51 protein-coding genes, 1 tRNA gene and 1 pseudogene (1 of these 53 only partly in view) are annotated in these 57,115 nt (G+C 72.1%); 20 read left to right on the top strand and 33 right to left on the bottom strand.

Annotation, left to right across the window (positions count from 1 at the left end; all coding sequences use genetic code 11):
- Positions 1–42, top strand: the end of a protein-coding gene (locus tag AB0L06_RS26225) for a DUF1906 domain-containing protein (protein WP_500233744.1). 882 nt of this gene lie to the left of the window's left edge; the window shows 42 of its 924 coding nt (coding positions 883–924); its start codon lies beyond the left edge, outside the window; the stop codon is at positions 40–42.
- A 114-nt stretch (positions 43–156) separates the two neighbouring features.
- Here AB0L06_RS26225 and AB0L06_RS26220 read toward each other — a convergent pair whose 3' ends face one another.
- Positions 157–306: a hypothetical protein gene (locus tag AB0L06_RS26220; protein ID WP_500233743.1), complete on the bottom strand. Its 150-nt coding sequence runs from the start codon at positions 304–306 to the stop codon at positions 157–159.
- Positions 307–644: 338 nt separating this feature from the next.
- On the opposite strand from AB0L06_RS26220, the gene AB0L06_RS26215 reads away from it, so the two are divergent.
- Both AB0L06_RS26215 and AB0L06_RS26210 read left to right on the top strand, forming a co-directional pair.
- On the top strand, positions 645–995 hold the full coding sequence (locus AB0L06_RS26215; protein ID WP_500233742.1) for a DUF4234 domain-containing protein: 351 nt from the start codon (positions 645–647) through the stop codon (positions 993–995).
- Between the two features lie 266 nt (positions 996–1,261).
- A complete protein-coding gene (locus AB0L06_RS26210) occupies positions 1,262–1,555 on the top strand; it encodes a DUF4234 domain-containing protein (RefSeq protein WP_500233741.1) in 294 nt (97 codons plus the stop codon).
- A gap of 9 nt (positions 1,556–1,564) precedes the next feature.
- On the opposite strand, the gene AB0L06_RS26205 is transcribed toward AB0L06_RS26210, so the two are convergent.
- Together AB0L06_RS26205 and AB0L06_RS26200 are read right to left on the bottom strand one after the other, a co-directional pair.
- A complete protein-coding gene (locus tag AB0L06_RS26205; protein ID WP_500233740.1) occupies positions 1,565–3,175 on the bottom strand; it encodes a long-chain fatty acid--CoA ligase in 1,611 nt (536 codons plus the stop codon).
- Positions 3,176–3,511: 336 nt separating this feature from the next.
- Positions 3,512–3,994, bottom strand: a pseudogene (locus AB0L06_RS26200) (SigE family RNA polymerase sigma factor); the annotation flags it as partial.
- Positions 3,995–4,354: 360 nt separating this feature from the next.
- Between AB0L06_RS26200 and AB0L06_RS26195 the strand changes: the two are divergent.
- Both AB0L06_RS26195 and AB0L06_RS26190 read left to right on the top strand, forming a co-directional pair.
- Positions 4,355–5,365 (top strand): hypothetical protein, encoded by a 1,011-nt coding sequence (locus AB0L06_RS26195; protein ID WP_500233739.1) that lies wholly within the window; start codon positions 4,355–4,357, stop codon positions 5,363–5,365.
- Complete coding sequence (locus tag AB0L06_RS26190) at positions 5,359–6,414, top strand: MauE/DoxX family redox-associated membrane protein (RefSeq protein WP_500233738.1); 1,056 nt, start codon at positions 5,359–5,361, stop codon at positions 6,412–6,414. The genes AB0L06_RS26195 and AB0L06_RS26190 overlap by 7 nt, the downstream gene beginning before the upstream one ends.
- Before the next feature lie 176 nt (positions 6,415–6,590).
- Here the strand turns inward: AB0L06_RS26190 and AB0L06_RS26185 are convergent, their stop codons facing one another.
- The 3 genes from AB0L06_RS26185 to AB0L06_RS26175 form a co-directional block, all read right to left on the bottom strand.
- Complete coding sequence (locus tag AB0L06_RS26185; RefSeq protein ID WP_500233737.1) at positions 6,591–7,775, bottom strand: DUF8462 domain-containing protein; 1,185 nt, start codon at positions 7,773–7,775, stop codon at positions 6,591–6,593.
- 444 nt (positions 7,776–8,219) lie between these two features.
- Positions 8,220–8,855 carry an NAD(P)H:quinone oxidoreductase gene (wrbA, locus tag AB0L06_RS26180; protein WP_500233736.1) on the bottom strand — a complete coding sequence of 212 codons (636 nt, stop codon included), beginning with the start codon at positions 8,853–8,855 and terminating at the stop codon, positions 8,220–8,222.
- A gap of 103 nt (positions 8,856–8,958) precedes the next feature.
- Entirely contained in the window at positions 8,959–9,969 is a 1,011-nt protein-coding gene (locus AB0L06_RS26175; RefSeq protein ID WP_500233735.1) for a pirin family protein, read from the bottom strand.
- A gap of 142 nt (positions 9,970–10,111) precedes the next feature.
- Here AB0L06_RS26175 and AB0L06_RS26170 point away from each other — a divergent pair, with 142 nt between their 5' ends.
- Positions 10,112–10,570, top strand: coding sequence for a MarR family winged helix-turn-helix transcriptional regulator (locus AB0L06_RS26170; RefSeq protein ID WP_500233734.1), 459 nt, complete (start codon positions 10,112–10,114; stop codon positions 10,568–10,570).
- A 43-nt stretch (positions 10,571–10,613) separates the two neighbouring features.
- Here the strand turns inward: AB0L06_RS26170 and AB0L06_RS26165 are convergent, their stop codons facing one another.
- Positions 10,614–11,006 (bottom strand): hypothetical protein, encoded by a 393-nt coding sequence (locus tag AB0L06_RS26165; protein ID WP_500233733.1) that lies wholly within the window; start codon positions 11,004–11,006, stop codon positions 10,614–10,616.
- 197 nt (positions 11,007–11,203) lie between these two features.
- Here AB0L06_RS26165 and AB0L06_RS26160 point away from each other — a divergent pair, with 197 nt between their 5' ends.
- The gene (locus AB0L06_RS26160; protein ID WP_500233732.1) at positions 11,204–12,061 is read left to right on the top strand and encodes a M15 family metallopeptidase; all 858 of its coding nucleotides are present in this window, start codon (positions 11,204–11,206) and stop codon (positions 12,059–12,061) included.
- 79 nt (positions 12,062–12,140) lie between these two features.
- Here AB0L06_RS26160 and AB0L06_RS26155 read toward each other — a convergent pair whose 3' ends face one another.
- Positions 12,141–12,326 carry a hypothetical protein gene (locus AB0L06_RS26155; protein ID WP_500233731.1) on the bottom strand — a complete coding sequence of 62 codons (186 nt, stop codon included), beginning with the start codon at positions 12,324–12,326 and terminating at the stop codon, positions 12,141–12,143.
- A gap of 32 nt (positions 12,327–12,358) precedes the next feature.
- The gene (locus tag AB0L06_RS26150; RefSeq protein WP_500233730.1) at positions 12,359–13,228 is read right to left on the bottom strand and encodes an alanyl-tRNA editing protein; all 870 of its coding nucleotides are present in this window, start codon (positions 13,226–13,228) and stop codon (positions 12,359–12,361) included.
- Positions 13,229–13,301: 73 nt separating this feature from the next.
- Between AB0L06_RS26150 and AB0L06_RS26145 the strand changes: the two genes are divergently transcribed.
- Together AB0L06_RS26145 and AB0L06_RS26140 are read left to right on the top strand one after the other, a co-directional pair.
- Positions 13,302–13,391: transfer RNA gene (locus tag AB0L06_RS26145), tRNA-Ser, on the top strand.
- A 103-nt stretch (positions 13,392–13,494) separates the two neighbouring features.
- Positions 13,495–14,145: a hypothetical protein gene (locus AB0L06_RS26140; RefSeq protein ID WP_500233729.1), complete on the top strand. Its 651-nt coding sequence runs from the start codon at positions 13,495–13,497 to the stop codon at positions 14,143–14,145.
- Between the two features lie 3 nt (positions 14,146–14,148).
- Here AB0L06_RS26140 and AB0L06_RS26135 read toward each other — a convergent pair whose 3' ends face one another.
- Positions 14,149–14,514 carry a signal peptidase I gene (locus tag AB0L06_RS26135; RefSeq protein WP_500233839.1) on the bottom strand — a complete coding sequence of 122 codons (366 nt, stop codon included), beginning with the start codon at positions 14,512–14,514 and terminating at the stop codon, positions 14,149–14,151.
- A 160-nt stretch (positions 14,515–14,674) separates the two neighbouring features.
- A complete protein-coding gene (locus AB0L06_RS26130) occupies positions 14,675–16,999 on the bottom strand; it encodes a MinD/ParA family ATP-binding protein (protein ID WP_500233728.1) in 2,325 nt (774 codons plus the stop codon).
- A gap of 170 nt (positions 17,000–17,169) precedes the next feature.
- Here AB0L06_RS26130 and AB0L06_RS26125 point away from each other — a divergent pair, with 170 nt between their 5' ends.
- Positions 17,170–18,132, top strand: a complete 963-nt coding sequence (locus AB0L06_RS26125; protein WP_500233727.1) for an NAD(P)H-quinone oxidoreductase — start codon at positions 17,170–17,172, stop codon at positions 18,130–18,132.
- Positions 18,133–18,142: 10 nt separating this feature from the next.
- Positions 18,143–18,679 (top strand): bacterial proteasome activator family protein, encoded by a 537-nt coding sequence (locus AB0L06_RS26120; protein ID WP_500233726.1) that lies wholly within the window; start codon positions 18,143–18,145, stop codon positions 18,677–18,679.
- 50 nt (positions 18,680–18,729) lie between these two features.
- Here AB0L06_RS26120 and AB0L06_RS26115 read toward each other — a convergent pair whose 3' ends face one another.
- The 4 genes from AB0L06_RS26115 to AB0L06_RS26100 form a co-directional block, all read right to left on the bottom strand.
- On the bottom strand, positions 18,730–19,539 hold the full coding sequence (locus AB0L06_RS26115) for a Cof-type HAD-IIB family hydrolase (RefSeq protein WP_500233725.1): 810 nt from the start codon (positions 19,537–19,539) through the stop codon (positions 18,730–18,732).
- Between the two features lie 166 nt (positions 19,540–19,705).
- The gene (gene serS, locus AB0L06_RS26110; RefSeq protein ID WP_500233724.1) at positions 19,706–20,965 is read right to left on the bottom strand and encodes a serine--tRNA ligase; all 1,260 of its coding nucleotides are present in this window, start codon (positions 20,963–20,965) and stop codon (positions 19,706–19,708) included.
- A gap of 94 nt (positions 20,966–21,059) precedes the next feature.
- Positions 21,060–21,860 (bottom strand): class I SAM-dependent methyltransferase, encoded by an 801-nt coding sequence (locus tag AB0L06_RS26105; protein ID WP_500233723.1) that lies wholly within the window; start codon positions 21,858–21,860, stop codon positions 21,060–21,062.
- 43 nt (positions 21,861–21,903) lie between these two features.
- On the bottom strand, positions 21,904–22,086 hold the full coding sequence (locus AB0L06_RS26100) for a hypothetical protein (protein WP_500233722.1): 183 nt from the start codon (positions 22,084–22,086) through the stop codon (positions 21,904–21,906).
- A gap of 542 nt (positions 22,087–22,628) precedes the next feature.
- On the opposite strand from AB0L06_RS26100, the gene AB0L06_RS26095 reads away from it, so the two are divergent.
- A complete protein-coding gene (locus tag AB0L06_RS26095; protein ID WP_500233721.1) occupies positions 22,629–23,873 on the top strand; it encodes an FUSC family protein in 1,245 nt (414 codons plus the stop codon).
- An 87-nt stretch (positions 23,874–23,960) separates the two neighbouring features.
- On the opposite strand, the gene AB0L06_RS26090 is transcribed toward AB0L06_RS26095, so the two are convergent.
- The 8 genes from AB0L06_RS26090 to AB0L06_RS26055 form a co-directional block, all read right to left on the bottom strand.
- On the bottom strand, positions 23,961–24,194 hold the full coding sequence (locus AB0L06_RS26090; protein WP_500233720.1) for a hypothetical protein: 234 nt from the start codon (positions 24,192–24,194) through the stop codon (positions 23,961–23,963).
- A 29-nt stretch (positions 24,195–24,223) separates the two neighbouring features.
- On the bottom strand, positions 24,224–25,135 hold the full coding sequence (locus AB0L06_RS26085; protein ID WP_500233719.1) for an RpnC/YadD family protein: 912 nt from the start codon (positions 25,133–25,135) through the stop codon (positions 24,224–24,226).
- A gap of 128 nt (positions 25,136–25,263) precedes the next feature.
- Positions 25,264–27,195 carry a carboxypeptidase-like regulatory domain-containing protein gene (locus tag AB0L06_RS26080; protein WP_500233718.1) on the bottom strand — a complete coding sequence of 644 codons (1,932 nt, stop codon included), beginning with the start codon at positions 27,193–27,195 and terminating at the stop codon, positions 25,264–25,266.
- A gap of 87 nt (positions 27,196–27,282) precedes the next feature.
- A complete protein-coding gene (locus AB0L06_RS26075) occupies positions 27,283–29,202 on the bottom strand; it encodes a carboxypeptidase-like regulatory domain-containing protein (protein ID WP_500233717.1) in 1,920 nt (639 codons plus the stop codon).
- A 40-nt stretch (positions 29,203–29,242) separates the two neighbouring features.
- Positions 29,243–31,204: a hypothetical protein gene (locus AB0L06_RS26070; protein WP_500233716.1), complete on the bottom strand. Its 1,962-nt coding sequence runs from the start codon at positions 31,202–31,204 to the stop codon at positions 29,243–29,245.
- An 86-nt stretch (positions 31,205–31,290) separates the two neighbouring features.
- A complete protein-coding gene (gene pheA / locus AB0L06_RS26065) occupies positions 31,291–32,226 on the bottom strand; it encodes a prephenate dehydratase (protein WP_500233715.1) in 936 nt (311 codons plus the stop codon).
- A gap of 64 nt (positions 32,227–32,290) precedes the next feature.
- The gene (locus AB0L06_RS26060; protein WP_500233714.1) at positions 32,291–32,755 is read right to left on the bottom strand and encodes a DUF4446 family protein; all 465 of its coding nucleotides are present in this window, start codon (positions 32,753–32,755) and stop codon (positions 32,291–32,293) included.
- Positions 32,755–34,290 (bottom strand): glycosyltransferase 87 family protein, encoded by a 1,536-nt coding sequence (locus AB0L06_RS26055; protein WP_500233713.1) that lies wholly within the window; start codon positions 34,288–34,290, stop codon positions 32,755–32,757. Before AB0L06_RS26055 ends, AB0L06_RS26060 begins: the two co-directional genes overlap by 1 nt.
- A gap of 109 nt (positions 34,291–34,399) precedes the next feature.
- Here AB0L06_RS26055 and AB0L06_RS26050 point away from each other — a divergent pair, with 109 nt between their 5' ends.
- Positions 34,400–36,634, top strand: coding sequence for a hypothetical protein (locus tag AB0L06_RS26050; RefSeq protein WP_500233712.1), 2,235 nt, complete (start codon positions 34,400–34,402; stop codon positions 36,632–36,634).
- On the opposite strand, the gene mptB is transcribed toward AB0L06_RS26050, so the two are convergent.
- The 3 genes from mptB to AB0L06_RS26035 all read right to left on the bottom strand — a co-directional run bounded on the left by mptB (position 36,546) and on the right by AB0L06_RS26035 (position 39,507).
- Entirely contained in the window at positions 36,546–37,991 is a 1,446-nt protein-coding gene (mptB, locus tag AB0L06_RS26045) for a polyprenol phosphomannose-dependent alpha 1,6 mannosyltransferase MptB (RefSeq protein ID WP_500233711.1), read from the bottom strand. The two genes, AB0L06_RS26050 and mptB, sit on opposite strands and share 89 nt — an antisense overlap.
- 224 nt (positions 37,992–38,215) lie before the next feature.
- The gene (locus AB0L06_RS26040; protein ID WP_500233710.1) at positions 38,216–38,950 is read right to left on the bottom strand and encodes a glycosyltransferase family 2 protein; all 735 of its coding nucleotides are present in this window, start codon (positions 38,948–38,950) and stop codon (positions 38,216–38,218) included.
- Between the two features lie 221 nt (positions 38,951–39,171).
- Positions 39,172–39,507 (bottom strand): STAS domain-containing protein, encoded by a 336-nt coding sequence (locus AB0L06_RS26035; RefSeq protein ID WP_500233709.1) that lies wholly within the window; start codon positions 39,505–39,507, stop codon positions 39,172–39,174.
- Positions 39,508–39,775: 268 nt separating this feature from the next.
- Here AB0L06_RS26035 and AB0L06_RS26030 point away from each other — a divergent pair, with 268 nt between their 5' ends.
- Positions 39,776–40,147 (top strand): hypothetical protein, encoded by a 372-nt coding sequence (locus tag AB0L06_RS26030; RefSeq protein ID WP_500233708.1) that lies wholly within the window; start codon positions 39,776–39,778, stop codon positions 40,145–40,147.
- A gap of 66 nt (positions 40,148–40,213) precedes the next feature.
- Here AB0L06_RS26030 and AB0L06_RS26025 read toward each other — a convergent pair whose 3' ends face one another.
- Positions 40,214–41,335, bottom strand: a complete 1,122-nt coding sequence (locus tag AB0L06_RS26025; protein WP_500233707.1) for a sensor histidine kinase — start codon at positions 41,333–41,335, stop codon at positions 40,214–40,216.
- Entirely contained in the window at positions 41,319–42,254 is a 936-nt protein-coding gene (locus AB0L06_RS26020; RefSeq protein ID WP_500233706.1) for a response regulator transcription factor, read from the bottom strand. The genes AB0L06_RS26025 and AB0L06_RS26020 overlap by 17 nt, the downstream gene beginning before the upstream one ends.
- A gap of 188 nt (positions 42,255–42,442) precedes the next feature.
- Here AB0L06_RS26020 and AB0L06_RS26015 point away from each other — a divergent pair, with 188 nt between their 5' ends.
- The 3 genes from AB0L06_RS26015 (at position 42,443) to AB0L06_RS26005 (ending at position 45,510) form a co-directional block, all read left to right on the top strand.
- Positions 42,443–43,483, top strand: a complete 1,041-nt coding sequence (locus AB0L06_RS26015; protein WP_500233705.1) for a hypothetical protein — start codon at positions 42,443–42,445, stop codon at positions 43,481–43,483.
- 184 nt (positions 43,484–43,667) lie between these two features.
- Complete coding sequence (locus AB0L06_RS26010) at positions 43,668–43,838, top strand: hypothetical protein (protein ID WP_500233704.1); 171 nt, start codon at positions 43,668–43,670, stop codon at positions 43,836–43,838.
- A 133-nt stretch (positions 43,839–43,971) separates the two neighbouring features.
- Positions 43,972–45,510, top strand: coding sequence for a long-chain-fatty-acid--CoA ligase (locus AB0L06_RS26005; RefSeq protein ID WP_500233703.1), 1,539 nt, complete (start codon positions 43,972–43,974; stop codon positions 45,508–45,510).
- A gap of 120 nt (positions 45,511–45,630) precedes the next feature.
- Here the strand turns inward: AB0L06_RS26005 and AB0L06_RS26000 are convergent, their stop codons facing one another.
- From AB0L06_RS26000 to AB0L06_RS25990, 3 genes are all read right to left on the bottom strand, one after another.
- Positions 45,631–46,542: an endonuclease/exonuclease/phosphatase family protein gene (locus AB0L06_RS26000; protein WP_500233702.1), complete on the bottom strand. Its 912-nt coding sequence runs from the start codon at positions 46,540–46,542 to the stop codon at positions 45,631–45,633.
- Between the two features lie 250 nt (positions 46,543–46,792).
- A complete protein-coding gene (locus AB0L06_RS25995; RefSeq protein WP_500233701.1) occupies positions 46,793–49,024 on the bottom strand; it encodes a bifunctional polysaccharide deacetylase/glycosyltransferase family 2 protein in 2,232 nt (743 codons plus the stop codon).
- A gap of 195 nt (positions 49,025–49,219) precedes the next feature.
- Positions 49,220–49,933 carry a hypothetical protein gene (locus tag AB0L06_RS25990; protein WP_500233700.1) on the bottom strand — a complete coding sequence of 238 codons (714 nt, stop codon included), beginning with the start codon at positions 49,931–49,933 and terminating at the stop codon, positions 49,220–49,222.
- A gap of 172 nt (positions 49,934–50,105) precedes the next feature.
- On the opposite strand from AB0L06_RS25990, the gene AB0L06_RS25985 reads away from it, so the two are divergent.
- Together AB0L06_RS25985 and AB0L06_RS25980 are read left to right on the top strand one after the other, a co-directional pair.
- Positions 50,106–50,756, top strand: a complete 651-nt coding sequence (locus tag AB0L06_RS25985) for an RNA polymerase sigma factor (protein WP_500233699.1) — start codon at positions 50,106–50,108, stop codon at positions 50,754–50,756.
- Between the two features lie 391 nt (positions 50,757–51,147).
- Positions 51,148–51,945 carry a hypothetical protein gene (locus AB0L06_RS25980; protein ID WP_500233698.1) on the top strand — a complete coding sequence of 266 codons (798 nt, stop codon included), beginning with the start codon at positions 51,148–51,150 and terminating at the stop codon, positions 51,943–51,945.
- Positions 51,946–52,025: 80 nt separating this feature from the next.
- Here the strand turns inward: AB0L06_RS25980 and tuf are convergent, their stop codons facing one another.
- Positions 52,026–53,210 (bottom strand): elongation factor Tu, encoded by a 1,185-nt coding sequence (gene tuf / locus AB0L06_RS25975; protein ID WP_500233697.1) that lies wholly within the window; start codon positions 53,208–53,210, stop codon positions 52,026–52,028.
- Between the two features lie 349 nt (positions 53,211–53,559).
- On the opposite strand from tuf, the gene AB0L06_RS25970 reads away from it, so the two are divergent.
- Positions 53,560–54,771: an arginine deiminase gene (locus tag AB0L06_RS25970; protein WP_500233696.1), complete on the top strand. Its 1,212-nt coding sequence runs from the start codon at positions 53,560–53,562 to the stop codon at positions 54,769–54,771.
- A 996-nt stretch (positions 54,772–55,767) separates the two neighbouring features.
- Here the strand turns inward: AB0L06_RS25970 and AB0L06_RS25965 are convergent.
- On the bottom strand, positions 55,768–56,286 hold the full coding sequence (locus AB0L06_RS25965; protein WP_500233695.1) for an ATP-binding protein: 519 nt from the start codon (positions 56,284–56,286) through the stop codon (positions 55,768–55,770).
- Between the last annotated feature and the right edge of the window lie 829 nt (positions 56,287–57,115).

The raw sequence follows: 57,115 nt of genomic DNA, 5'->3' as shown, positions 1-57,115 counted from the left end.
CTGGACAGCGGCCAGGTCAACGTCGCCTGGGACTGCTCCTAGCCACCCCGCCGCCGTCGCGGCCGACGTCTTCGTGACGGCTGCCACGCGAACGCCCCCTGCGCACACGATCTCCATCCGCGCAGGGGGCTTCTCTTCGATGGAACGTGGTGCGGATCAGCGGGTGCGTTCGACCACGCAGCCGCAGGGCTTCAGGGCCAGCAGGTCGTCCCCGGCGGGTTCGGCCTCGCGCACGAGGGTTCCGCACATCGGGCAGCAGGACAGGTCGGCGCGCGGCGCGCCGTCAAGATCGCTCGAAACCGTCACGACGGCCCAGCCTAGTGCCGCCGCCGTCCGCGTCCGGCGCGGGGCGCGGCGCTTTTGCCGACTGCCGACCGGCCATCGCCCACCGCGCCGACGACCGACCACGGCTACCGCGCGGACGACTGACCTTCGGCCATCGCCGCGACGGGCGTCGTCTGTCAGATTCGGCCAGTCTCGGGCAATTTCGGAAAAAGAGCGGCGTGACGCGACGATCTACGGAAGGGTGTCAGACTCCGCGAATCACCCATGGTTCGCGTGAGTTCTGACGTTACGCCTGCCAGCCCAGCGCTCTCACGCGCGATATCGCAGGTCTTCTACATGTCACCGGAGGAAACAGCACCGTGAAGCAGCGCAACATCTTCGCCGTCTGGCTCGGTCTGCCGATCATCACGTTCGGCATCTACGGGCTCGTCTGGATCTTCAAGATCCACGACGAGATGAACCGCTCCTACCCCGAGAACGGCGCGTCCAGCGCCGGGTCCGCACTGTGCTCGGTGCTGTTCGGCTTCATCACGCTCGGCATCTGGCCGCTGATCGTGCTGATCAAGTTCGGCGCCGGCCTCACCGAGGCGCAGCGCCGCGCCGGCCGCCAGCCGAGCTTCAGCAACGGCCTCGGCATCCTGCTGCTGATCTTCGGCTTCGGCCCGCTCTACTACCAGAGCGAGCTGAACAAGATCGCCACCCAGCGCTGATCACGGCGTCGGCGCGTACCTGAAGCGCGTCGGCGACCTCGAACGGGCGGGCCGCCGCGGCCCCGGGCACACCCCCGGCCACGGCGGCCCGTCCGTTGTTCAGCGACTCGTCCCGCTGTCTGGCCGACTCCTCTCTCGCCCGACAGCCCGTCCCCTGTCCGACAGCCCGTCCGTTGCCCGACGTGGCCGTTTGCGGACGCGCGGGCACGTCGGACGTGGGCCCCGCATCAGAGTTCCTCTCACTATCGGCCGCAGAGGAACACTTCGTGATCGCCGTGAAGCGTCGCAACATCTGCGCCGTGTGGCTGATCCTGCCGTTCGTCATGTTCGGCATCTATGGCTTCTTCTGGGTCTACCGGACGCACGAGAATCTGCGCTGGGACCACCCCGGCGCGGGATCGGTGACCGGCGCGCACGCGCTCGCCGAGGCGCAAGACAGGTCGTCCGCCACTGGACACCGGGTGACCTTCAGTCAGCCGGTCGGCATCCTGCTCGCGTTCCTCGGCTTCGGCGGCCTCTACTACCAGGCCGAACTCAACAAGATCGCGGAGGAGGGCTGACGCCGGGGCTCAGCCGAGGTGCTCGACGGTGAGGTCGCCGTCGGCGTAGCGGCGCCGGATCACCTTCTTGTCGAACTTCCCGACGCTCGTCTTCGGCACCTCGACGATGAACGCCCAGCGTTCGGGCAGCTGCCAGTGCGGGAGGCCCAGGCCGAGGAACCCGCGCAGGTCGTCCGCCGTCGCCGTCGCGCCCTCGCGCAGGACGACCGACGCGAGCGGACGCTCCTGCCAGCGGTCGTCCGGGACGCCGACGACCGCCGCCTCGATCACGTCCGGGTGCGCCATCAGCGCGTTCTCCAGCGCGACCGACGAGATCCACTCGCCGCCGGACTTGATGACGTCCTTGGCGCGGTCGGTCAGCACGAGGTAGCCGTCCGGGCTGAGCGTCCCGACGTCGCCGGTGCGCAGCCAGCCGTCGTGGAACCGGCCCGCGTCCTCGTCTTTGACGTACGCGCCGGTGATCCACGGGCCGCGGATCTCGACCTCGCCCACCGAGACGCCGTCGTTCGGCATGATCCGGTCGCCGTCCCCGACGATCCGGACCTCCAGCCCGGCCAGCACCCGGCCCTGCGTGACCCGGTACCGGACGGCCTCGTCCCCGTCCACGCCGAGCGGCGGGTGCGCGAGCGTCGCGACCGGCGAGGTCTCCGTCATCCCCCACGCCTGGACGATCCGGACCCCCAGCTCGTCGAACCCGCGCAGCAGCGACTCCGGAACCGCCGACCCGCCGCACGGCACCAGCCGCAGCGACGACAGGTCGGCGCCGTGGTCGTTCACCCGCCGCAGCACGTCCGCCCAGATCGTCGGGACGGCCCCCGCGATCGTCGGACGCTCCGTCTCGATCATCTCGACCAGCGGCTCGGCCTGCAGGAACCGGTCGGGCATGACGAGGGACGCCCCGGCGAGGAGCGCCGCGTACGGCAGGCCCCACGCGTTCGCGTGGAACATCGGGACGACCGGCAGCACGCGGTCGGACGCGTCGAGCCCGAACGCGTTACCCGTCGCCGCGGACATCGAATGCAGGTACGACGACCGGTGCGAGTACGCGACGCCCTTCGGGTTCCCGGTCGTGCCGCTCGTGTAGCAGAGCGCCGCGGCCTGGCGTTCGTCCAGCTCAGGCCAGTCGAAATCGGGGGACGCGGTGGCCAGCAGGTCCTCGTAGGAGTGCAGCTCCTTGCCCGCGCCCTCGAGCGGCGCGGTGTCGGCGTCACCGACGACGAGCACGTGCCGGACGGTCTTCATGTCGGGCAGGATCGGTGCCAGCAGCGGCACGAGCGACGCGTCCACCAGCACGACCCGGTCCTCGGCGTGGCCCGCGATGTAGGCGAGTTGCTCCGCGGTCAGCCGGATGTTGAGCGTGTGCAGCACCGCGCCCATCGACGGGATCGCGAGGTAGGCCTCCAGGTGCTCGGCGTTGTTCCACATGAACGTGCCGACCCGCTGGTCACCGTCCACACCGAGGCCGCGCAGCGCGTTCGCGAGCCGCGCCGCGCGCTCGCCGACCTCCGCGTACGTCCGTCGCCGCGGACCGTCCGCCGTCCATGTCACGACCTCGCGCGCGCCGAACACCTCGGTCCCGAACCGCATGATCGAAGTGATGGTCAGGGGGACGTCCTGCATCGTGCTCCACACGGCGCGCCTCCAGTGTCCGGCTCCAGGTGGTGAACCGGATTCTGGCCGCTGGACGACCCGCTTGTCAGTACCCCGGAGTCAACTCGAAGACGCTCCTTACCGCCCAGCTCCAGCACCCCCGCCGCCGCCACCGCCCGCCCGCGTTCGGCGCCAGCGCCGCTGTCCCGCCGTCCGTCCTCGGCGTCAGGGGCGCTGGCTCGTTGGTCCGTCCTCGTCACCGGGGTCGCCGTCTGCGGCGTGATGTGGGTGCGGGTGGCCGGAGTCGTCCGGGTGGGGCTGGTCGTCGGTGTCGTCGTGGGCGTTCGGTTGCGGGAAGTCGGCCTCCAGGCCCGCGTCGTCGCGGAGCTTGGCCATGGCGCGGGAGACGGTGCTCTTCACGGTGCCGACGCTGATGCCGAGGATCTCGGCGATCTCGGTCTCGGGCATGTCCTCGTAGTAGCGCAGGACGACGGCGGCGCGCTGCCGGGCGGGCAGGCGGCCGAGCGCGCGGCCGAGGGCGTCCTGCATCTCGCTGCGGCCGGTGTGGTCGTCCACGGGACGGTCCGGGAGTTCGTCGGTCGGGTAGACCTCGAGCTTCCGCCGCCGCCACCAGGAGATCTGCGTGTTGACCATGGCGCGCCGGACGTAGCCGTCCACGGCGGCGCGGTCGTGGATCCGGTCCCACGCGAGGTAGGTCTTGGCGAGGGCGGCCTGGAGCAGGTCCTCGGCCTCGGCGCGGTCGCCGGTGAGCCGCATCGCGGCGCGCAGCATGACCGGGCCGCGCGCCGCCACGTACGCGCGGAACTCCTCGTGCCGCGTGTTGGTCACTTCACCACCGAGTCCGGTCCGCGCGGTGCCGTCCGGCGGGGTCCGCCGGACGGGCCGCCCCACGGGGTCCGCCGGGCGGGGGCCGATGCCCGGACGGCCGTGCCGTGAACCGGCCGGCGCCCGGGCCCGGACGGCCGCGCGCCGCGACCGCCGCCGAAGATCCCGACCCGCTTCGACGATGACACGGTGATCGTAATTCCGGGCCAACAGATTCGGCATATTCGGGTCAACCCGGTGGAGGATGATTCGCCCGAGTTAGGGAAAACCAATCCGCTAAACGACTTATGACGACAAATCCGTCGACAGCGCGACCACGCGGCGTGACTCTTGACTCCACCGACTGACAGCCGGAGGACAGCGATGCCCGCACAGCGCGATTCGGCCGCCCGGCGGCGCTACCGCCGGGCCGTGCTGGGCGGCGGACCGCCGCCGCCCGACCCGCCCGCCCCTCCACTGCGCGTCCTGACCGGGACCGTGCTCGACGCGAGTCCGCACGTCCTCGCGCTGGTGACGGCGGCCGGGGAGGCCCGGTTGCCGATGACCGCGACGACGACGGTGTGGCACGCCGGGCGCTGGGGCTCCGCCGAGCCCCGCCCGGGGCAGCAGGCGCTGGTCAGGATGGACGCGGCCGGTCTCGCCGCCGACCGCGTCTGGCTCGACATCGGCCGGGTGACCGGAACCATCCTGTCCGCCGGCCGGGACATGCTCGAGGTGGACCTGGGCCCGCACCGCGGCCGGGCCCGGGTCTTACTCGAACCACGTGCGTTCCAACTCGTCCAGGTGCGGCATCCACGGCTCGAACCGGGCTACCTCGTGGACGTGCTGTGCGTCCGCTCGCCCGCCGGACCGCGCGCCGTCGCGCCCGCCACGTCCCAGCCCGGGCACCGCGCCGACGACCTGGCCTCCCCCGCGCCGGACGCGCCCGTCCCCGCGGTGACGCGCGGCACCGCCACCTGGTGCGGCTGGCCCGGCGCACCGCAGACCACCGGCATGGGCGACGGCACCACGTTCGCTCCCGGACCGGGGGGAGGCCCGCCGGAGAACGCGGTCGCGTATCCGGCGGTCGAGGGGGAGGGGGTGGCCGGGGGGTGCGGGGAGGCGCCTCCCGGCTGCGTTCCGCTCCCGCTGCTGTCGGTCGGCAGCGGCCTGGACGTGGTCAATGACTGTTCGGGACGCGGCGCGGCGCTGACCGTGGCCGAGTGCGGATGCGTCGCGGCGCGGTTCTGCGACAGGTGCGTGGAGTGCGGGACGTCCCCGCGCGGCCGGATCGTCGAGCTCGGGCCCGCGGCGTTCGCGGCGCTGGGAGGAGATCTCGACGCCGGGTGCTTCAACGTGACGGTGCGGTGGGGAGTGGAGGGCCGGCCATGGTGACGGTGGTGCAGAACGTCCAGGTGCTGATGCTGGCGGGGGTCCTGCTGGCGGCCTGCCTGGCGAAACTGGCGGTGCGGGAGCCGGCCGCGGCCGGGCCGCACGCGCACGGCGGGTTGCGGGTGCACGGCGTTCCGGTCGCGCAACGTCAGGCGCGGGTTGTGCTCCTGCTGCGCGGACGGCGGGCCGGGCTCGTCCTCGGACTGGTCGAGGGACTGCTCGGGCTGGCCCTGCTGCTGTCGTCGCAGCTCCTGGTGCGTGTCGTGGCGACGATCGGCTTCGCGGGCGCGACCTGGGCGGTGCTGGAGCTGCGGGCCCGTCGTCCGGAGGCGGGATGCGGCTGCTTCGGCGGCCTCAGCATGAAGCGCGTCGGACGTCGCAGCGTGCTGCGCGCGATGCTGTTCACGGCGGCGGCCGTCGTGTCCCTCGGCGCGTCCCGCGCGGGAGTGGAGGTGCCGCGGCTCGGCACCGGCCGCGTCATGGGCGTCCTGGCGCTGGAACTGGCGCTGTTCGCCTCGCTCTCACCCGAGCTGGCCGTCCTGTGCGGACGGGGTCGGGGCGGTGCCCGCGCGCGTGCCCTCGTCCTCGGACGCCGTGCCCGGCGGGACGTCCCGTGCGAGCGGCGGCAGAGCCCGCTCTCGGAGACCTTCGCGACGCTGTACGCCAGCAGCGCCTGGATCACCTTCGAGAACTCCCTGGTCAGCGCCACGCCCCTGGACATCTGGCGCGAGGGCTGCCACCGCTTCCTCGTCTACCGGGTGCGGCTGCACGAGACCGACATGGACATCGTCTTCGCCGTCTCCACCGCAGCCCGGGACCGCGACGTCCGCCACGCCCTGCTCCCACTCCCGACCCCGGACCCAGCGGAGGCGACACCCCCGGCCCCCGCCGCTCCGCCCGCGCGGGGACCCCGTCCTGACAGCCCTCAGCCGAGCCGAGTTCGGACGCGTCGTCCCTGGTCGCGACCGTTCTCTAAGCCTTTCTTGGGGCATCAGCAGACGGCCGTGGACAGCACGATGAGACATCCCATCGGTGAATCTACGGCTCTCTAGTTCTCACGCTAGGCAGGCCGATATTTCACTCGTCAGTGCTTTCTAAGGCTTTCTAGTGCTGACACAAGACAGCACTAGAAAGAGGTAGTGGCGCGGGTCGATGTGACCATCTACCCGTGTCTACCTGGGACGTTAGAAAGTCGTAGACAGAGCTGACGAAGCGCCGGCCGGGGGGATCAGGCCGGCTGGGAGCGCAGGAAGCCGCCGAAGTGCGGGACGGTGAAGGCCACCAGGCCGCGCTCGGCGCTGTAGATCAGTCCTTTCTTGATCAGGCCGTCGCGGGCGGGCGAGAGGCTGGACGGCTTGCGGCCCAGCTCCTCGGCGACGGCGGCGGTGGGGACCGGGTCGTCGCCGAGCGTGGCCATGGCGCGCATGTAGTCGCGCTCGGCGGGGGTCGCGCGCTCGTAGCGGCTGCCGAAGAAGCCGACCGCGAGCTCGCTCTCGGCCTCGGGGGCCGCGACCTTGACGTCCTCGATGGTGATCGGAGTGCCGGGCGCGACGTCCCAGGCGACCTTGGCGTAGGCCTGGACGAAGTAGGGGTAGCCGTCGGCCGCGCCGTACAGCTCGTCGAGGGCTTCCTGGGTGAAGGTGACGTCCTCGCGCTCGGCCGGGGCGAGCAGCGCGATGTCGGCGGACTCCCGGTCGAGCCGGTCGATGCGGGTGTACCGGAACAGCCGCTCGGAGTAGGACTTGCTCGCCGACAGGACGGCGGGCAGGTGCGGCAGGCCCGCGCCGACCACGATCAGCGGGCCGCCGCTCTGCGACAGCTCGTGGCAGGCGGCGCACAGCGCGGACACGTCGTCGGCGGGGATGTCCTGCATCTCGTCGACGAACAGGGCGATGCCCGAGCCCACGTCGGTGGCGACGGACGCCGCGTCGGTGAGCAGCTCGGTGAGGTCGATCTCCAGGTCGCCGGAGTCGGCGCGGCCGCGTGAGGCGGGCACGTCGATGCCCGGCTGCCAGCGGTGCACGCGCGCCTTCCCCTTGGCGTCCTCCTCGGGCCCGGCCTGCGCGAACGCCTTGAGCACGCCGAGGAAGCCCTCGATGCGGTCCGGCGCGCGGTGCCGGGGTGCGAGCTCTCGGACGGCCATGTGCAGCGCGGACGCGACAGGACGGCGGATCGACTGGTCGGGCCGAGCCTCGATCTTGCCGGTGCCCCACAGTCGCTGCACGGCCATCGAACGGAAGGTGTTGAGCAGTACGGTCTTGCCGACGCCGCGCAGCCCGGTGATGATCATGCTGCGCTCGGGCCGGCCGCGGGCCACCCGCTCCAGCACGACCTCGAACTGCTTCAGCTCGCGGTCGCGCCCGGCCAGTTCGGGCGGGCGCTGGCCCGCGCCCGGGGCGTAGGGATTGCGCACGGGATCCACGGTCTCGGACTCTATGAGTCGATATAGCTGCGGCCGTAGATTTCCGTAGAAAGGCGTACGGCGTGTCGCGCTCGTGCGCCCGCACCCCTGGGCGGGCTGCGAGCGGGCGGCCACCGTCGCCACCATGCGGACCTCCGGACGGAGCGGTCGAGGTTGATCGAACCTGTGTTCGAACTGTTCGAACACAGTAGCGCATCCCCGCGACGCCCGTCATCCCGCCTCGCAAAGAAACGACCACGCCTCGCTGAGGCGTGGTCGTTTCGCGTGGATTGCCCCGACAACGGGCGCGTTTCCGCCGGTCAGGCCCCTGATTTCGGCCCGCCACCGTCCCCGTTTCAGGACGGCACCCCTTGTCGTGACGCCGTCCCGGGGCCGGGTTGTGGCTGACCCTCGCGTTGGCCGCACGGCCGGCCCCGGGACGGCGTGTCCGTGGCGTCAGGCCGATTCGATGACGGCCTGGCCGGTCCGGAGGGCCCGGGTGACCTCGGTGACGCGGCGGGCCTGGAACTCGATGGCGGCCAGCTCGACCTCGCCCGGCATGTCCTCGCCGTTGTTGGAGACGTGGCTGGTGCCGTACGGGTTGCCCTGCTGGAACATGATCGGGTCCGCGTAGCCGGGCGGGACGATGATCGCGCCCCAGTGGTAGAAGGTGTTGTTCATCGCCAGGATCGTGGACTCCTGGCCGCCGTGCGCGGTGGCGCTCGCGGTGAACGAGCTGCCGACCTTGCCGACCAGGCGCCCCTGGCCCCACAGCGGTCCGGTGGTGTCGAGGAACTGCTTCATCTGCGCGGCGGGCAGCCCGAACCGGGTCGGCGAGCCGAGCAGGATGGCGTCCGCCCAGTCCAGGTCGTCCAGGGAGGCCTCGACGACGTGCTGGGTGGCGGCGGCGTGGTCGGCCCAGCCCTGGTTGGAGGCGATCGCCTCGGCCGGGGCCAGCTCCCTCACCTTGCGCAGCCGTACCTGGGCGCCCGCCTTCTCGGCGGCCGTCGCGGCGGCCTTGGCGAGGTCGAAGACCGTGCCCGTGGACGAGTAGTAGATGACCGCGACGTTGATGGGACGCTCGAGGCTCATGACCGTTCCCTCTTCTTCGAAGTAAGGCGTTGCAGGTGTTCTTGCTGGTGAGGGGTCGTCTCCGGACGCGTCGGCGGGTGCCGGCGCGTCCGGAGGAGGTGGGTTAGGAGAGGTTCTCGTCGCGCTCCGACAGGTGCGGGAGCTTCTCGGCCGGGATGGTCCCCATCCGTCCGGCCTGGAAGTCCTCGAACGCCTGGACGATCTCGTCGCGCGTGTTCATCACGAACGGTCCGTAGCGGGCGACCGGCTCGCGCAGCGGCATCCCGCCGAGGATCAGAACCTCCCAGCCGTTCTTGCTTGCGGTCGGCTGCGACTGGGCCGCGTGCAGCATCAGCCCGTCGGTCTCACCCTGGTGGTGCGACCCGGCGAACGCCGCGAGCTGGCCCTCGTCCAGGCCGATCTCCTCGACGCCGGCCGTCCCGCGCCCGGACAGGACGTAGGCGATGGCGTTGAAGTCGCGCGGCCACGGCAGCGTGAGCCGCGCGCCCGGCGCGATGGTCGCGTGCAGGTAGGTGATGGGCGTGTGGGTGATCCCCGGCCCGTCGAATCCGCCGACCTGTCCCGCGATCACGCGCACGAGGGACGAGCCGTCGTCGGACGACAGCAGCTTGACGTCCTGCGCGTGGATGTCCTGGTAGCGGGGCTTGGCCCACTTCTCGGCGCGCGGCAGGTTCACCCAGAGCTGGACGCCGTGGAACAGGCCGCCCTTGGCGACCAGCTCCGGCGGCGGCTGCTCGATGTGCTGGATGCCCGCGCCCGCGGTCATCCACTGGGTGCCACCGTCGGCGATCAGGCCGCCGCCACCGGTGGTGTCGTGGTGCTGGAAGGCGCCGTCGAGGATGTAGGTGACGGTCTCGAAACCCCGGTGCGGGTGCCAGGGCGTTCCCTTGGCCTCACCCGGCGCGTACTCGACCGCGCCCATGTGGTCCAGGAGCAGGAACGGGTCGGCCATGGCCAGGCTCACGGACGGGAACGGGCGGCGGACCTGGAAGCCCTCGCCCTCCAGGTGCTTCTCGGCGGTGACGACCTTGGCCACACGCCTCCAGTCGGTCCCCTCCCGGCCCAGGCGCGGGAGACGGGGCAGCGTCATCGGGTCGGCCAGCACGGCGGGCATGGCGTCTCCTCTCGGTCGGGTCCCAGGCCGTCCGCCCGGGGCTTGTGTCATCCGGAACGTTGTTGAAGGTTCAAGTATTCCGGCTGAGGCCCACTGTAGGCGAACTTAGTTGAAAGTTCAACCTGGGAGCTATACTCCCCGCATGACTGAACCGCGCTGGCTCGGCGCCGCCCAGCAACGCGACTGGCGGGCCTTCGTGGACGGCAGCGTCCGCCTCACCGAGATCATGGACCGGGACCTCAAGGCCAAGCACGGCCTGTCGGTCTCCGAGTACGAGATCCTCGTCCGCCTCTCCGAATCCCCCGAACGCAGGCTTCGCATGGCCGAGTTGGCCGAGCACGCCAGCCAGTCCCGCAGCAGGCTGTCCCACACCTGCTCACGGCTGGAGTCCAAGGGCCTGGTCCGCCGGGACAACTGCCCGAACGACAAGCGCGGCGTGTACGCGTTCCTCACCGACACGGGCTTCGAGGCGCTGGACCGCGCCGCCCGCGACCATGTCGAGACCGTCCGGGACTACTTCGTGGACGTCGTCGACCCCGTCGACCTCGAGGCGGTCGGACGCGCCTTCACCGCCGTCCTCAAACGCATCGACAACGGCTAGCCGTACCGGCCTCCGGCCTCCGGGCCCCGCGAGCGGCGCGGGCTCAGAAGTCGAGGCCGGTCAGGAAGCCGACCGAGACCAGAGTGAGGAACGCCCAGCAGATCATCATCCCGAAGCCGAACGGCCGCCCCCGGCCCCCGACCTTCCACACCAGCAGCGAGCCGAGCCCGAACGCCACCACGATCAGCGCGAAGAACTGGGGCATCGTGCTCGGCCGCTTCGCCATCATCATCGGCGCGTACATCATCACGAGATCGATGAACGCGAAGGTCAGCGCGCCCGCCGTGCCGGTCCACAGTGCGCTGCGGCCGGGTAGCCGCGGCGGCCGCTCCCAGCGCAGGCGCGGCTGCTCGGCCGGCGGCGCCTCGACGGTGGACGCCACCGAGAAGATCTCGTCTTCCAGGCTCGGGACCTGATCGTCCCGTGGTTGGGTCATCGCTCCCCCTCGGACCGGGCGGGGCCCCGCGTCCAGGGCGTGTCCGTACCGGACCGGTCCTCTTCCGGCCCGGTTCCGGTCGTCCGCCCGCCCGTCTACCGGTCGTCCGTCGGCCGCCCGTGAGGGCGCGCCCTTCTTCGCACGGTAGCGAATCCAAGGTCCCACGCGAAGGCCGTTGACCGTGCCATCCTGCTGGAATGCCGCTGCACCGGACTCCCAGCTCCCGGATCCGTGCCGTCCGCGACGACGCCGCCGGACCGTCCCGCCGCCCGTGCGCGCGCGTCCCCGCACCTGCCGGGACGACCCGCCGGGCGGCCACGTTCGCCGCCGCGCTCGCGCTCGCGTCGGCCGCCGCGACCGGTTGCGGTCACGGGGAATCGAAGGCCCCTTCGACCGCCTCGCCCGCCACGCCGCCCGTCGCGACCGGCTCGCCGACCGGGACCGTCGGCACGGCGACCGCCACCTCGTCGCCGACGCAGAACCTCGAGCACTTCCAGGCCCAGGTCAACAAGGTGACGGCGAAGGACCTGCCGCACTCGTGGCACTCGGGCTGCCCGGTCCCGCCGTCCGGGCTCCGGATGATCGTCATGAACTACTGGGGCATGGACGGCCGCCCGCACCCGGACGGGAAGCTCGTCGTGAACGCCTCGGCCGCGAACAAACTGACCGGCGTGTTCCGCCAGCTGTTCCAGAACAAGTATCCGATCCACAAGATGGTGCCGGTGGACGCCTACAAGGGCAGCGACTTCGACTCCATCGAGGACGACAACACCTCGGCGTTCAACTGCCGCAACGCGACCGGGTCGGGCAGCTGGTCGCAGCACGCCTACGGGCTCGCGGTCGACCTCAACACCTGCGAGAACCCGTACGTCCACGCCAACGGGCACATCGAGCACCCGCGCTGCGTGAAGTTCGGCGACCGCTCGCGCCGCGACCCGGGGATGATCCACGCGGGGGACTCGACGGTCAAGGCGTTCGCCTCGATCGGCTGGGGCTGGGGCGGTTCGTGGGCCGGCACCCGCGACTACCAGCACTTCTCCAGCAACGGCCGCTGACCGGGCGGTCGGGAGGAGCGCCGCCGCCGGGCGAACGGGGAGCCGGGCGGGCGGGCGCCTCGTCCTTCTGGGGAGCGTTCTACGACATCATCGTGACGAGCGCGATCGCCAGGACGGCGACGACGACCACCACGGCGACGATCCCGACGATGAGCCCGACGTTGCCGCCGGACACCTTCGGCTCCGGCTGCTGCTGCGCCTGGGCCACGAAATTCTCGAACTGGTGAGTGGTTCCGGCCGGATCATTCGGCGTCTGCTGAGACATGCGGTGAAGAGTAACGAAGCCTTCCGGACCTTTCAGGCCGTTTCGACTCTTGTCTCGACGACGAGTTCGTCCCCGGATTCGGTGAGCTCGAGCCGGACGCGCGCGGTCGCCAGTTCCCCGGTGCGCCGCAGATGGGTCCCGCCGCACGGCAGGGACGCGGTGCCTTCCGGCAGGTCACAGCGCCAGACCCGGCGCGCGGCGAGGTCCGCCGAAGGCACCTCGATCCGGACCGGAACGTCCGCCTGGATCCATCCGGCGAGCCGCGCGTTCACCGACGCCGCGATTCCGTCCAGATCGTCGCGAAGGCCGTCGGCGACGAAGCCCTTCTTCCGCAGCGACTTCCCGATCCGGTAGGTGTCGACGCTGCCGTCCGGGACGATCCGGGACGCGGTGATCGCGAGCTGGTCGAAGTCGGGACGACCCAGGCCGTCCGTCCGGGGGGCGTCCTTGCGCCACCGCTCCGTGAGCGCCTCGTTCAGCGCGAGCGCCATCAGGTGACACGCGGTGTGCCCGGCCGACAGCGCCCGCCGCCGCACCGGCTCGACGTCCAGCTCGACCAGCTCGTCCTCGGGGATCCGGCGCTCCAGCACGTGCACGACCAGCCAGGCCCAGTCCGGGTCGCCGCGCCGGACCGGGATGTCCTCCCCGGTCAGGAGCGCTCCACCGGCGATCGGCATCGCCCCGGTGACGCAGTCGGCGACCCGCAGCTCCAGCTCGTCCCAGCGCAGCACACCCGTGTCGCCGGGCTGGTCGGGCCAGGTGCTGTCGAGCGGGTGGAACGGCGTCTCCAGCACGATCACGCCGTAGCCGCCGTCCACGGGCGCGGCGGCGACCACCCGCGACCGGCCGCTGACCTCGCCCGCCGGGAAGGTCACCGCGGTCGACTCCTTGATGTCCCCCATCTTGTGAAGCTACCAACCGCGCACGTCGTCCCGGACGTCGCCCTCGTTCCGCACGCTAAGGTTGGGAATGCCAGGAGGCTTCGCCTAGTGGACGAGGGCAACGGTCTTGAAAACCGTCGAGCCGGCACTCCCGGTTCCGTGGGTTCGAATCCCACAGCCTCCGCGTACAGAACCCCCGAGAACACCCGGGGGTTCTTCTTTTTCTCCGGACGACCCTTTGCCACGCGTTGGCGGGCCTCTTGTGGCGGCTCCGGAATCATCGAACGGTGCCGAAGCCGAGTACGGGCGGCTCCGAGGCCAACGCACTGGCGCTCGGCGGGCTGCTGTTCCTGCTGCTGCGGCTGCTCGCGGTCGCCCACTACGACTGGGACGTGGCCTTCTCGCTCGCCGACACCGTCAACTTCGACGACGTGATCGGCGTGGTCGTCGGCACGTTCCTCGGCGCGAGCGGACTCAGCGCGATCGTCCTCGCGCTGGTCCTGCCGGTCGCGGTCGTCCACCACGTCAAACGGGTGCGCGACCGGAACTGGAAACCGCATCACCTGGTGATCCTCGCCGTCCTGATCGGCGTGTTCGTCGCGGCCGTGATCACCCTGCGGGACTGGGTGACGCTGCTGGTCGTCCTGGCGATCAGCTCGCTCTTCCTGCTGGTCGTCCGGCGGAACGGCCCGGCGCTGCCGTGGCTGGAGAAGGCGTCCGCGCACCTCGGGGTGACGGTGTGGCTCGGGCTGTTCGCGCTGGCCGGGCTCACCGACACGGTCTGGGTGCCGGAACAACGCCTGATGTTGAAGGACGGCGCCACCCTCGACGGCTACGTCATGGCCGTGGACAGCCCGTACACCGAGGTGCTGACCGCGAGCGACCGGCGGATCCGCATTCTGGTCAGCCAGGATGTGGTGGCGCGCGCGGAGAAGTAGCCCTTACCTTTGCGGGACGGCGAAGCCGGGGATCGACGGCCACCGGACGGTCAGCACGGTCGACGCCTCCTCGGCCTCCCACGAGTGGTCGACCTTGTCCCAGACGACGTAGTCGCCCTGCTCGGCGAGGACCACGTCGCGTCCGGGGAACTCCATCCGGAACCGGCCGCTGACCAGCACGAGGAGTGCCGTCCGCTCGTCCCCGGTCGCCCACTGGGCGCGCCGCTCACCGGCCGGGTGCACGCCCCACTTGATCTCGACGGCCTCGCTGTGCCGGAGGTCGCCCTCGGGCTTGAAGTGCCCGAGCAGCCAGCCCCGGTCGCCCGCCGCGTCCACGGGCGCCCGGCCCACGTAGATCCCGTCGTCCATAGTCCCCACGACGAGCGACCCTAGCGCCCGCCCCACACGGGACGGACGCTCAGCCCACCCGGCCGCGTCGGGCCCTCGCGCCGTCGGGCCGCGTCAGGCGCTCGCGCCGTCAGGTCGTGTCGGGCGTTCGGGCCTTCGAGCTCTGTCGGCGGGCGGGCGGTCAGGTCGCGTTGGGGCGCTGCCAGGCGAAACCGTCGCCGACCACGGCCGCGAGGTTCAGGTACGCCTCGCGGGTGGCGGGGGCGAGCGCCTCGAGCTCCAGCTCCGCGCCCTCCTCCAGGTGGTCGTCGTACGGGATGCGGACGACCGCGCGGCACCGCGACTCGAAGTGCGCCTGGAGCTTGTCCAGGTCGACCTGGCTGCGGGTGCGGTTGCGGACCATCGACAGCACCACCACGCCGTTGCGGACCAGGTGGCCGTGGTCGTGCGCCTCCAGCCAGTCGAGCGTGGCGCTCGCGGACCGGGCGCCGTCCACCGAAGGCGAGCTGACCAGGACGAGCTGGTCGGCGAGCGCGAGCACGCCCGCCATCGCGCTGTGCAGCAGGCCGGTGCCGCAGTCGGTGATGCAGACCGAGTAGTACTGCTCCAGGACGACTGAGACGGCCGAGTAGTCCTCGGCGCTGAACGCCTCGCTGACCGCCGGGTCACGGTCGGACGCCAGGATCTCCAGCCGCGCCTCGTTCTGCGAGGTGAACGCGCGGACGTCGGCGTACCGGTGCACCCGGTCGCGGTTGTTCAGCAGATCGCGGACCGTCGCGGCGGTCTCCAGCCGGACCTTGTCGCTCAGCGTCCCGCGGTCCGGGTTGGCGTCGACCGCGATCACCCGGTCGCCGCGCAGCGACGACAGCATCGAGCCGAGCCCGGTCGTGGTGGTCGTCTTCCCGACGCCGCCCTTCAGCGACATCACCGCGACCCGGTGGTGCCCGCCCGCGACGTTCGTCCGGGCGCGCGCGACCAGGTCCTTGCGGCGCGTCTCGGACGACGACTCACCCGGGTGGACGTTGCCCGCGGTCGCCTTGTACACCGCGCGCCGCCACCCGCCGGACGGCGCGATCTTGCGCTCGCCCAGCAGGTTCTCCGAGCTCAGGCTCTCGGGGCTCTGCGGCTGCTGAGGCTGCGGCGGATACCCCGGCTGCACCGGCTGCCCGGGCTGCGGCGCGTAGCCCGGACCGGCGGGCGCGCCGTGCGCTCCGGGCGGCGGGACGACCATGCCGGGATGCGCGTTCTGCCCGTCCCCGGGCGGAATCGGAAAGCCCTGCGGCCCCATCCCCGGCACGAACCCACCGTCCGGGCCGGGCACGAACCCCCCAGGCGCGAACCCACCGTCCGGGCCGGGCGCACCAGGAACGAACCCGCCCTCAGGCATAGGCACGAACCCACCCTCAGGCGCAGGGGCGTAGCCGCCCTCCGGGCTAGGAGCGCCAGGGGCACCGGGGGCGAAGCCACCGTCGGGCATAGGTGCGAACCCACCCTCGGGGGCAGGCGTGAAGCCGCCGTCCGGGCCGGGAGCGCCGGGCACGAATCCACCGTCCGGCGCGGGCGCGAAGCCGCCCTCAGGGGCTGGGGCGAACCCGCCTTCCGGGCCGGGAGCGCCGGGCGCACCGGGGGCGAAGCCACCGTCGGGCATGGGTGCGAAGCCACCGTCAGGAGCGGGAGCGAAGCCGCCGTCTGGTGCGGGTGCGTAGCCGCCCTCGGGGACGGGCATGCCGGGCGCGAAGCCGCCTTCGGGGGCGAGGGCGCCCGGCGGGGGGACGGGGCCGCCGGGGAACGGCGGCTGGACGTCGTTGCCGGTCATGGGCTCGCCGGGCGCGGGCGGACCGGCCGGGTCACCGGACGGCGGCTGCTCGCCGAGCGCGCCCGGGTATGCCGGGAAGGCTCCAGGCTCGCCGAACTGGTCGGGGCCGGGAGGCGGCGGGACGGGGCCGCCGTTGCCGGGCGGGTAAGGCGCGTCCATCGGGGGCGGGCCCCAGGTCCCACCGGCGGGGTCGGCCGCCGGGTAGGGCGGCGGCGGGACGGCCGGGACGCCGAACGGGGGCGGGGCCTGTCCGCCGGGTCCGGGAGCGCCGGGGTACGGCGCGGGCGGGACGGGCGCGGACTCGTAAGGCTGGGGGCCGCCCGCGAACGGCGGCGGGGTGGCCGCATAAGGCGGAGGCGAGGGCAGGTCACCGTAGGGTGTGAGCGGAGGCGGCGTCAGCCACGGATTCGGGTCGTTGGGCCCGGACGGCCGCGGACCGCCGATCGGCCCGGGCGCGGACCCGATGGGGCCCGGAGCGGGGCCGATGGGACCGGGCGCCGGGGGATACACGCCGGGGGCGGGCGTCGGCGGCGTGAGGACCGTCTCCTCGCTCTCGCCCTTCGCCTCGTCGGGCGCGGGGGCGGCCTTGCCGGCGGGTGGACGGTCTCCGTCGGCGGGTTCGCCGCTCATCGCGTCCAGGGAGGCGAGGCGCTCCTCCAGCGAGGGACCGTCCTGATCGTTCCGTGCCACCGTCTCTCCCCTCGGTGCTGCCATTAAACGATCTTTTACCGACATGGACGACGGCAACGACCAAGAGCAGGATACCGACGCTTCTTACCGCATATCACGGGCGTTGCGCGCCTTTTCCCGGCGGGTTGCGGGGCGTTCCGGCCGGTTCGCCGCCCGGTAGCGTGAGCTTCATGCACGCCATCGTGATTCGCGAGCCCGGAGACGCGGACGTTCTCCAGTGGGACGAGGCGCCGGATCCCACGCCCGGCCGGAACGAGGTGCTGGTCGAGGTCGCGGCGAGCGCGGTGAACCGCGCGGACGTGCTCCAGCGTCAGGGCTTCTACGAACCGCCGCCCGGCGCGTCCCGTTTTCCGGGCCTGGAGGTGTCCGGCCGGATCGCGGCGCTCGGCGAGGGCGTGACCGGCTGGAACGTCGGCGACGAGGTGTGCGCGCTGCTCTCGGGCGGCGGCTACGCCGAGAAGGTCGCGGTCCCCGCGGGCCAGCTCCTGCCCGTCCCCAAGGGCGTCGACCTGGTCGAGGCGGCCGGGCTGCCCGAAGTGGTCTGCACCGTCTACTCCAACGTGTTCATGCTCGCGAACCTGCGTCCGGGCGAACGGTTCCTCGTTCACGGCGGCGGCAGCGGGATCGGGACGATGGCGATCCAGCTCGCGCACGCGCTCGGTTCCCCGGTGGCGTGCACCGTCGGCAGCGAGGCGAAGGCCGCGCGATGCCGCGAACTCGGCGCGGACGTGGCGGTCAACTACCGCGAGGACGACTTCGTCGAGCACGGCCCGTTCGACGTGATCCTCGACAACATGGGCGCGAAGTACCTGGCCCGCAACGTGAACGCGCTCGCCGTGGGCGGACGGCTCGCGGTCATCGGCCTCCAGGGCGGCGCCCGCGCCGAGCTCGATCTGGGCGAACTCCTGCGGAAGAGGGCCGCCGTCCACGCAACCTCGCTGCGGGCCCGTCCGTTGGACGAGAAGGCCGAGATCGTGCGGAGCGTCCGCGAGCACGTGTGGCCTCTGCTGGAATCGGGAAGGGTCCGTCCGATCGTGGATCGGACCGTCCCGATGGCCGAGGCCGCGCACGCCCACCGCCTCCTGGAGGACGGCGCGCACATCGGCAAGATCCTGCTGACCCTGGAAAAATGAGGTGTGTGAGATGACCGATCCTTCGCAGAAGCAGCCGGAGCAGGAACCGCAGGTCCTGGTGGTCGGCCCGAACGGGATCGCGATCGAGGGCGCCCCGGGCGACGGCGACAAGGACGAGAAGTCGGTCGCCGAGATGGTGGAGCAGCCCGCCAAGGTCATGCGGATCGGCGGGATGATCCGGCAGCTCCTGGACGAGGTCAAGGCCGCCCCGTTGGACGAGGCGAGCCGCGCCCGGCTGCGTGAGATCCACAAGGCGTCGATAAAGGAACTCGAGGACGGCCTCGCCCCCGAGCTCGTCGCCGAGCTGGAGCGCCTCTCGCTCCCCTTCGTCGAGGACAAGGTGCCCAGCGAGGGCGAGCTGCGCATCGCGCAGGCGCAGCTGGTCGGCTGGCTTGAGGGCCTGTTCCACGGCATCCAGACCACGCTGTTCGCGCAGCAGATGGCCGCGCGCGCCCAACTGGAGCAGATGCGCCGGGCCCTCCCGGCGGGGATCGTCCAGCAGGAGGACGACCACGACAGCCACCGCCAGTCCGGCCCCTACCTGTAGACCTCCGACCGGGACCGGCCCCTACCCCGTGGGAGTGCCGGTCCCGCGGGTCAGCCCTCCGGGAAGAGACGTTCGAGGACGCGCGCCACGCCGTCCTCGTCGTTGCTGCCGGTGGTGTCGGTGACGGCGCGCAGGACGTCCGGGTGCGCGTTGGCGACCCCGAACGAGCGGCCCGCCCAGGTGAGCATGGGCAGGTCGTTCGGCATGTCCCCGAAGGCGACGATCTCCCGGGCGTCCAGCCCGAGGTCGCCCGCCAGCTCCGCGAGCGCGGTCGCCTTGGTGACGCCGTGCGCGCTCATCTCCAGCAGCCCCCGCCCAGACGAGTGCGTCACGGTGACCAGGTCGCCGACCGCCAGCTCGGCCCGCCGCGCCAGCACGTCCGGCTCGCTGTCGGGATGGAGCGCCAGCAGCTTGATGCCGGGGCGCGCGACCAGGCCCTCGTCGTCCACGGCCCGTCCCTCGATCGCGTCGGCGTCCCAGCGGCCCAGGTTGTACCGCGCCTCGAACGCCAGCCCGTCCGGATACTCGACCGCGAACCGCAGCTCGGGCTCGGCCGCCCGCAGCCGCTCCACGACCTTCGCGATGACCTCCGGCGTGATCACCGTCGCCGTGAGCACCGCCTCGGTGTGCAGGTCGTACCGGACGGCCCCGTTGGCGCAGATCGCGACCCCCCGGTGCCCGACGGCCTCGGCGATCTCGGCCATCCACCGCGGCGGACGCCCCGTCACCATCACCAGCGTCGCCCCGGCGCGTTCCACCCGTCCGAGGGCCTCGACCGTCCGTGCCGACACCGTCCCGTCGGACCGCACGATCGTGCCGTCCAGATCGGTCGCGACCAACCGGGGTGTGCGAACGGCCATGTCACCTTCCACAGAGCTGTCCCGCGGCATGATCGAATCCCCCGCGGTCTCCCGAGCTTAGGCGACCGCGCCCCCACTCCCGCCACCGGCGGTCCCCGCCGTCACCTCGTCCGGAACGCGAAGAAGCCCGTCCCTTGTGGTGTGGGGACGGGCTTCTGGTGCTTTGTCAGCGCTTGACGGGTTCCAGGACCTCGAGGCCCAGGAACTTCTGGAGGGCCTTCGGGACGCGGACCGAGCCGTCGGCCTGCTGGTGGTTCTCGAGGATCGAGACCATCCAGCGGGTGGTGGCGAGGGTGCCGTTCAGGGTCGCGACCGGGCCGCTCTTGCCGGCCTCGTCGCGGCGGCGGACCGACAGGCGGCGGGCCTGGAACTCGGTGCAGTTCGACGTCGAGGTGACCTCGCGGTAGCGGCCCTGCGTCGGAACCCACGCCTCGCAGTCGTACTTGCGGGCCGCGCTGGTGCCGAGGTCGCCGGCCGCCACGTCGATCACCCGGTACGGGAGCTCGACCTTGGCGAGCATCTGCTTCTCCCAGTCCAGCAGGCGCAGGTGCTCCTGGTGCGCGTCCGCCGGGTCGCAGTAGGAGAACATCTCGACCTTGTCGAACTGGTGCACCCGGATGATGCCGCGGGTGTCCTTGCCGTAGGAGCCCGCCTCACGGCGGAAGCAGGACGACCAGGCCACGTACCGCCGCGGCAGAGCGTCGATGATCTCGTTCATGTGGTACGCCGCCAGCGGCACCTCGGACGTCCCGACCAGGTACAGCTCGTCCTCGGGGAGCTGGTAGACCTCGGCGGCGTGCGCGCCCAGGAAGCCGGTGCCCTCCATGGCCTCCGGCTTCACCAGCACCGGCGGGTACATGGGGACGAAGCCGCTCTCGACGGCCTGCTCCATCGCCAGGTTGAGCAGCGCGTACTGCAGGCGCGCGCCGACGCCGGTGAGGTAGTAGAAGCGCGCGCCGGACACCTTCGCGCCGCGCTCCATGTCGATCGCGCCGAGCGACTCGCCGAGCTCCAGGTGGTCCTTCGGCTCGAAGTCGAACTGCGGCACCTCGCCCACGTGCTCGAGGACGACGAAGTCGTCCTCGCCGCCGGCGGGCGCGCCCTCCTCGACCAGGTTCGGGACGACGCGGAGCACGTCGTTCAGCTCGCCGCCGAGCCGCTCGGCCTCGGCCTCGGCGTCCTTGACCTGCTGGGACAGCTCCTTCGCGCGGGCCAGCAGCGCCTGCCGCTCCTCGCCCTGCGCCTTGGAGACGGACTTGCCGAAACTCTTCTGCTCCGCGCGCAGCCGCTCGAACGACGACTGCGCCGAACGGCGCCGCTCGTCCAGGTCGAGCAGGGTGTCGACGACGGTCACATCCTCGCCGCGGGCGCGCTGGGACACGCGCAGCCGCTCGGGATCCTCTCGAAGAGCTCGCAGGTCAATCACAACCCCGAGGCTACCGGGCCCGGCGCGTCCGCCGCGCGGCAATATGCCCCTTGCGCCGATCAGCACCCCCGGCGCACGCCGCGGTCGTGCGAGGTCAGCGTGCGCCGGTCGCGAGGAGGGCGTTGGCCGGGAGCGCGATCCGGCCGCCGGACGTCGCGTACCGGGCGGCCAGGCGGTCGTAGGCGATCTTGATCTTGGTGACGGTCGAGGCGTCCTGGCGGGACACGATGACGCCGTTCACGCCGATGCGGGCGAGCGCGCCGGTCGTCCACCAGTCCTCGGGGTCGACCTCGTGGACCCAGCGGAGCTCGGCCGCCTCGCCGTCGGCGAAACCGGCGTCGCGCAGGAGGCAGCCGAAGGGCCCGGGCTGTCCGAGCTCGGCGAACGGGGGCGTCGGGATGTCGTCCGGGACGGCGACGCCGGCCTCCTCCAGCGCCTCGGCGACCAGTGAGAGTGCCCCGGACGGCGGCATCTCCCAGCAGGTCAGGGCCAGTTTCCCGCCCGGACGCAGGACCCGCGCGAACTGCCGCACGGCCTCCTCCGGACGGCTCACGTGGTTGATCACGAAGTTGCCGACGACCGCGTCGAACGACGCGTCCGGCAGGGGGAGGTCGGGCAGGATCGCCTCGCGGACGTCCAGGCCGGGCACATTGGCGCGGGCCGTGGCGGCCATACCGGGGTCGGCGTCCAGCGCGATCACGTCCGCGCCGCGCCGCACGGCCTCCCGGGACACGATGCCGGGCCCGGTGCCGACGTCCAGGACGCGCGTGCCGGACGTGACGTCCGCCGCGTCCAGGAGGGGGCCGACCGACCAGGCGGTCATCCTGGCGAAGCCGCTCTGGTAGGCGTCGGCTCGTCCGTCCCACAGGTCCCGTTCATAGGTGTCGAAGTCCACGGACCCACCGTAAGTCCGAGCGGCCGGGAGCGCGTCGTTTCGGTCAGCCCGGAAGCGGCGCATGGAGGTCGAAACGCTCATACATCCGGGCGTCGCAGAAGGACGTGAGCTCGGTGATCCAGCCGTCCCGGACGGCCATCACGATGAGGGCGGCGAGACGTCCGTCCGCGTAGGTCGCGAAGGCGGGCCGGCCGTTGGCGCATGTGGGGACGAGCCGCCAGGACACCTTGAAGATCCGTTCCCGATCGCCGCGGTCTCGGCGGCCGAGAACTCGAGCACCTCACGCAAGATCAGGACGGCCCGCTGCGACCCCGGTCAGGTGCTGCAGCGCCGCGACGAACGCGAGTTTGACACCCTTCCGCCGGACGCCCCTGCCGGCCGGATCGGGCAACGGCCCGATCCACGCCGCCTCGACCGGTTCGCCGAGATCGTCCGCCGACGTCGCCGCCGGAAAAGGTCAGCCGAAAGTACCCGCCGAGGCCGCTCCCGGACGACCGCCAGACAGGCGCTCGTCACGGCCCGGTATAGGGGTACGTGCCCCTCTAACCCCGCCCCGGCCTCGGCGAACGCGTCCCGCAGGACACTTTCGGCGCCGTCCACCCCGCCGAGCCTCCGATAGCAGTGAGCGACTAATTCATCCCGGGAAGGCGCGATCCACTCGAACCCGTCACCGTGATCCACGTTCGACGCCCCAGGCCGTTTCAATGCGGCGAAGTCTTTGCCCGCAGACGGCCAAACAGGGACGAAGTGTCCACTTGAGTGGAAAACGTGAGGAGCTTGGTCGGCTCCCGGACGCGGGTCGCGGTGCTGGACAGTCTCCGGCTCACGGTCATCGCGGTGCTGGCCTATGCGCTGGCGCGCTGGATGCAACCCCGCGGCGCGCCATTGCCGCTGCTCGCGCCCCTGACCGCGCTCCTCGTCGTCCAGGTCTCGGCCCTGCGGACGCTCCACTCGGTCTGGCAGCGCGTCCTGGCCGTGGCGTTCGGCGTCCTGACGGCCGTGGCCTTCGCCGACTGGCTGGGCTTCTCCTGGTGGAGCCTCGGCCTGGCGATCTTCGCCGGACTGGCCATCGGATTCCTGCTCCGCCTCGGCGACCAGGCCCTCGAGGTCCCGATCAGCGCGATGCTGATCTTCTCCCTGGGTGCCGCCAACGAGGGCGCCGCCTGGGACCGCATCCTGGAGACCCTGATCGGCGCCGCCGTCGGCCTGGCCGCGGGCCTCGCCTGGCCGCCCGTCCGCGTCGGCGCGGGCCGCGAGGCGCTCGCCGACATCGGCCGCCGACTCGCCGAAACGGTCGACCACATGGCGTCCGACCTGCGCGGAGACCCCGGAGTGGACGACGCCGAAACCTGGCTCTCCGACACCAAGCAGCTGCTCCGGGAGATGACCCGGACCGACGAGGCCATCGGCCAGGCCGAGGAGAGCGTCCGGCTGAACCCCCGTGCCCTCACCCTGATCGACGCCGGCGTCGCCCTACGCGACGGCCTGGAGATGCTGGAGCACTTCGACGTCTCCCTGCGCACCCTGACCCGCGCGATCGTGGACAGCGTCCGCACCGAGGACGAGGGCGACCACGTCCTCTCCGACCCGTCCGTCCGGACCCGCCTGGCGGACGTCCTGGACGAACTGGCGGGCGGCGTCCGCGCCTACACCGACCTCGCCGTCGCCGACCTCACCCGCGACGCCGTCCCCCGCGACCTCGAACGCCGCCTCGACGCCTACGTCACGTCCGCCAGCGAGGACCGCCACCGCTTCGCCGACCTGCTCTCCGACCGCGAACGCGGCATCCGCCAGCGCACCCTCCACGGCGAGATTCTCATGCACATCGACCGCCTGATCAACTACCTGCACCCCGAGCACCGCGAACGAGCCCGCCGCCGCTGGCGCAACCGCGACCTGGCCGCCCGCCACCTCCCGGACCGCCCCGCAGGCCTCGTCCGCAAAACCCGCCGCTCCACCCGCCAACCCCCACTCCCACCGAACCCACCCACCCCCAAACCCGGCCGCGAATGAATACGAAAGGCTGGCACCCAAAAGGGGCCAGCCCTCAACTCTGTTGAACACGCCGTCCGGTGCCCAAACTGGAGCATCGCCCTGCCTTCAGTCGCTGAAGACTTCGTCCAGTGGCACCCCTTGGACGGCTCGAACAGCCCACTGCTTGATCGTCACAGTGTCAGTGCAGGCGGAGATGCGCACGCGATGCGCGTCCGTCAGCTCGAACTCACCCCCTTCGAGGAGGAGTAGAAGTGCTTCCTGCGCCCCCTGGATGCGTCCCTCGGCGTGGGCCTCGGCACGGAGGCCCCTGGCGAGTCTGTTGTCGCCGGTAGTGCTCATGATCGCCTCCGTCGAGTATCTGATCGCTGTCAGTCTTCGCCGAACACCTCGTCCAGCGAGTTCACACGGGCGGATCGCAGAACCCACCGCTTCAGCGCCTTGGAGTCTGTGCAGTCGGCGATGCGTTCCCGGGCGACGTCGGTCAGTTTGAAGTTCCTGTCCGCCAGCAACTCGAGCAGGATCTCCCGCTCGGTCGCCACCCGTTCCTCCGCGCGTCCTTCGGCCCGGCCCTCCGCGTGACCTTCGGCGCGGATCTCCTCGAAGAGCCTGTTGTCCTTGATGATCGTGCTCACAATCTGCCTCCAGGGTTCGAGCAGGGTGCTCTTGGCCAGCCCTGCGTGAAGGAATGTGCCCAGGAACCGGGCGGTCTCCACGTCCTGCCGCTTAAGGGCGGCCACCCCTTCCTCCAGGATTTCGATTATGCCCGGCGTGGGCTTGGAGGACGCGTGGGTCAGGACGCGGAACGCGGCGGACATCGGGTCGCGGACGAACTCGGCGGCCGAGGTCAGCGGGCTGACGTTGTCGGGTGCGAGGACGATCGGCCAGGTGCACTGGGACGGCCGGTTCGCCAGTCCTGTGAAGATCTCCTGCCGCGCCCAGTCCGCGGTGGCGCGGTCGTGGCAGACGACGATGAGGGTGACCTCGCAGTCGTACTTGTTGCGCAGGTAGGCCACGTAATACGGCCACGACTTGAGTTTGTCCTTGTCGACGCGTCCCTGGGCCTCGATGACCACGATGTGGGGGCCGTCCACGGTCTCGACCATGAGGACGGTGTCGGCCTCGGCCTCGACCGTCCTGATCTCGTTCAGGTTCGAGTTGAGCTCGTGGACGGCGAGCACCTTGGGGAACGCGAGGCCCGCCGACCTGTCCATGAACTCGGCGAACAGTCGGGGATCATGGCGAAAGATCTGATGCAGCGCCTCATGTGGGGGCTTGACCATGCACGGCACGTTACCGAACGCAGTCGAACGATTACCTGAAGTTCGAGATTTCCGGCCCGCGCAAACGTCCAGACAGGCCAAAGGGCCGCCTCCGGACGCGGGAGGCGGCCCTCGCAGAGCGGGGTCGGTCAGCGGACGTCGACGTAGTCGCCGGCGCTCCAGATGCCCAGGTAGGTGGAGCTGCCGGCATAGGCGGCGGCCCAGGTTCCGTCGGCGGACGCCTTGAAGCCCTTGGTGAAGCGGCCGTTGCGGTCGGCCTTGGTGGTGCCCATGGCCTTCCACTTGGACGAGCCCTTGGGCTTGAAGTAGATCGTCAGCGCCGCGCCCGTGGCGGGCTTCCAGCTCCCGGTGAACTTGGTGATCTTCCCCTTCACCGTGAGGGTGCGGCCCTTCCTCACCGGCTCCGGCGACGCGTCGAACGACGAGATCGCCGTCTTGTACTTGGTGTCCACGAAGATGCGCGGGGTGGCGGACGGTTCGTCCCAGGTGCCTCCGATGCCCTGGTCACCAGAGAATTCGACCCACCACTTCCCGTCGGACTTGGCGACGCCGGAGAGCGAGAAGCGTCCGGCCGCGTCCGTCCGGCCCTTGGCCATACTGAACATCCGTCCGGGACCCGGGCTGAACGTGAGGCTCACGGGGACGTTGACCACGTTGGCGCTGCCCGCGGGCGCGCCGGTCCGGACGATCTGACCGCTCACGGTGACCTTGCCGCCGACGGCGACGGGGTTCGGACGGGCGGTGACGCCGGTGATCCGCGTCCAGAACGAGGAGCCGTGGTGCTCGCCCGCCATGCTGCTCTGGAGGAACGCGTTGCCGGCGGAGCCCACCTGCCAGGTGCCCGATCCGGTGACCGTGACGGGCAGCGAGTAGCGGCCGTCGGGGCCGGTGGTCGGCGCGCCGAGCTCGGTGGTCTGCTTCGTCCCGTCGGAGACGAACGAGAGCTTCACGGCCCTGCCGGGGAAGGGGACCCAGGCGCCGGCGGAGTTCTGGCGCTCCAGGAGTCCGGAGAGCGTGGCCTTCTCGCCGACCCGCGCCGCGCCCGGGGTGCGAGTGATCGAGACCCGCGTCGGCTGCGCCCGGAGGGGGAAGGACACGGCGGCCACCGTCGAGGCGTAGTCGCCGTGTCCGGAAGCGGAGAGCCTGGCGGCCGTCGTGGTCGGCGTCACCTTCAGTGTGAACGAGCCGTCGGCCGTGGACGTGGCCGTCGCCTCCGGGGTGTTCAGGGACACCGTGACCCCGCCGAGCGGCGTACCTGCGGTGTCGGTGACCCGTCCGGTGACGGTCGCCTCCGGGTGGTCGAAGTCGATCGCGTCGGGACTCACCCGGACGTCCGCCAGCTGCTGGGCCAGCCGCATCACCTGGACGCCCGACCGCGCGGCGACGTGGTCGCCCCTGGCGTCGAAGGCGGTCACGGTGATCTCGTAGGTGCCGACGGGGGCGTCGAAGAGCCCGTCCGTCTCGTAGTCCGAGGACGAGTAGCCGCTGTGGTCGGACGTCTCCGTCCTGGTCATCGGGAGCTCGTCCCCGACCTTCTCGTTCGTCCCGGCCCGGTAGAGCTGGGCGGTGACGTGGTCCACGGTGCCCTGGAACACGACCTGGCCGTAGCCCTTGAAGGGTCGGCTGTGAGTGGGGTTCCCGCCGTCCGCGGTGACCGTCCAGGCGCGCTGTCCGGCGTCGGTGAAGGCGACCCCCGTCAGCACGGTGTGCTCGCCGGAGTTCTCGGTGATCTCCAGGTCGAGGGAGGTGCGACCCGGCTGGAGCGGCACGACCTTCCCGGTGCTCCAGGTTCCCGCGTTCGCGGTCCCGAGGGTGCGGAGGACGTCGTCGAAGGCCGGATAGGGCTCGGACGAGTCCAGCGCGCGGAACCTCATGTCGACCCGGGTGACACCGGACTCCGACTTCAAGGAGACCTGAGGTACCGCGCCGCCCGTGGTGGTCGTGAAGTGGGCGTTCATGACGACCGGGGCGGACGCGGCTTCCGCGGACGCGGTCGCCGCGAACGGCGGCAGGGCCAGGACGGTGAGCAGCGACACCAGGGCCGCGAGGGTTCTGCGCAAGGGACGTTCTCCGTGATCACGTGAATCAAGTAAGGGGATGACGCGCGAAGGTCAACACAGGTTTACCTCCGCGCGCCGCCCCCTCCGTCAGCGGACGTCGACGTAGTCGCCCTCGCTCCAGTCGCCCAGGTAGTTCGCGCTGCCCGCGTACGCGGCGGCCCAGGTGCCGTCGGCGGACGCCTTGAACTTCTTGACGAACCGGCCGTCGCCGCCGGTCCGGACGGTGGCCATGACCCGCCACTTGGACGAGCCCCTGGGCTTGAAGTAGATCGTCAGCGTCGCGCCCGGGGCGGGCACCCACCTGGCGAGGTGCCTGTTGAGGCGGCCCGAGACCTTGATCGGACGACCCTTCCGCACCGGTTCCGGCGACGCGTTGAACTCCGAGATCGCCGTGTGGTGCCTGACGACCACAGCGTCCACGTAGTACGTCGTGCCGGTGACGGGAAGGGCGGACCGCTGCGCCGACCCGGGATAGCGGGCACGCCAGTAGCCGTCCTTCGCGATGGTGCCGGTGAGGCTGAACTCGCCTTCCTGGCCCGGCCGCGCCTGGGTGACGCGCGTCCAGTTCTTCCGGTCCGTGGAGAACTCGAGGTAGACGGGGTCGGTGAGGAGGTTCGGGTCCGGGATCCCGCCGAGCTGGAGGAGCCGGCCATCCAGCGTGATCTTGGATCCGACGGCGGCATGCGCCGGCGGCGTGTTGCCCTCAGGTTCCATTGCGATGAGGTAGTCGGCACGGAGTGGGACGGACGCGACGGACGCGGTGTAGTCGGAGTCCTCCTTGAACCGCGCGACGATCGACAGGTCCCCCGGACGCATGGCGCGGATCCGCGCGGTGTAGGAACCGTCCGGCCCGGTGACCACCTGCTGGGCCGGGTCGGCGCTCATCCCCCGGGGGTCGAGAAGTTTGATCTCGATCGTCTTGCCGGACAGCGGTGCGGACCCACCGGACGACGTCGGCTCGACCAGGGTCCCCTTCACGGTCACGTCGGCGTCCACGTGGGCCTTCGCCGCGCTCGACGCCAGCGTGAGCCGGGTGGGAAGCCGCCTGTGCTCGGGCGCGGCGGACTCGGTGGCTCTCACGTAGTCGCCATGGGCGGGTGCCGTCAGCGTCACGAGATACCCGAACGGCGACAGGGTGAGGGTGAAGGCGCCGTCCGCGGCCGTCTTGGCGGTTTCCGTCGTGCCGTTGGACGCGCCCTCGACGTCCACTCCGGCCAGCGGCTCCCCGTCGGCGCCCACGAGCCGGCCGGTCACGGTGACGGATGCGGCCGGGTGGTGCAGGTCGGTCCACGCGGGGTCGGTTTTCAGGTCCACGAACCGCTGGGCGAGCTTCCGCTGGAACGTCCAGGACCTGAGGGTCCTGCAGTCGTCCTGGGCGTCGCAGGCCTTCACGACGGACTCGTAGGAGCCGACCGGCGCGTCGACGACCCGGTCGGTCTTGTACAGCTCCGTGCTGTCGCTCGGACGCCCCATGGCCACCTCGGGGCTGACCGGGTCGTTGGTCCCGGCCCGGAAGAGCTGGGCCGTCACCTTCTGGGGCCGGGGAAGACCGGAGATCCCTCCCCAGAGGTCGAAGGGGCCGGTCGGGTCGTAGGCGCCGTACGCCATGGCGATGGTGAAGCCGCGCTCGGGGGTGTCCACGAAGCTCACCGCGGAGAACTCCGTCCGGGCGCCGGACCGGTCGGTGACCGCGACGTCGAGGTAGGTGCGGCCGGGCTGGAGGCGCACCGGAGCCGCCGGACCCCACTGGGTGCTGGACTGGCGGGGCACGTCCTCGAGGGTCAGGTACGGCGTGGCGCCGCCCTTCGCCCTCAGGCTCATGTCGACGCGGGCGATCGTGCTCGTGGGGGCGAGCCGGACGAGCGGCAGGACCTCGTTCGAGCCCTTTCCGTCCCCGAGGTCCGTCTGGTAGATCAGCACGGGCCGGCCGTCCGCCGCGGCCGGGAGGGCGGGGACGAAGGCGAGGGCTGCGAGTAGCGACAACGATGCCGCGAGGGTTCTGCGCAAGGGGGTGGCTCCGTGATCGTTCGGTGGGGTGGAGAAGGGGTCAGCGGACGTCGACGTAGTCGCCCGCGCTCCAAACACCGAGGTAGGCGGGGCTGCCGGCGTAGGCGGCGGCCCAGGTTCCGTCGGCGGACGCCTTGAAGTTCTTGCTGAACCAGCCGTCGCGGTAGGTCCTCGTGGTTCCCATGGCCTTCCACCTGGACGAACCGGACGGCTTGAAATAGATCGTCAGCAGCGCGCCCACGCCGGGCCGCCACGTGCCGATCTGCCTGGTGAAGCGGCCCTTCACCGTGAGGGTGCGGCCCTTCTTCACCGGTTCCGGCGACGCGTTGAACGACGAGATCGCTGTGCGGTACCTGGCGTCCACGAAGTAGGCGGGGCCGAGGGAGGGCCTCTCGAACGCGGGTTGGTGCACGGGGATGGAGGAGTTCGCGCCGTCGTAGGCGACGCGCCAGTAACCGTCCACGGCGACGGTGCCGGTGAGGGCGAAGGTGCCGTCCCCGGCGAAGCGGGCCTGCGACTTGCGCCTCCAGACCTTGCGGTCCGTGGAGAATTCCAGGAACGCGCCGCCCTCCTTGACCACCGCCTGGTCGGACGGAACGTGCAGCCGGACGACCTTGCCGCGCAACGTGATCTTGGAACCGACGATGGTCTGCTTCGGGGCGGGGCCGTTCATCACGATCGCGGTCGTGTAGTCGGCGGAGAGGGAACGGGAGGCTGCCGCGGAATCGAACTCGCCCTGGCGGGAGAAGTTCGCGGTGACCATCCAGCTGCCCGCTCCGGTGATGCGGATCTGGACCGAATAGGTGCCGTCCGCGCCGGTGGTGACCCGCACGGGCGGGAACGGGGGAGTCTGCGGGGTGGTGAGCCCGGAGGCGGTGAGCTCGACCGTTTTGTCGGACAGCGGGGCTTCCGGGCCGGACCCGGGACGGTGTGTGAGCGAGCCGCTCAGAGTGACGGTGTCGCCGACGCGCGGTGTGTCGTCGCTGTTCCTCCGCAGCGTCAGCAGCGGCTGGACGAGCTGGTGCTGGAGCGTGACGGTCGCGGTGGTCTCCAGGAAGTCGCCGTGGCCCGTCGCCTTGAGCACGGTTCCCTGGAAGGCGTCCAACGTGAGGGTGAAGGCGCCCGTGGCGTCGGTGGTCGTGGTGGCGCCGCCACCACTGATCGCGACTCCGGAGAGCGGGGCACCGGAGGTGTCGGTGACATGCCCGGTGACGGTCAGGTCGGGGTGGTCCGCGTCGTACCAGGTGCGGTCGGGCTTGTCGATCACCATGCGCTGGGCGAACCGCCGGCGGACGACGGACGAGCGGTCCGAGACCTGGTCCCCCTGAGCGTCCCAGGCGGTCACGAGAAGCTCGTAGTCACCAGCGGGAGGGGCGAAGGTTCCGGTCGTCCGGTATCTGAGGACCGACCAGTCGCCGTAGTCGGAGCGCCTTTCCACCAGCATCGGCAGGGGGTCCCCGACCGGCTCGTTCGTCCCGGCGCGGAACAGTTGGGCACTCACCCGCTGGGGATCAGCCGAGACGGTCACGTCCGCCTCGCCTAGGAACGGGCCGGTGTTGACGGGCATTCGGGTGAAGGCGTCGACGTCCCACCCACGGTGCTCGGCGTCCACGAACGCCACCCCGGTCAGCGTCGTGCGTTCCCCGGAAGCCTCGGTGATCTCCAGATCGAGAAAGGTGCGTCCCGGGTGGAGGGTGATCCAGGCCGGGATGTTCCACAGGCCGTCGTTCGCGGTCCCCGAACTGCGCGGGACGTCGTCGTAGGCCGGGTAGGGCCGGGCTTCGTCCGCCCCGCGTAGGCGCATGTCGACGCGGGTGACGCCGGAGGTGGACTTCAGGGTCACCTTGGGGACGGCCCGGTCCGCGTCGGTCATGAAATGGGCGTTGGTGAGGACCGGCCCGGATGCGGCGGCGGTGATCGCGGGTGGGGTGTCGGCCTGGGCGGGGGCCGCGAGCGGGGTGAGGACGAGTGCGGCGGTGATCGCGGCGAGGTGGAGGCGCAAGGGGGGTACTCCATGATCGTTCAAGGCGAGCATGGAGGGGACGCGCGGAGGTAAGAGATGGTTTACCTTCGCGCGAGGGTTTCTGATCAGCGTTCGGTGGCGCCGCAGCGGATGGTGGCGAGCCAGGCGGCGGCTTCGGTGAAGTCGTGGTCGTGGGTGCCGCGGCGGATGTCGGGCCGGACCTTGTCGGCGCGGGTGTAGGAGCCGAGGAAGCGGACGTCGGCGCAGACGCGGCGCAGGGCCATGAGGGCCTCGCCGACGCGGGACTCGAAGACGTGGCCCTCGAAGTCCATCCAGAACAGGTAGGAGCCGAGGCCTTGGCCGGTGGGGCGGGACTGGATGAGGGACAGGTTGATGCCGCGGACGGAGAACTCGGTGATGATCTCCAGCAGGGCGCCGGGGTGGTCCTCGCCGATGAAGGCGACGACGCTGGTGCGGTCCATGCCGGTGGGGGGCGGCGGGGAGCACGGGCGGCGCAGGGCGACGAAGCGGGTGACGGCGTCGGCGACGTCGTGGATGTCCTCGGCCAGGGCTTCGAGGCCGTAGGTGGCGGCGGCGAAGGAGCCGGCGAGGGCGGCGTCGTAGTGGCCGTCGGCGACGTGCTGGGCGGCCTCGGCGTTGGACGTGGCGGCGCGCCACTCGGCGTCCGGGACGTTCGCGGCGAGCCAGCGGCGGCACTGCGGCTGGGCGTGCGGGTGGGACGCGACGGTCTTGACGTCCTCGATGCGGGTGCCGGGCCGGACGAGCAGGGCGAACGAGACCGGCAGGTGGATCTCGCCGACGATCTGGACGGGGTCGCCGGTGGCCAGTTCGTCCAGCGTGGTCGGGACGGAGCCCTCGACGGAGTTCTCCAGGGCGACGACCGCGCCGTCCACCTCGCCGGTGCGCAGGGCGTCGAGCGCGGCGGGGACGGTAGAGAACGGGACGTGCTCGGCGCCGACCGCGCCGGGGAAGGCGTGCAGCGCGGCCTCGGTGAAGGTGCCCTGCGGTCCCAGATAGGCCCATTTGCGCGGCTCAGGCACGGTGCGTCCCCCCGAATGCAAGTCTCCCGGACGTCAGGAGTGTACGTGGTGCGAGGCTGAGATCTCAGGTGTGCGTGGGGGTGGCCCGGCCGGGGTCGCCGAAGTCGGGGAGCGGGTCGTCCATGGTCACGACCGGGCCCTTGCCGAGCCGGGCGGCGCGGAGGGCCTGGTTCTCCTCCGGCGAGAGGGGTTCGGAGGGGTGGCCGTCCCGGATGGGCTTGGCGTAGGTGCGGGTCTCGGTGCGTCCGATGATGGAGCTGATCACGACCCCGTCCCCGGAGGCGTTGATGAGGGCGAGCGAGAAGGAGCGGTGGCCGGACATCTCCCTGAGCGCGTCGTAGTGCACGATCGCCAGGTCGCGCAGGGCCTGGCCGTCGACCGCGCCGGCGGGCCCGGCGGCCTGGAGCCGGCGGCGCAGCACCTCGGCGCACTCCTCGACCACCTGGTTGACCCGGTTGTGGGCCACCACGGCGATCGAGAGTCCGGCCACACCGGCGACGAGTCCGGCGATGGCAACGGCGGCAAGCATCACGGAGTGAGCGTACCGACACCGTCCGGAGGACGAGAGGGATCCTCGTGATCGCCGCTTCGGCCCAGACGGTTCACCAGCCGGACGCCCAGGAGCACCATGAGGGCGACCGCTCCGAAGCCGAACAGGTCGCGGACGATCTGCCCGACGACCCGCAGAACGAGCGGATGGGTCGGGCCGGTCAGGTGCGTCCCCCACCAGGGCACGGGGAAGAGGTAGAAGAGCCAGACGCCCGCGGCGAGCAGGCATCGCCTGAGGTTCCGGCCGTCTCCGACCAGGGCGCCCGCGACGGGGATGGCCCACACGAGGTGGTGGATCCAGCCGACCGGGGACAGCAGCACCGAGAGCAGGCCGGTGATCGCGACCCCGCCGAGCAGCAGGCTGTAGGCGGCCTCGCCGGACACCGGGTCGGCGGCGAGCATCCGGTCCGTCCCCCAGCGCCTGGACGGGTCGGGTGGCAGGGCGGGCAGCGCGAGCCGGTCGGCGGCGATCGTCGACCGGCGGGCCAGCCGGAACCCGACATAGGCGACGAGCAGGGCGAGCGCGAACCACAGCAGCGACCGGACGGGGCCCTCCGGGGTGATCCGGGATACCCAGCCGTTCACCGCCTGGTTGGTCGTGCCGTTCACCGCCCCTGTGCGGTCGCCGCCCTGGAGCAGCGCGCCGAACCAGTAGTCGGCCGAGTCCCTGGGCAGCCAGGCGAACGCGAACAGGGACGCGGCGGCCGCCGTGAGCAGGGAGTTCAGCGCGGCCTGACGGCGTCCGGTGATCAGGAAGTAGATGAGGAAGACGCCGGGCACCAGCTTGATCGCGATGGCCAGGCCGACCAGGACGCCGCGCGGCCAGTAGGCGGTGCGGGCCATCGTGTCGGCGAGGCAGAGCGCCAGGAGGAAGAAGCCGACCTGCCCGAACCGGATCTGGGCGTACGACGGGGTCAGCCAGGCGCACGCGCCGAACAGGACGGCGAAGGTCAGCGGGGCCCAGCGGCCCGTCCGGGCGACCAGGTCGCGGAACGCGTACCGGATGATCACGCCGAGCGCGGCGAACTCGAGGATCGTCCAGGTCCACTGGGCGGCCGTCCAGGACATGAGCGTGAACGGGACGGCGAGCAGCGCCGGGAACGGCGGGTAGGTGAAGGGGAGCAGCTGCGGCGGCTGGGTGAGGACGTCGTACAGCTTGGCCTGCCGGAGGACGGCCCGTCCGCCCTCCCGGTACACCTCCAGGTCGACGAGCCGCTGGTCGGGCGGGTTGCCGAGCCAGCGGACGACGATCGGTGTGATCACTGCCACGGCCACCAGGATTCCGGCGGCCAGGATGAGCCAGTCCACACCGTTTTGAGGACGCCATCCGCCGGTGGTGCGGGACACGTCGTCCCGACCGGCGTGACCCGCCGCCTGGGCGCGGGTGCTCCCGCCCCGTCCGTCGCCCTCCGCAGCGGCCTCGTTCACGGCAGTCGCCCCCACCGCCGCACCTCCGTCCAGGGTGGACTCCCGCCGCTCAGGCGCGACGTCACCCGTCCCCATGGCTCCTCGCATGTTCACATCCTGTCCTAAAGGTGCCACTACCCTGGACGACATGGGGCTACCGGGGGCGAGACTCCACATACCGCGACCGGCCGTAGCCGCTGTCCTGCTGGTTCTCGCCGTGACGGGTCTCCTCCTCGGACTTCCCGCATGGTCGGCGCAGGCAGCGGAGCCGGTCGCGGCTTCGAGCACGCCTTCGAACGCACCCTCGAACGCCGGTGGGGCGGCCCCCGGCGGACGCGTGGTGCTCGTGGGCGTGGACGGCCTGATGTGGACGGACGTCACCGCCAGGAACACCCCGGCCCTGTGGCGGCTCACCGGCCAGGGCGGCGCCGCGGCCATGACCGTCCGCGCGACCAAGCCGAACACCTGCCCCACCGACGGCTGGCTGACGGTGTCGGCCGGGCAGCGGTCGGTCCTGAAGGACGCCGACTGCGTCCTGCCGTCCAACCCGGTGCTGCCGGGCGCCCCGGTGCCGTCCGGGTCGCCCGCTCCCGCGCAGGGCGGCGCGCTGGCCCCCGGCTGGCCCAAGATCGTCAAGGACAACGCCGACTCGTCCTACCAGGCCAAGTCCGGTCTGCTCGGCGAGACCGCGCACCGCGCCGGGATCTGCACCAGCGCGATCGGGCCGGGAGCGGTGTACGGCCTCGCCGACCACTCCGGACGCGTCGACCACTACGTCAGCGGCGTCGGCGCCGCGACCCCGGACGACTGGACGCGCTGCCCGCTCACCGCCGTGGAGATCGACGACGTGTTCCGCGTCTACCTCGCCGCCGGGGTGGACGCGAAGGGCGTGCAGGTCCCCGTCGGCCTGGCCGACCGGGCGCGCGCCGCGGCGACGGCCGACCGGCGGGTCGCGCAGGTCCTCGCGAGCGTTCCGGCGGGCACGACCGTGCTGGTCGCGGGCATGTCCGACAACGGGCCGAAGCCGCACCTGCGGGTCGCGCTCGCGACCGGGCCGGGCTTCACCGGGTCGTCCTACCTCTACTCGGACGCGACGCGGCAGCGGGGCCTGGTCACGCTGACCGACGTCACGTCCACGGTCATGCAGTCGCTGAGGCTGCCGGAGCCGGTCGACGCGGTCGGCTCCACCTTCCGCACGCGCGCGACCGACGACTCCGCCGACCGCAAGGTCGAGGTCCTGAAGGACGAGGAGATCGCCGGGCAGGCGATCCGGAGCGCCCAGAGCGGTTTCCTGTCCACGCTGATGGTCGTCCAGCTCGTCGTGTACGTGCTCGCGGCCCTGGCGCTGCGGCGGCGCTGGGGCGGTCCGTCCGCGCGGAGCCGGATCCTCGCCGGCACGCGCGCGGTCGCGCTGCTCGGCGCGTCGGTGCCCGGCGCGTCCTTCATCGCGGGGCTCGTCCCCTGGTGGAAGGCCCCGCACGCGACCCCGGTGCTGATGGCGACGGTCCTGGCGATCAGCGTGGCGATGACGGCCCTGGCGCTCGGCGGCCCGTGGCGGCGGTCGGTGACCACGCCCGGCCTGATCGTCGCGGGCGTCACGGCCGCCGTCCTCGGCCTGGACGTCATGACCGGCTCCAACCTGCAGACGAACTCGCTCCTCGGCTACACGGCCGTCGTCGCCGGACGCTTCTACGGCTTCGGCAATCAGGCGTTCGCCCTGTTCGCGGCCGCGGCCGTGCTGTCGGCGGCGTGGCTGGCGGCCTTCCCGCTGCGGCAGGGACGGCGCTGGGCGGCCGTGCTCGTCGTGGCCGCCGTCGGGCTCGCCGCGATCGCGCTGGACGGCGGGCCGATGTGGGGCGCCGACTTCGGCGGCGTCCTGGCCATGGTCCCGACGTTCGCGCTGCTCGGCCTGATGGTGTCCGGACGGCGCGTGTCGATCGTGAAGCTCGGCCTGTTCGCGGCGGCGGGCGCGGCGGCCGTGCTGCTGCTGTCCTACGTGAACTCGCGCAGCGCGCACCCCACGCACATGGGCAAGTTCTGGAACGACCTGACCGGCGGCGGCGCCTGGACGGTCGTCTCCCGCAAGTTCGATGCGATGGTCGGCAGCCTCGCGTTCTGGCCGATCACGCTGCTGGTCGCCGTCGGGATCGTGGCGCTGTACTTCGTCCTGGCCCGGCCGTCCCGGTTCCGGCACACCTCGGTGCTGACCCGCACCTTCGCCCGCGCGGAGACGATGCGCCCGGCGCTCGTCTGCGGGCTCACCGTCGGCGTGATCGGCACCCTGGTGAACGACTCGGGCATGATCATCCTGACGGTGGCGATGGTGCTGATCGTGCCGCTGTTCGTCGCGGCGGCCGTGCGGGCTACAGAGCTGGACGACGATGGCGCGGGTCCGACCGGAGACCCGTCCACAGAGCCCACACCAGCAAAGCCGTCAGCAACACAGGGATGACCCCCGACCGGACGACGCTGATCAGCCAGTGCAGGTCGTCCGGGAGCCTGGCGGGCACGGGCCCGCGCGCCGGCAGGTAGGCGAGCGACAGCGCAGTCGTGTGCGCGAGCAGCAGCAGGTCGAACCGCGACCAGGGCAGCAGCGCGAGGACGGCCCATCCGAACGCGTCGTACCAGGGCAGTTCGTAGGGCGCGGCGAGCAGCCAGGCCAGCACCAGCGCGGCCGCGACGGCCCGGGCCTCCGCCTGGCGGTCGTCCAGATCGTCCGGCCGGGGCAGGACGCGCGCGAGCGCCCACACCAGGACGGCCCCGAGCACCACCCAGCCGATCTTGACGATCGTCCGGAGCTCGGGCAGCTGCAGGATGGCGATCAGGTGCCAGGGCGTCGCGAGCGAGATCATCCGGCTGGCGCGTTCGACCTGGTCGAGCGAGTTCGGCCCGGCGAGCGCGTACCCGAGCGCGACCGTCGCCGCGGCTCCGCCGGCCAGCGCGACCAGGCTCCACCGCGCGGATCGGTCCGTGCGGACGCGCCGCAGCAGCGTCCAGGCGGGTCCGCCGCCGACGAGCGCGGCGGGCAGCTTGATCGCCGTCCCGAACCCGATCAGGACGCCGCCGAGGAACGCGCGGACCGGACCTCCGGCCGCCCGCGTGCACAGGACGAGCCCGGCGAGCATGGGCGCGGTCGCGAGAACGTCGTTGTGCCCGCCTCCGACCATGTGGAACAGGAGAAGCGGGTTGCACGTCCACATGAGCGCGGAACGCAGCCGTCCGGCGCGGTCGCGGGCCGTCCGGTAGAGGATCAGCCCGGTCAGCCCGAACGCCAGCAGGTTCTGCAGCCCCAGGACGAACACCGTCAGCCGCACCGAGTCCCCGCCGACCCACGACGCGAGGACCTGACCGGCCGTCGCGACCGGCCCGTACACCGACGGCGTCTTCCGCCACTCCTCGGCCGCGCCGATGACCGGGTCGTTCGGGACGTCCGACGCCGTCGTCGAGTACGGATCGTGCCCGGTGGCCGCCATCCGCCCGTAGGACGCGTAGTTCAGATGATCGGCCGACCCGACCGGCGGCATGAACGTGAACGCCGCCGCGACCAGCATCCCCACCATGACCAGCGGAAACGCGCGCACCCGCCACCCGCGCCGGACGGCCAGGAAGCACGCGAGGAGCCCGGCGGCGCCGACGGCCGTCCCGAACGCTGCCAGCCCGATCACCAGGTACGGGGACGGGTGCGCGGTCAGCGAGAACGGCGGCTGCCACTTGGGGCCGGGCAGCGCGGGTTCGAAGACCGACGGCCCGAGCAACGCCGTGACCAGGAAACACGCCAGCGAGACCCCGACCCCGACCAGCCCCGCCAACCCCAGCCCACGCCCGGCGTCCGACGTGCCGATGCCCGTCCCAGGCCCGTCATCAGCCGCACCGCCCCGCGCGGGGGCGCCGGTTTCGGGCGTTTCGCCGGGGGCGGCGTTGCGCGGGGTGGGGTCGTCGCTTGACGCGGCGAAGGCGGCGCCACGTGCGCGTTCGTCGTCGGGCGGAGTCCTCCGACGGGCCGGAGGACGATGCTCGGCGGGGTCGGCCGGTTTCACGGGCGGCGGAAGGCGCGCAGCCGGTCCAGGCGGTTCGCGACGGCGGGCTCGCGGACGGCCAGGGCGCGCGCGACGTCGCGGAACTGGCGGGCGCGGTGCACCTGCGCGTGCCAGTCGGTGCCGGTGGCGCGGTGCGCGAGCGGCACCTCGACCTCGGTCACCCGGAAGCCCTTGTGCAGCAGGTCGATGGTGAGGCCGGTCTCCACGCCGAACCCGGCGGCGAGCGGCCGCGCGGCCTCGAACGCGGCGCGGGTCAGGCAGCGCTGCCCGTTCAGCGGCTGGGTCGGCGTCCAGCCGGTCGCGCGTCGGATGCCGTCCCGGGACAGCCGGACGACGAATCCGTGCCCGCCGAGCTTCACCGTGGCCGAGAACATCGCGATCGTCATGTCGGCCTCGCCCGCGCGCACGGGCGCGACCAGCGGCGCGGCCTCGGCGGCCGTCTCGGCGAGGTCAGCGTCCAGGAACAGCAGGTGGCGGGGCTGGTCACGGCCGTCGTCCAGCAGCCGGACGGCCTCCGCGCCGGTCTCCATCGCCGCGCCCTTGCCCCGGTTGCGGCTGTGCCGGACGACCCGCGCGCCCGCCCGTTCGGCGGCCTTCCCGGTGCCGTCGGACGACCCGTCGTCCACGACCACCACCAGGTCCGCGCCGGGCAGTCCCAGGGCGGCCTCGACCGTCGCGCCGATCCGGTCGGCCTCGTCCTTCGCGGGGATGATCACCGCTACGTCCTGCATGCGCCCGATCGTAGCGACCGCCACGCGCGCCACGCCGGAACCTGGCCCGACCGCCCGGCGCCGATCGAGCACGTCGAAAGCCCTTCCCCAGGGGCGGAGGCGTGATCAGGAGAGGGGAGGGCGCGTGGCGATGACCACAAGGACGGAGCGTGTCCAGGGCGCGCGAAGGCCGGACGGCGCGGGTGCGCGCCGTCCGGCCGGGCCGTCAGGTCGTGGGACCGTCAGAGAGTGTCGAGGGCCGGCACGGCGTCCACCACGGTGAACACCGTGTCGAGCCCGGTGACCTGCAGGATGCGCTTCACGGCGGGACGCGGTGCGGCCAGTTCCAGCGCGCCGCCCTGCTCCTTGATCCGCTTCATCGCGGAGAGCAGGACGTTCATGCCGGTCGAGTCGCAGAATTCCACACCGCTCAGGTCGACGGTGATGCGGTCCGCCTGGTCGCGCAGCAGGCCCGCGAGTGCGGCCTGCAACCGGGGCGCGGTGTACAGGTCCAGCTCGCCGGTCGCCGTGACGACGGCGTGACCTCCCTGAGATGCGGTCGAGACATTGAGCTCCACGACGGGCACACTATCGGGCGAACGGCCCCCGAGCCAGAGAGTTGGCCAAGTCCTCGTGTCGCATGGGCGTGTCCCGCGCGCCGCGACGGTGTGTTGCGAAGGGGGTGACGGGGTGTTACATCCCAGATGTCCGGAAGGTCGTCGTGGTGGGTGCTGGATCTTGGGCTTCTTGGCCGTGTCCGGACCCGGGATCTGCGTCATTCACCCCCCGCGACCTGCCCGCATGGGGGACCGTAGGGCCGTGGCCGTGCGGAGGGGGTGTGCCACCATGAGGACCCGGCAGGGTGCGGATCCCCGCGAGCTCCGGCTTCGCGACCGCCTCGAATCGATCCGGACGCGTTCGGAGAAGGCCAACTCCTGGCGCTCGGCCACCCGGTACCTCGGCCAGCTGGTGAACCGGTCCGGATTCGTCCCGATCCGCGCGCGCCTCTCACGTGAGGACCTGACGTTCCTGTCGGGCGCGCGGGACGAGGTCATGATGTTCACCGAGCTCACGCTGCGCCTGGTCGACCTGCACCGGCCGCAGGACGCGGGCGGCATCACCAGCGACCCGAACAACCCGATCCGGCGCTGCCGGGCCTGCATGTGGCGCTGGCCATGCCCGACGTTCCGGGCCGTCGAGGAGTCCCTCGAACCGTAGACGGCGCTCGCCTGGAGCGAGGACGTCCGATGAGAGACCCCCTGACGTGCGCCGGGCCGCCGCGCGTCAGGCGGGGACGGCGGCGGGGAGGCTGACCTCGAAGCGGCAGCCGGGGCCCGTGTTGGTGACGCCGATCCGTCCGGAGTGGGCCTCGACGATGCCGCGGGCGATCGCGAGGCCGAGGCCCCCGCCGCCGCCGGGCGTGCGGGCGGTCTCGCCGCGGAACGCGACGTCGAAGACGCGCGGGAGGTCCTCGGCGGGGATGCCGCCGCAGGCGTCGGCGACCGTGACCCGGGCCTCGCCCTCGACGAGCTCGGCGGAGATCTCGATCGAGCAGTCCCCCGGGGTGTGCCGGATCGCGTTCACCACCAGGTTGCGCAGGGCGCGGCCGAGTTCCGACGCGTCCACCTGGACGGGGCCGCCGGCGGACACCTCACCGGTCAGCCGGACGCCCTTCGCGCTGGCCAGCGGCTCTGCGCCCGCGACGGCCTCGGCGACCAGGTCGGCCAGGCCGACGCGCTCGCGGGACAGCCGCAGCGCGCCCGCGTGGATGCGGGAAAGCTCGAACAGGTCGTCCACCAGCTCGGCCAGCCGCTCCACCTCGACGCGCATCCGGCCGTGGTAGCGGTGGACGGTCTCCGGATCGGCGACGACCTCGTCCTCCAGGGCCTCGGCCATCGCGCGCAGCCCGGCGAGCGGGGTGCGCAGGTCGTGGCTGACCCAGGCGACCAGCTCGCGGCGGCTCGCCTCCAGGGCCTGCTCGCGCTCGTGCGACGCGGCGAGGCGCGCCCGCGCCGCCTCGAGCTCGCGGGACAACTCGGCCAGCTCGGCGGGCAGGCGGACGGCGGGCGGCTCGAACGAGTCCGCCCGGACGGCCTCCACGAGCACGCGGTTCGCCGCGACGAGGCGCCTGCCGAGCAGCACCGACACGGCCAGGGCCACCAGCCCGGCCGCCGACACCACCCACAGGACGACGGTCAGGTCGTGCTCGTTGAGCAGCATCATCAGCGAGATCACGACGATCCCGGACACCGTCGCCAGGACGGTCGCGACCCCGACGACGGTCAGCTGCGTCGCCACGGACCGTCCGCGCAGCAGGTGCAGGGTCAGCAGTCCCACGGCCGCGACCACCACGGCCGCCAGCGCGGAGTACCAGGCGACCCAGACGAGATCAGCGAGAGGGATCATCCAAGCCCCTCCCGGGGTCGTCCTGCCCCGCCGCCTCCGGAGGGGATTGATCTTCGGTGGACGGATCGTAGCGGTAGCCCACCCCCCAGACGGTGACCAGGCGGCGCGGGGCGGCCGGGTCCGGCTCCAGCTTCTCGCGCAGGCGGCGGACGTGGACGGTCACGGTCGCCGAGTCGCCGAAGGACCAGCCCCACACCCGGTCGAGCAGCTCCTCGCGGGTGAAGGCGCGGCCCGGGTTGCGCAGCAGGAAGGCGAGCAGGTCGAACTCGCGGGCGGTCAGGGTGAGCGGGGCGCCCGCGAGCGTGGCGGTGTGGGCGTGCTGGTCGAGCTCGAGATCGCCGTCCCGGAGGGGACGGCCCTGCGTGGTCGGGACCACCGCCCCGCGTGCCCGCCGCAGCACCGACCGGACGCGAAGGGCCAGCTCACGCGGGCTGAACGGCTTGGTGACGTAGTCGTCCGCGCCCATCGACAGGCCGACGAGCCGGTCGGCCTCGGCGCCGAGCGCGGTGAGCATCACGACCGGGACGGTCGTGGTCTCGCGGAGCCTCCGGCACACCTCCAGGCCGTCCATGCCGGGCAGCATCAGGTCGAGGACGACCAGGTCGGGCGGGTTCTCGTGGGCGCGCCGCAGCGCCTGGAGACCGTCGGCCACGCACTCGACGGCGTGCCCGTCGCGGACCAGGTAGCGGGCGACGACCTCGGCGACCGTGGGGTCGTCGTCGACCACGAGGATGCGTCCGGCCTCCTCCGGCGCGGCGGCGGGGGCCGCGGTCCGGGGGCGTCCGGCGGGCGCGGGGGTGACGGGACGCCCGCTGGATGGGGTGGCGGCCGGGCGTCCGGAGGGCGCGGAGGCGGCCGGGCGTCCGGAGGGCGGGGTGGCGGAACGTCCGGCGGGGGCGGGGCGCGTCGGTGAACTCACAGGTCCACGGTAGGCGCGACGTGGGAAATCACACCGTCGCGTCATCACTCCGTAAGAAGTTCGGCAGGGGAACGTCCCTTGGACGGCGAGGGAGGGAGCGTTCCGTGGGTGCTGAGTGGCCGTGCACGGACGCCTTGAATCGGGGCGGAGGGGCTGCACCGGGGAGCGATGGTGGTTTTAATGGTCAAATGCACCAGCCGACCCCCGCCGTCCCCCCAGCCGCACCGTTTCCGCCGCCGTCGCCGCGTCCGGGCCGTCCGGCCGGATCCCGGGTGCTGCCCGCCCTCCTGGCGATCGTCGCGGGCGGCGCGGCGAGCACCCTCGTCGTCACGATCATGAGCTATCTGGCCGTGCGTTCCCTGAGACAGGGCATCGCGGATGGCTCGGCCCCCGGGTTCATGGTCTCCGACACCTACTTCTACATCCAGATCGTCCTTGCCGGTCTGATCGTCGGGCTGCCGCTGCTGGCCGTCCGGTCGGCCAATTTCGTGGTGCCGGTCGTCGCGGCCGTCGCCGCCTTCGTGGCACTGCGCGTCGGATTCCTCATGGGCGGCGTGCTCTACGACGCCGGCGCCCACTTCGGCGTCATCCTCTCGGAGTCCTTCAAGCACATGCAGGCCAGGGAGCTGATCGCTCCGGTCGTGGCGCTGCTGGCGGCCGGAGGCGGAACCCTGCTCGGGATGTCGCGCGCGTCGTCGGCCGGTCCGGCCATGCCCATGCCCGCTCCCGGGGCTCCCGCGATGGCACCGCCTCCCGGGGCTCCGATGATGGGCGCTCCCGGTGCGCCCGGAGCGCCTGGTGCGCCGCAGTGGGGTGCGCAGCAGCCGCCGCCTCCCAGTGGGCAGCCGTTCAGCACGCAGCCTCCTGGACAGAGCGGTGCTCAGCCTCAGCCGTTCGGCGCGGCTCCCGGGTTCGCGCCCCCGCAGCAGGCGCCGTCCGGGCCGTATGCGCAGCCCACGCCGTATGCGCAGCCCGCGCCGGGTGCGGTTCCGCCCCCGCCGTTCGCACCTGCCGCGCCTCAGGCCGCTCCTGCCCCCGCGCCCGCTGCTCCTGCGGATGCCGCTCCGGGTGTTTCTGGAATGGAGGCTCCAAAGACCATGATGGACATGAGTCGGGCGGCGCTTGACGGCGCCGGTGCCAGGCCTGCGGACGCGGAGGCGCCCAAGGCGTCGCCCATGACGCAGCTCGATCAGCCCCTTCCCGAGACGTCCGATAAGAAGGACGCCTAGGACGCGCGAGAAGGCGAAGAACGAGGCGGGCCAACGTGTCAGGTGGCCCGCCTCGTGCGCGCTCAGGGGGGAGTACCGGGGGCGTCCCCCTGGGGCCTCAGGGTTTCCCTAAGGGGCGGGTAGGGGTCGAGGTCGTCCTCCAGAGTGATGACGACGAGTGCGTTTCGCGCCTAGATTTGACGGCATGGGACGCACAATCCTGACAATCGTTGGTGTCATCATCGCGCTGTGGCTGGCCTTCACCGTGGTCGGCGCAATCCTGTCGATGCTGAAGTTCTTCTTCATCATCGGCTTCTTCGCCGTCGTCATCACGCTCGTGGTCACCCTGGTCTCCAAGAGCTCGCGGCGACGCTAACCGTTTCCTCCGACTTCGCGGCTGGGAAAAGTACTGCTGGAACCGCTTGTCCCGGGACGCCGATGGCCCGATGATGCCCTCACCGCCAGGTGCCGGGCGGCGCGGGCGGGGCGTCGGTGAGAAGGGCGGGTCCATGCCGGTGTTGACCGAGATTCTCCGCGAACGGGCGCACGGGCGTCCGGACAAGATCGCCTTCCACGCGGGCGACCGCGCGGTCACCTACCGGGAGTTCGACGGACGGGTCGACCGGGTGGCGGCGGCGCTCGCGGCGTCCGGCGTCGGGCCCGGCGACCGGATCGCGATCCTCGACAAGAACTCCCTCGAACACGCCGAGCTGCTGTTCGGCGCGGCCCGGATCGGGGCCGTCCTGGTCCCGGTCAACTACCGGCTCGCGCCGGACGAGGTGGCGTTCATCGTCACCAACGCCCGCGCGCGAGTCCTGGTAGTGGGGCCCGAGTTCGTTCCCGTTCTGGACGCGCTGAAGGATCGCCTCGAACACGTGACCCGGACTCTCGTGGTCGGGCCCGACTACGAGGAATGGGTCGGGACGGGAACGTCCGCACCGCCCGCGCACGAGGCGAAGCCCTCGGATGTGTTCGTGCAGATCTATTCGTCCGGGACGACGGGCCTGCCCAAGGGCGTGATGCTCACCCACGACAACTTCGCCACCGCGCTACCGATCACCCAGGAGCTGTGGGGGCTGGACGAGTCGTCCGTCCTGATGGTGGCGATGCCGCAGTACCACGTGGCCGGGAGCATCCTCACCGTCGGAGTCCTGTTCGACAGCCTGACCGGTGTGATCGGACGCGAACCCGACCCCGTCCTCATCGCGCGCGCGATAGAGCGGCACAAGGTCACGCACATCTTCCTCGTCCCGGCACTGCTGCAGTTCATGCAGATGCTGCCGGAAGTCGCCGAGCGCGACCTGTCCAGCCTGCGGCTGCTGCTGTACGGCGCGTCCCCGATCAGCGACGACGTGCTTCGGGGCGCGATCTCGATGCTGCCCGGCACCGCGTTCATGCAGGTCTACGGGCTGACGGAGACCACCGGCGCGATCACCTACCTGCCCGTCGCCGACCACGACCCGGACGGTCCGAAGACGGCCCGGCTGCGCAGCGCGGGCATCCCGTACCCGGCCTGCGACCTGCGCATCGCCGACCCGGCGACGCTGGAGGAGCTGCCCGCGGGCGAGGTCGGCGAGATCCTCTGCCGGACGCCGCAGAACATGGTCGGCTACTGGGACCTGCCCGCCGCGACGGACGCCGCGCTGCTCCCGGACGGCTTCTTCCGCACCGGCGACGCGGGCTACCTGGACGAGGACGGCTACCTCTTCATCCACGACCGCGTGAAGGACATGATCATCTCGGGTGGGGAGAACATCTACCCGGCCGAGGTCGAGAACGTCCTGATGGGGCACCCGAAGGTGACCGACTGCGCGGTGATCGGCGTCCCGGACGAGCGCTGGGGCGAGACCCCGAAGGCCCTGGTCGTGGCGTCCGGCGACCTCGGCCCGCACGACCTGATCGACTACTGCCGGGCGCGCCTGGCGCACTTCAAGTGCCCCTCGACGGTCGAGTTCCGCGACGTCATCCCGCGCAACCCCACCGGGAAGATCCTCAAGCGCGAGCTCCGCGCGCCCTACTGGGAGGGCCAGGACCGCTCCGTCCACTGACACCCGCGCGCGCACGAGCCTCCACTTGAAGGCTCGTGCGCACGTGCCGTGTCTGCCCGGTCCGTGCGGAGCCTCGTGCGCGTGCGGAGGCTTGCGCGTGCGGAGGCTCGTATGCGGGGGCTAGGCGAAGCGGATGGTGGCGGTGATGGGGCGGTGGTCGGACGAGCGGACCGGGGACGCCGGGACGCCGCAGCCGAGCTGGGCGGACCGGGTCGCGAAGAGGTAGTCGGTCTTCTCGGTGGCCTTGCCCGAGTCGTCCTGGAGCGTCGGGTCGCCCACGCGCTGGCCGCCGCACTCGGAGTAGATGCTGTAGAACGCGTCCAGGGACTTCGCGCGCGGCTTGTCGGTGAAGTCGCCGCCGATGATCACGCGGTCGGCGTCGGCGAGGCCGAGCACGGTCTGGGTCTGCTTGGGACGCCACGTGCCGTCCGGGTCGTCCCCGGGCTCGGCTGAGCTGAACTGCGCGGTGCAGACCCGCGCGCCCCACGCCCGGACCGTTCCGCAGACCGCGATCCGGCCGTGTCCGGGCTCGGACGGCAGGCCGGTGTGCTGGACGTCGGTGAGGGGTTCGCGGGTGGCGATGGCGAGGCCGAGCCGTCCCTGGCCGTTCACGCAGAGGCGGTCGGTGCGGTCGTCGCCGGCGGGCTGCGGCGCGAACGTCCAGCTCCAGGACTTCGTCCGGTCGAGCGCCTTCAGCGACTTGACCTGCGCCGAGCACACCCGCTGCAGCAGCAGCGCGTCCGGCTGGACGACCTTCCCGGCCACCGCGGACGAGGCGAGCTGTTTGTCGATCTTGTGGACGAGGTCGTCCGGGGCGCCGCCGAGGGGGCAGCCGGGCTCGGCGTCGCCGCAGACGTCCCAGGTCACGGCGGTGACCGAGACGGGGCCTTCGGCGCCGGACTGGGGTCGTCCGGCGTCGGTCGACCCGAGGGCCGGGCTCTTCTCGATCGCCGCACCGGCACCGGCCAGGGCGACGACGACGCCGGCGCCGGCGACGGCGAGCAGGGGAATCAGGGCGCGGGGGGCTCGCACACGTACTCCATCAGGGGTCAGCGGGGGTTGGGGGAATCCCACCACATCAAGATCGACCTCGCCATCAGAACGAGACGACCATCTCGGACAACCTACGCCCAACGCGGACGTTCTAGAGCCTTCTCCGTCGAGTCGGGCCGGTGACGGGGGGACGCCGCAGCTCCGAACGGCGTCCCCCCGTCCTCCCCGGCGCCCGCGGCCCTGCCGCGGGACGCGCCGGCCGATGGCCCCGCTCTCCGCCGAGCCGGCATCAGGGAGCCGCGATCCCGGCACGGGGGCCGGGACCGTGGTCGGGATCCGGGCCGCCGAGCCCGTGACCGGAGTCGGAGAACGTCCCCGTCCGCCGGATGGTGTGCCAGCGCAACCGCGTCCCGAGCACCGCCGTGACGACGGACTGCACGACGACCAGGTACAGCAGCTGCCGCAGGACGATCTGCTGGAGCGGCATCGTCCACAGCGGGCGCAGCTTCTCGCCGTCCAGCCAGAGCGCGTACCCGCCCGCCGCGACCTGCGCGAGCGCGAACAGCGCCCACATCGTCAGCGGCGCGACCGGGTTCATGAACGCCAGGCCGAACAGGGCGAACAGGTCCACCGCGGGCGCGAACAGCGGCAGGACGACCTGGAAGGTCGCCAGGTAGAGCAGGCAGCGGCGGCCGAACGGCCCGCGCTCGATCACCGCGCGCCGGTGCTTCCACATGGCCTGGAGCGTTCCGTAGCACCAGCGGTAGCGCTGCCGCCAGAGCTGCCGCAGCGAGTCCGGCGCCTCGGTCCAGGCCAGCGCGTGCTCGGAGTAGACGACGCGCCAGCCGCCACGGCAGATCGCCATGGTGAGGTCGGTGTCCTCGGCGAGCGTGTCGGTCGGGACGCCGCCGACCGACACCAGCGTCCGGCGGCGGAACGCGCCGATCGCGCCGGGGATGGTCGGCATGCAGCGCGCGAGGTCGAACATCCGGCGGTCCAGGTTGAACCCGATGACGTACTCGAGGTGCTGCCACTTCCCGAGCAGGCCCTTGCGGTTGGCGACCTTGGTGTTGCCGCTGACCGCGCCCACCGCCGGGTCGGCGACGAGCGGCGCGACCAGGTGCCGGATGGTGTCGCGCTGGAACACGGTGTCGCCGTCCACCAGCACCAGGAACTCGCCGTGCGAGGCGGCGATCCCCACGTTGAGCGCGTCCGGCTTGCCGCCGTTGGGCTTGCGGATCAGCCGGACGCCGGGCAGCGTGAGCCCCTCGACGATCTCGGCCGTCCGGTCGCTGGACCCGTCGTCCACCACGATGATCTCGAACGGCCCGGGATAGTCGGTGTCCAGGAGGGACCGGACGGTCGCCGCGATCCCCGCCTCCTCGTTGTAGGCGGGGACGATCACCGTCACCGACGGCGCGACGTCCTGCCTGGACGGCACGCCGAGGGCGTTCAGGGCGGAGACCGGTCCGTCACGCGGCCGCAGCACCTCCGGCAGCTGAGTGCGCCGCGCCCGCTGCCGGTGCACGTGCGCGAACAGCAGCAGGACGGCCAGCCGCAGCGCGGCCAGCACCCCGGCGATCACGAACAGGATCCGCATCCAGTCGGTGAGCGCGGACGCCGTGCGCTGCGCCGCGACGAGCGTCCAGCCGATCGCCTTCTCGGACGCGGTGGCGGGCACGTCCGCCGTGGGCAGGCCCATCGCCTGCGACACGGTCGTGAACCGGTAGCCGCGCGCCTGCAGCTTGACGATCACCTGCTCGACGGCGGCGATCGTCTCGGTGCGGTCGCCGCCCGCGTCGTGCAGCATCACGATCGCGCCCCGGCCGTCCTTCTCGGCGGACAGCGCCGACTGGACGATCTTGTCGACGCCGGGCTTCTGCCAGTCCTCGGTGTCCCGGTCGGTGAGGACGAGCAGGTAGCCGTCCCGTCCGGCCCGCTCGGCGGCGAGCCACTCCGGGTTGGACAGGCCGTCCGGGATCGAGGAGTACGGCATGCGGAGCAGGCGGGTGTGCTTCCCGGTGGCACCGGCGAGCGCCCGCTGCGTCAGGTCGAGTTCGAGCCGGTTGCGCCAGGCGGGCGCGGTCGCCATGTCGATGTGCGTGTAGGTGTGCGAGCCGATCTCGTTGCCCTCGGCGAGCATGCGCTTGGCCAGGGCGGGCTGCTGCGCGATGTGCGCGCCGATGGAGAAGAACGTCGCCTTGGCGTTGTGCCGCTTCAGGACGTCCAGGAGGCGGGGCGTCCACTTCGGGTCGGGGCCGTCGTCGAAGGTCAGCGCGATCGTCTTCGGCGGCGTCCGCAGGCTGTGCGGGGTGCCGCCGGCCATGTTCACCACCGGCCCGCCGGACGTCACCGCGGCGGGCGCGGGGGCGGGCTCGCCCTTCGGCTCGTGTCTCGGCGACTCGCCGACGGCGCCGTTCGCGAACCCGTCCAGCAGAAGGAGCGTGATCAGCGCGAGGCTGCCGAGCCCCATGAGCACCCAGTGCCCGCGCGGCTCCCGCGCCCGATCCGCCGCCGACACGCCACGCCGTCCCCGCTTCTTTCGGGAGCGTCCGTGTTCGGGCGCTCGCCCCGGACGGCCTCGCTTGGCCTGATCGGGGACTTGGGCCCGCCGCCGTCCGCGCGCGCTGGCGGGACCACGCCGACGACCTGCCCTGTCGTCGGAGCTGCCATGCGCGTCGGCGGACGGCGGCGGGGGTTCGGAGGGATCCATGGATCAGCCGGCCGTCTTCGGGTGCTTGGTCTGCCCCGGAGGCGTCGCCGGGCGGTTGCCCGGGTGGGACCGGGTCGGCGAGGGCGCCGCCGACGTGGCCGGAGCGGAGGAGGACGAGGGGTTCGGAGCCGAGGAGGGGGTGGAGGAGCCGGTCGGAGCCGGACTCCGGTCACCGGTCGTCCGCCCGCCGTTCCCGGACGGCGCCGTCACCGGCGGCTTCGCGGCGGGCCGGATCTGGCCGCCCGGGATGCTCTTCGGCTGCAGGGCGGGAGCCGTGCTCTTCTTGTGGTGCTCCACGCCCGGGACGGCCGTCCACGGCGTCCCCGGGACGCTCGCCCCGGTCGCGACGCCGATGCCGATCGCGATCAGGAACACCGTGAGCAGCCCGCCGCACGCGACCCCGGCGCGGCGGCCGATCCGGCGGCGGCGTCCGGACAGGTCCACGAAGACGGGCGCGGCCTCGACGTCCTCGGACGTGGGGCCGGTCGGGGCCGTCCACGCCGGGGTGGCGGGGGCGGGGCTCAGGACCTCGGCGGACGCGCCGTGCGGCGAGTACACCAGCGTGTCGCCCGGCTCGGGAGTGCCGCGCGAGGGCGTGTGCTCGCCGGTGGGGGAAACGCCGTTGGGCGTGGAGGCGCCGTGGGGCGCGGTGGACGGCCCGGCGGGCGCGTGGGGGCGCGCGGCCGGGTCGGCCAAGGAGATCGTGTCGCTGTCCATGGGCTCCGTCGTCGTGTGTGGCGGGGTCACCGGCCGGGGAACCGGTGACCCCGCGCGGACCGCGTCCGGCGTGACGGGGGCGGCGCCGGGGGCGTTCGCGGTCTCAAGGGGTTCAGCGCCGATCCCTCCGCATGTGTCACACCTACTCCCAACTGATTGCAGAATGGCGGTCGTGAACGAAGCGGCGGAGACCGACGACGGCCCGCTCGACCGTGCCGTGGAGGCGGCCCGGGCGGGCGACGAGGCCGCCTTCCGCCTGCTCTACCGGGATGTGCAGCCCCGGCTGCTGCGCTACGTCCGGGGCATGGTGGGCGAGGACGCCGAGGACGTCGCGTCCGAGGCGTGGCTCCAGATCTCCCGGGACCTGCGCACCTTCGAGGGCGGGATCGACGGGTTCCGCGGCTGGGCGGCCACCGTCGCCCGGCACCGGGCCCTGGACCATCTGCGCGCCCGGTCCCGGCGTCCGGTCGCCGACCAGCCGATCGACGACCTGATCACCAGGCCCGCCGAGGCCGACACCGCCGTCCAGGCGATGGACGGCCTGGCCACCGACCGGGCGCTCGCGATGATCGCCGGGCTCCCGGCCGACCAGGGCGAGGCGGTCATGCTCCGGGTCGTCCTCGGACTGTCCGCGCCCGCGGCCGCGAAGGTGCTCGGCAAGAAGCCCGGCGCGGTCCGCACCGCGGCCTACCGGGGGCTCCGTCGGCTGGCGTCCCAGCTCACGCGCCCGCGCGAGGCGGCCCAGTCCACGCGCGCGGACGGCCGGACCCGTGCCCGCCAGGGTGACGCCACAGCCCCGCGCGGCGCTGAAAGAGATAGTTGACAACTCCCCGACCAGCACGGACGGGGATCGCGACCGCTCACCGAAAGGGGGTGTTCAGGCTGAGGAACCTGACACATCGGCCCGTCGAACCATGCGCACGTCCGCGCGGCGTCCCCCGGCCCGCGCCCCCGGACGGTCCTCAGGCGTCCGCGGAGGACGGCGGTGCGGGCACGATCCCTGCGTCCCGCTTCGCCGAAAACGCCACACGCCGTCGAATGCCCGGCCTTTCCGGACCCTGCGAAGAACTCCCGGCGGCGAGAATCGGATCAGGTGTACCGGACGTCCGCGAGCGGCGCGTGCCGACGGCGGACGGGTACGAGAGAACCACGCGCATGGAGGTCGTGTTCCGCACCGGACCGGACGCTCATGCCTCCATGGTCAAGGAGAGCCGATGAACGACCGGCACCCCGATGATGAGCTCACTCCGGAGGCCGCCGACCGCCTCCTCGACGCCTTTTCCTCCGGCTTCCGGCCGGACGTCACGGACCCGCTGACCGCCCTGCTGTCCGCCGCGTCCGCACCCGGCCGTCCGGACGAGCTGGCCGGCGAGGCCGCCGCCGTCGCCGCCTTCCGCTCGTCCGCCGCCGCGCCCGCGCCGTCCCCGGCGGCGGACGCGACGCGGGTGCTGCCCGCCGCGCGTGGACGCCACCGCGTCGGCGGCCGCGGACTGAAACGCCTGCTCACGGTCAAGGTCGTCATCGCGGCGCTGGCCGCCGCGTCGCTCGGAGGAGTCGCGCTGGCGGCGGGCACCGGGAACCTTCCCGGCCAGACCCCCGGCCACTCGCACCCGTCGCCGCACCCGAAGACGTCCGGGAGCCACGGCGGGACGGAGCAGACGTCCGGCGCCGATCCGGCGAGCCCGTCCACCACGCATGGCCCGACCGTGTCCGGGCCGTCCGCGCCGTCCACCGGCAAGCCGTCCGGCAAGGAAAAGGGCGGCGAAGGAAACGGAAGCAGCCACCCAGGTAATCCGCACGGCCAGCCGCCGAAGAGCGGAAAGCCCACCACCCCTCCCGGGAACGGCAACGGAAACGGCAACGGGAATGGGAACGGGAAGGGCAACGGAAACGGGAACGGCAATGGAAATGGGAACGGCAAGGGGAAGGGCGGAGGCGGCGGCGAGACCGGTCAGTCGCCGAACGACCTCACGCCCAACAACGGGAAAAGCCCCAACCCCGCCCGCGGGTAGCCCCTGCGCCCACGGGTAGCCCTGAACGAACGAACCGGGCCCGCCGTCCATCGTGGACGGCGGGCCCGGCTCGTCTTTTCCTAGTCGAGCAGCCCGATGACGGTGCCCGCGCCGACGGTCCGGCCGCCCTCGCGGATCGCGAAGCCGAGCCCCTCGGCCATGGCCACCGGACGCCCCAGCTCGACGGTCATCTCGACCGAGTCGCCGGGCATCGCCATGGCGCCCTCGCCACCGAGGTCGACGCCGCCGACCACGTCGGTGGTGCGGAAGTGGAACTGCGGCCGGTAGCCGTGGAAGAACGGCCCCTGCCGTCCGCCCTCGGCCGCCGTCAGCACCCGCACCCGGGCCCGGAACCGGCTGTGCGGCCGGATCGAGCCGGGCGCCGCGACCACCTGGCCGCGCCGGATCTGGTCCCGGCGGACGCCGCGCAGCAGCACCGCCGCGTTGTCCCCGGCCTCGGCCCGGTCCATGGTCCGGCCGAACGTCTCCAGACCGGTCGCGACCGTCCCGAAGGTCTCGCCGAACCCGACGACCTCGACCGCGTCCCCGACCCGCAGCGCGCCCTGCGCGACCACGCCCGTCACCACCGTCCCGCGCCCGGTGATCGTCAGCACGCTCTCCACCGGCAGCAGGAACGGCTTGTCGAGCGCCCGCTCCGGCGTCGGCACGTACGCGTCGATCGCGTCGAGCAGGTCGTCGATCCGGGCCGTCCAGTACGGGTCGCCGTCGAGCGCCTTGAGCCCGGACACTCTGACGATCGGGATCTCCTCGCCCGGGAACCCGTACTCCGACAGCAGGTCGCGGACCTCCAGCTCGACCAGGTCGAGCAGCTCGGGGTCCTCGACCGCGTCCGCCTTGTTGAGCGCGACGACGATGTACCGGACGCCGACCTGACGCGCCAGCACGATGTGCTCCCGCGTCTGCGGCATCGCCCCGTCCAGCGCCGAGACCACCAGCACCGCCCCGTCGATCTGCGCCGCGCCCGTGATCATGTTCTTCACGTAGTCGGCGTGGCCGGGCATGTCGACGTGGGCGTAGTGCCTGGTCGCGGTCTCGTAGTGGACGTGCGCGATGTTGATGGTGATCCCGCGGTCCCGCTCCTCGGGGGCTCGGTCGATCCCCTCGAAGGGCACGGCGGACGCCAGGCCGCGCTCGGCCAGCACCTTGGTGATCGCCGCGGTCAGCGTGGTCTTGCCGTGGTCGACGTGCCCCATCGTCCCGATGTTCAGATGCGGCTTGGCGCGCTCGTACAGCTCCTTGGCCATGATCTTCGTCCGTTCTCACTCGAGGTGGTGAGAACCCCGCGCGCACGCGTTCTCTTCCCGCGTGCGAGGGCCGGTGCCACCCCTCTCCGCTGGTTCTCCGGGTGGCACGGAGAGGGGTCAGCCTCGGACGCCGTCGTCGTTGAGGAGGACGGCCGACACCGAGCTCAGCGGACCGAGGTCCGCGAGCTGCGAGGTGCCGGCCGCCAGGAACATGCCACCGAGCGTACGGAGCCGCGCCCCGAATCTCGACCGATTTTCCCGTCCCGTCCCGGCATGCCCGTCAGCAAGATCATCGACCGTGGGGGCGGCGGTCGGAAGCCCCGGATCATGCGCGCATAGACTGCGAAAGGTGACGCAGACGACGAACAGACACCGGGTCACCAGTGAGGTAGGACGGCTCCGCACCGTCCTGCTGCACCGTCCAGGGGCCGAGCTCAAAAGGCTCACCCCCCGCAACAGCGCCAAACTCCTGTTCGACGCGATCCCCTGGGTGGGACGCGCGCAGGAGGAGCACGACGCCTTCGCCCAGGCGCTCCGCGACCGCGACGTCGAGGTCCTCTACCTCTCGGAACTCCTCCAGGACGCCCTGGAGTTCGAGCCCGCCCGGGACGAGGCCATCTCCCAGGTGATCGACGACCAGCGCTGGGGCGACCAGCTCCGCCGCGTCGTCGAGGGCCATCTCCGCGACCTCCACCCCGAGGACCTGGCGCACACCCTCGTGGCGGGCCTCGCGCACGAGGAGCTGAAGACCGCGCACGGCCTGGTCTACCGGCTGATGGACGAGCTCGACTTCATCATCGACCCGCTGCCGGGCCTGCTGTTCACCCGCGACTCCAGCGCGTGGATCGGCGACCGCGTGGCGCTGACGAGCTTCGCGATGCCCGCCCGCCGCAACGAGTCCGCGCTCACCGGGCTGATCTACCGGCACCACCCGCGGTTCGCGGGGATCCAGCCCGTCTACGACCCGTCCATGGAGCACGTCGAGGGCGGCGACATCATGCTGCTCAGCCCCGGCGTCGTCGCCGTCGGCACCGGCGAGCGGACGACCCCGGCGGGCGTCGAGCGGCTGGCCCGCCAGGTCTTCGACGCGGGCCTGGCCCACACCGTCCTGGCCGTCCCGATCGCGCAGGAGCGCGCGACCATGCACCTCGACACCGTCTGCACGATGGTGGACGTCGACACCGTGGTCATGTACCCGCCGGTCGCCTACTCCCTGGAGGCCTTCACGGTCACCGCCTCGAACGGCGACCTGAACATCTCCGGCCCCCGCCTCTTCCTGGACGCCGCCGCCGAGGCGATGGGCCTGGACCGCCTCAAGGTCATCGACACCGGCCTCGACCCCGTGACCGCCGAACGCGAGCAGTGGGACGACGGCAACAACACCCTCGCCGTGGCCCCCCGCGTCTGCGTCGCCTACGAACGCAACGTCGAGACCAACGCCCAGCTGGAGGCCGCGGGCATCGAGGTCATCCGCATCACCGGCAGCGAACTGGGCACCGGCCGAGGCGGCCCCCGCTGCATGTCCTGCCCCATCCTCCGAGACCCCCCACCAGCCCCCTGACCCCCGGACCGACACGTGCCGCCCTCCTAGAGCGGCACGTGCCGCCGCCCCACCGCCGCACCCGCCCGCGCGTCCACCTGACGACACATGCCGCCCACCAGCATCCGACCGAGCCGCGCACACGCCGTCCCCCCACCCAGGCGCGTCCCCATCGCCCGCCCACCGCCCCCGCACGCATGCGCCGCCACCCCACACACATCCGCATGCCCACCGCCCCAAACACACCAGCCGTCGAACGCACCACCCCCTCCCGGATGCACCGACCGCCCGCCCGTCCGCGCCCTCGCCCCGCCAGCACGCGCCACCAGACACAAGCCCGCGCGAGCCTCCCGCCCGGACGAGCCGCCCGAACGGCCGCGCAAGCGTTCCGTCAGCGCGCGCCACCAGACACACGCCCGCGCACGCCTTCCGCCAACGCGCCACCAGACACACGCCCGCACCAGCCGCCCGAACGGACGAGTCGCGCGCTTGGCCGTGCACGCGTTCCGCCAGCGCGCGCCATCAGCCACGCGCCCGCGCCAGCCACTCGAACGGACGAGCCGTCCGCTAGGCCGGGCACACGCCCCGATAGCGCGCGCCATCAGACATACACCCGCGTTGGCCATCCGAACGGACGAGTCGCGCGCTTGGCCGCGCCCGCGTTCCGCTGGCGCGCACCATCAGGCGGGCACGCCGCCTACTGGAGAGCGCCGATCATTAGACCGGACGGGCCGTCTCCGCTGGACCTTCCACCCGTCACGCGGTCGCGCGCTACCTGAACGATCGCACGGGCTATTGGCATCTGACCTGCGCAGATTCCGCCCTCCGCACCACCTGCAGGCAGGAGGCGGGGGCGCATTGCGATTAACGTCGACTCGGCATCCGGGTGTCCACAGGGCACAAAAACGGCCCCCGGGACGAACCCGGGGGCCGGACGTGGAGGCTCGGGCGGTGTCGACGGGGGCACGACAGCGCCCGAGCTTGAAGAGGACCATACAAGGTGAAGAGGTGGTCCGACTAGCCGGGGTATGCCCGACTTGCCGAGGTTTCGTGGCGAACGGCTCCGGGGCCGTCCGGGTCCGGTCCCCCGAGTGGCTCGGCCAGGTCCGCGATCTCGAGAAGGTCGGGCAGCACTCCGGCGGTCACCCGGCGCTCGGCGCCGTAGCGCGGCGCGTGAAGCCGGGCCCACACCGTGGTCGTCCCGTCCTCGTGCCGGACGCCCCACCCTTCGGCGAGCGTCTCGACGATCCCGAGCCCGCGGCCGCCGAGCGAGGACAGCGTTCCCGGCCCGCGCCGCGGCTCCGTGGTGGCGCCCCCGTCACTCACGGCGATCTCGATGAGATCGCCACGCCGAGTCCAGGAGACCCGGACCTGTCCCGAGGGCAGCGGACGCGCGTGCCGCAACGCGTTGCTGATGAGTTCGCTCACGATGACGCTGGCGTCGTCGACGACCGACGGGTCGACTCCCGAGGCCGCCAACTCCGAACCGAGGCGCCTGCGCGCGACCGCGACGCTGGACGGTGCGTGAGGCAGCAATACCGCGCTCGACGCCCTCACCTCCCCCTGGATCCCCGGTCTCGGATGACCCCCGTCATGCCGTTACGACCGAAATGCCCATTACGGCGACGCCCGAAACCGGGGCGAAACACTCGCGCACAGCCCCTCGCCGGCTCCACGCATCCTCACCCCCCGCTCAACGGACCGTCATGATGGATCTATCCAGCACCCGCCTTCTTTACTCCTCGCGCGCACGTTTCGTCCGTCACACCATGCCAACCCCACACTTTTCCGCCCCCACCCCCGCCCTGCCCAGTCAAGACCGTGGCCCGATCCGGCCATCCGCCCAGAGATCACTACTTCTCCCCCAAACCCCCACAACCCACCCACTCCACCCCAACCACGTCCACCCAGCCCCGCCCAAGCCCAAGCCCAGCCCTCGCCCCCAGCTCCCAGCCACCGGCCCCAGCCCAGCTCAGCCACCGGCCCCAGCCCCCTCGCCCCAGCCCCAGCCTCATCTCCCGGCCCGAGCCCAGCTCCCGGCCCGCGGCAACCGGCTCGCGGTCCCCGGCCCGCGGCCTCAGGCCCGTGGCCACCGACCACCGGCCCCAGCCTCGACCCCCAGCTTCCAGCACCAGCCCAGCCCCCGGCCGGCGGCCACCGACCACCGGCCTCAGGCCCGAGCCCAGCTCCCGACCCCCGACCCCCGACCCCCGGCCGCCGGTCACCGGCCCAACCCCCAGCTCCCAGCACCAGCCCAGCCCCCGGCCCGCGGCCACCGACCACCGGCGTCAGGCCCGAGTCCAGTCCTCGGCTCCGGCCACCGACCACCGGCGTCAGGCCCGAGTCCAGTCCTCGGCTCCGGCCA

Source organism: Spirillospora sp. NPDC052269, from assembly GCF_040679435.1.
Taxonomy (GTDB): Bacteria; Actinomycetota; Actinomycetes; order Streptosporangiales; family Streptosporangiaceae; genus Spirillospora.
This window is presented reverse-complemented; position numbering and strand designations above follow the sequence as displayed.

Coding starts and splice junctions, on each gene's coding strand:
- AB0L06_RS26205 (WP_500233740.1), bottom strand. CDS start 3,175: ATGCAGGACGTCCCCCTGACCATCACTTCGATCATGCGGTTCGGGACC.
- AB0L06_RS26195 (WP_500233739.1), top strand. CDS start 4,355: ATGCCCGCACAGCGCGATTCGGCCGCCCGGCGGCGCTACCGCCGGGCC.
- AB0L06_RS26190 (WP_500233738.1), top strand. CDS start 5,359: ATGGTGACGGTGGTGCAGAACGTCCAGGTGCTGATGCTGGCGGGGGTC.
- wrbA (WP_500233736.1), bottom strand. CDS start 8,855: ATGAGCCTCGAGCGTCCCATCAACGTCGCGGTCATCTACTACTCGTCC.
- AB0L06_RS26175 (WP_500233735.1), bottom strand. CDS start 9,969: ATGCCCGCCGTGCTGGCCGACCCGATGACGCTGCCCCGTCTCCCGCGC.
- AB0L06_RS26170 (WP_500233734.1), top strand. CDS start 10,112: ATGACTGAACCGCGCTGGCTCGGCGCCGCCCAGCAACGCGACTGGCGG.
- AB0L06_RS26165 (WP_500233733.1), bottom strand. CDS start 11,006: ATGACCCAACCACGGGACGATCAGGTCCCGAGCCTGGAAGACGAGATC.
- AB0L06_RS26160 (WP_500233732.1), top strand. CDS start 11,204: ATGCCGCTGCACCGGACTCCCAGCTCCCGGATCCGTGCCGTCCGCGAC.
- AB0L06_RS26155 (WP_500233731.1), bottom strand. CDS start 12,326: ATGTCTCAGCAGACGCCGAATGATCCGGCCGGAACCACTCACCAGTTC.
- AB0L06_RS26150 (WP_500233730.1), bottom strand. CDS start 13,228: ATGGGGGACATCAAGGAGTCGACCGCGGTGACCTTCCCGGCGGGCGAG.
- AB0L06_RS26135 (WP_500233839.1), bottom strand. CDS start 14,514: ATGGACGACGGGATCTACGTGGGCCGGGCGCCCGTGGACGCGGCGGGC.
- AB0L06_RS26125 (WP_500233727.1), top strand. CDS start 17,170: ATGCACGCCATCGTGATTCGCGAGCCCGGAGACGCGGACGTTCTCCAG.
- AB0L06_RS26120 (WP_500233726.1), top strand. CDS start 18,143: ATGACCGATCCTTCGCAGAAGCAGCCGGAGCAGGAACCGCAGGTCCTG.
- AB0L06_RS26115 (WP_500233725.1), bottom strand. CDS start 19,539: ATGGCCGTTCGCACACCCCGGTTGGTCGCGACCGATCTGGACGGCACG.
- AB0L06_RS26090 (WP_500233720.1), bottom strand. CDS start 24,194: ATGAGCACTACCGGCGACAACAGACTCGCCAGGGGCCTCCGTGCCGAG.
- AB0L06_RS26085 (WP_500233719.1), bottom strand. CDS start 25,135: ATGGTCAAGCCCCCACATGAGGCGCTGCATCAGATCTTTCGCCATGAT.
- AB0L06_RS26060 (WP_500233714.1), bottom strand. CDS start 32,755: ATGCTTGCCGCCGTTGCCATCGCCGGACTCGTCGCCGGTGTGGCCGGA.
- AB0L06_RS26055 (WP_500233713.1), bottom strand. CDS start 34,290: ATGCGAGGAGCCATGGGGACGGGTGACGTCGCGCCTGAGCGGCGGGAG.
- AB0L06_RS26040 (WP_500233710.1), bottom strand. CDS start 38,950: ATGCAGGACGTAGCGGTGATCATCCCCGCGAAGGACGAGGCCGACCGG.
- AB0L06_RS26030 (WP_500233708.1), top strand. CDS start 39,776: ATGAGGACCCGGCAGGGTGCGGATCCCCGCGAGCTCCGGCTTCGCGAC.
- AB0L06_RS26025 (WP_500233707.1), bottom strand. CDS start 41,335: ATGATCCCTCTCGCTGATCTCGTCTGGGTCGCCTGGTACTCCGCGCTG.
- AB0L06_RS26015 (WP_500233705.1), top strand. CDS start 42,443: ATGCACCAGCCGACCCCCGCCGTCCCCCCAGCCGCACCGTTTCCGCCG.
- AB0L06_RS26010 (WP_500233704.1), top strand. CDS start 43,668: ATGGGACGCACAATCCTGACAATCGTTGGTGTCATCATCGCGCTGTGG.
- AB0L06_RS26005 (WP_500233703.1), top strand. CDS start 43,972: ATGCCGGTGTTGACCGAGATTCTCCGCGAACGGGCGCACGGGCGTCCG.
- AB0L06_RS25990 (WP_500233700.1), bottom strand. CDS start 49,933: ATGGACAGCGACACGATCTCCTTGGCCGACCCGGCCGCGCGCCCCCAC.
- AB0L06_RS25980 (WP_500233698.1), top strand. CDS start 51,148: ATGAACGACCGGCACCCCGATGATGAGCTCACTCCGGAGGCCGCCGAC.
- tuf (WP_500233697.1), bottom strand. CDS start 53,210: ATGGCCAAGGAGCTGTACGAGCGCGCCAAGCCGCATCTGAACATCGGG.